This is a genomic window from Agrobacterium sp. 22-209-1, assembly GCF_053522485.1.
Window position 1 is genome coordinate 671,127 of the sequence record NZ_JBNWCH010000002.1, and the last position, 44,961, is coordinate 716,087.

41 protein-coding genes, 1 tRNA gene and 2 pseudogenes (1 of these 44 cut by a window edge) are annotated in these 44,961 nt (G+C 58.2%); 28 read left to right on the forward strand and 16 right to left on the reverse strand.

What is annotated here, in order from left to right; all coding sequences use genetic code 11:
- Positions 1 to 1,719: the 3' portion of a sodium-translocating pyrophosphatase gene (locus ACQZ48_RS07600; protein ID WP_173988680.1), read on the forward strand. 420 nt of this gene lie to the left of the window's left edge; only the last 1,719 of its 2,139 coding nucleotides appear in the window; its start codon lies beyond the left edge, outside the window; it ends in the stop codon at positions 1,717 to 1,719.
- A 75-nt stretch (positions 1,720 to 1,794) separates the two neighbouring features.
- On the opposite strand, the gene ACQZ48_RS07605 is transcribed toward ACQZ48_RS07600, so the two are convergent.
- Complete coding sequence (locus tag ACQZ48_RS07605; protein WP_077982509.1) at positions 1,795 to 2,325, reverse strand: outer membrane protein assembly factor BamE; 531 nt, start codon at positions 2,323 to 2,325, stop codon at positions 1,795 to 1,797.
- 271 nt (positions 2,326 to 2,596) lie between these two features.
- Here ACQZ48_RS07605 and ACQZ48_RS07610 point away from each other — a divergent pair, with 271 nt between their 5' ends.
- The 16 genes and pseudogenes from ACQZ48_RS07610 to ACQZ48_RS07685 all read left to right on the forward strand — a co-directional run bounded on the left by ACQZ48_RS07610 (position 2,597) and on the right by ACQZ48_RS07685 (position 17,894).
- Positions 2,597 to 3,136: a ubiquinol-cytochrome C chaperone family protein gene (locus ACQZ48_RS07610; protein WP_077982508.1), complete on the forward strand. Its 540-nt coding sequence runs from the start codon at positions 2,597 to 2,599 to the stop codon at positions 3,134 to 3,136.
- 8 nt (positions 3,137 to 3,144) lie between these two features.
- A complete protein-coding gene (locus tag ACQZ48_RS07615) occupies positions 3,145 to 3,708 on the forward strand; it encodes a YceD family protein (protein ID WP_077982507.1) in 564 nt (187 codons plus the stop codon).
- 101 nt (positions 3,709 to 3,809) lie between these two features.
- On the forward strand, positions 3,810 to 4,871 hold the full coding sequence (gene plsX, locus ACQZ48_RS07620; RefSeq protein ID WP_443387136.1) for a phosphate acyltransferase PlsX: 1,062 nt from the start codon (positions 3,810 to 3,812) through the stop codon (positions 4,869 to 4,871).
- Between the two features lie 4 nt (positions 4,872 to 4,875).
- Complete coding sequence (locus ACQZ48_RS07625) at positions 4,876 to 5,847, forward strand: beta-ketoacyl-ACP synthase III (RefSeq protein WP_077982505.1); 972 nt, start codon at positions 4,876 to 4,878, stop codon at positions 5,845 to 5,847.
- 244 nt (positions 5,848 to 6,091) lie between these two features.
- The gene (locus ACQZ48_RS07630; RefSeq protein WP_003502236.1) at positions 6,092 to 6,430 is read left to right on the forward strand and encodes an integration host factor subunit alpha; all 339 of its coding nucleotides are present in this window, start codon (positions 6,092 to 6,094) and stop codon (positions 6,428 to 6,430) included.
- A 273-nt stretch (positions 6,431 to 6,703) separates the two neighbouring features.
- Complete coding sequence (locus ACQZ48_RS07635; RefSeq protein WP_077982504.1) at positions 6,704 to 7,234, forward strand: MerR family transcriptional regulator; 531 nt, start codon at positions 6,704 to 6,706, stop codon at positions 7,232 to 7,234.
- A 163-nt stretch (positions 7,235 to 7,397) separates the two neighbouring features.
- Positions 7,398 to 8,126: a nuclease gene (locus tag ACQZ48_RS07640; RefSeq protein WP_137410093.1), complete on the forward strand. Its 729-nt coding sequence runs from the start codon at positions 7,398 to 7,400 to the stop codon at positions 8,124 to 8,126.
- A gap of 236 nt (positions 8,127 to 8,362) precedes the next feature.
- A tRNA-Leu gene (locus ACQZ48_RS07645) sits at positions 8,363 to 8,448 on the forward strand.
- Between the two features lie 237 nt (positions 8,449 to 8,685).
- Complete coding sequence (locus tag ACQZ48_RS07650) at positions 8,686 to 11,181, forward strand: heavy metal translocating P-type ATPase (RefSeq protein ID WP_448728714.1); 2,496 nt, start codon at positions 8,686 to 8,688, stop codon at positions 11,179 to 11,181.
- A gap of 11 nt (positions 11,182 to 11,192) precedes the next feature.
- Positions 11,193 to 11,492, forward strand: a pseudogene (locus tag ACQZ48_RS07655) (2Fe-2S iron-sulfur cluster-binding protein); the annotation flags it as partial.
- Between the two features lie 47 nt (positions 11,493 to 11,539).
- Positions 11,540 to 12,028, forward strand: a complete 489-nt coding sequence (gene cueR, locus ACQZ48_RS07660) for a Cu(I)-responsive transcriptional regulator (RefSeq protein WP_077982501.1) — start codon at positions 11,540 to 11,542, stop codon at positions 12,026 to 12,028.
- Positions 12,029 to 12,102: 74 nt separating this feature from the next.
- Entirely contained in the window at positions 12,103 to 13,047 is a 945-nt protein-coding gene (locus tag ACQZ48_RS07665; protein WP_077982500.1) for an ABC transporter permease, read from the forward strand.
- Positions 13,037 to 13,942 (forward strand): ABC transporter permease, encoded by a 906-nt coding sequence (locus tag ACQZ48_RS07670; protein ID WP_077982499.1) that lies wholly within the window; start codon positions 13,037 to 13,039, stop codon positions 13,940 to 13,942. The genes ACQZ48_RS07665 and ACQZ48_RS07670 overlap by 11 nt, the downstream gene beginning before the upstream one ends.
- Before the next feature lie 138 nt (positions 13,943 to 14,080).
- Positions 14,081 to 15,148, forward strand: a complete 1,068-nt coding sequence (locus ACQZ48_RS07675; protein WP_142912561.1) for an ABC transporter ATP-binding protein — start codon at positions 14,081 to 14,083, stop codon at positions 15,146 to 15,148.
- 11 nt (positions 15,149 to 15,159) lie between these two features.
- A complete protein-coding gene (locus tag ACQZ48_RS07680) occupies positions 15,160 to 16,170 on the forward strand; it encodes an ABC transporter ATP-binding protein (RefSeq protein WP_165691204.1) in 1,011 nt (336 codons plus the stop codon).
- Positions 16,171 to 16,400: 230 nt separating this feature from the next.
- Positions 16,401 to 17,894: an ABC transporter substrate-binding protein gene (locus ACQZ48_RS07685; protein ID WP_077982963.1), complete on the forward strand. Its 1,494-nt coding sequence runs from the start codon at positions 16,401 to 16,403 to the stop codon at positions 17,892 to 17,894.
- A 339-nt stretch (positions 17,895 to 18,233) separates the two neighbouring features.
- On the opposite strand, the gene ACQZ48_RS07690 is transcribed toward ACQZ48_RS07685, so the two are convergent.
- The gene (locus tag ACQZ48_RS07690) at positions 18,234 to 18,488 is read right to left on the reverse strand and encodes a heavy-metal-associated domain-containing protein (RefSeq protein ID WP_003521591.1); all 255 of its coding nucleotides are present in this window, start codon (positions 18,486 to 18,488) and stop codon (positions 18,234 to 18,236) included.
- A gap of 106 nt (positions 18,489 to 18,594) precedes the next feature.
- Positions 18,595 to 20,052, reverse strand: a complete 1,458-nt coding sequence (locus tag ACQZ48_RS07695) for a TrkH family potassium uptake protein (protein ID WP_162520435.1) — start codon at positions 20,050 to 20,052, stop codon at positions 18,595 to 18,597.
- Positions 20,053 to 20,132: 80 nt separating this feature from the next.
- Between ACQZ48_RS07695 and ilvA the strand changes: the two genes are divergently transcribed.
- From ilvA to ACQZ48_RS07710, 3 genes are all read left to right on the forward strand, one after another.
- Positions 20,133 to 21,407, forward strand: coding sequence for a threonine ammonia-lyase (gene ilvA, locus ACQZ48_RS07700; RefSeq protein ID WP_077982497.1), 1,275 nt, complete (start codon positions 20,133 to 20,135; stop codon positions 21,405 to 21,407).
- A 71-nt stretch (positions 21,408 to 21,478) separates the two neighbouring features.
- Entirely contained in the window at positions 21,479 to 21,790 is a 312-nt protein-coding gene (locus tag ACQZ48_RS07705; protein WP_077982496.1) for an HlyU family transcriptional regulator, read from the forward strand.
- A gap of 117 nt (positions 21,791 to 21,907) precedes the next feature.
- Complete coding sequence (locus ACQZ48_RS07710; protein WP_191217780.1) at positions 21,908 to 23,173, forward strand: GGDEF domain-containing protein; 1,266 nt, start codon at positions 21,908 to 21,910, stop codon at positions 23,171 to 23,173.
- A gap of 32 nt (positions 23,174 to 23,205) precedes the next feature.
- On the opposite strand, the gene ACQZ48_RS07715 is transcribed toward ACQZ48_RS07710, so the two are convergent.
- Positions 23,206 to 23,823, reverse strand: a complete 618-nt coding sequence (locus tag ACQZ48_RS07715; protein ID WP_072494288.1) for an FMN-dependent NADH-azoreductase — start codon at positions 23,821 to 23,823, stop codon at positions 23,206 to 23,208.
- Between the two features lie 148 nt (positions 23,824 to 23,971).
- Between ACQZ48_RS07715 and ACQZ48_RS07720 the strand changes: the two genes are divergently transcribed.
- Both ACQZ48_RS07720 and ACQZ48_RS07725 read left to right on the forward strand, forming a co-directional pair.
- Positions 23,972 to 24,940 carry a LysR family transcriptional regulator gene (locus tag ACQZ48_RS07720; protein ID WP_173988694.1) on the forward strand — a complete coding sequence of 323 codons (969 nt, stop codon included), beginning with the start codon at positions 23,972 to 23,974 and terminating at the stop codon, positions 24,938 to 24,940.
- 241 nt (positions 24,941 to 25,181) lie between these two features.
- Complete coding sequence (locus ACQZ48_RS07725) at positions 25,182 to 25,724, forward strand: DUF2087 domain-containing protein (protein ID WP_077982493.1); 543 nt, start codon at positions 25,182 to 25,184, stop codon at positions 25,722 to 25,724.
- 172 nt (positions 25,725 to 25,896) lie between these two features.
- Here the strand turns inward: ACQZ48_RS07725 and ACQZ48_RS07730 are convergent, their stop codons facing one another.
- From ACQZ48_RS07730 to ACQZ48_RS07740, 3 genes are all read right to left on the reverse strand, one after another.
- Entirely contained in the window at positions 25,897 to 27,885 is a 1,989-nt protein-coding gene (locus tag ACQZ48_RS07730; protein WP_191217781.1) for a bifunctional 2',3'-cyclic-nucleotide 2'-phosphodiesterase/3'-nucleotidase, read from the reverse strand.
- Between the two features lie 207 nt (positions 27,886 to 28,092).
- On the reverse strand, positions 28,093 to 28,428 hold the full coding sequence (locus ACQZ48_RS07735; RefSeq protein WP_448728715.1) for a PilZ domain-containing protein: 336 nt from the start codon (positions 28,426 to 28,428) through the stop codon (positions 28,093 to 28,095).
- 97 nt (positions 28,429 to 28,525) lie between these two features.
- On the reverse strand, positions 28,526 to 28,993 hold the full coding sequence (locus ACQZ48_RS07740) for a DUF1203 domain-containing protein (protein WP_077982490.1): 468 nt from the start codon (positions 28,991 to 28,993) through the stop codon (positions 28,526 to 28,528).
- 164 nt (positions 28,994 to 29,157) lie between these two features.
- Between ACQZ48_RS07740 and ACQZ48_RS07745 the strand changes: the two genes are divergently transcribed.
- Positions 29,158 to 30,039 carry a DUF4344 domain-containing metallopeptidase gene (locus tag ACQZ48_RS07745; protein ID WP_173988698.1) on the forward strand — a complete coding sequence of 294 codons (882 nt, stop codon included), beginning with the start codon at positions 29,158 to 29,160 and terminating at the stop codon, positions 30,037 to 30,039.
- A 303-nt stretch (positions 30,040 to 30,342) separates the two neighbouring features.
- Here ACQZ48_RS07745 and sseA read toward each other — a convergent pair whose 3' ends face one another.
- The 4 genes from sseA to ACQZ48_RS07765 form a co-directional block, all read right to left on the reverse strand.
- Complete coding sequence (sseA, locus tag ACQZ48_RS07750) at positions 30,343 to 31,764, reverse strand: 3-mercaptopyruvate sulfurtransferase (protein WP_173988700.1); 1,422 nt, start codon at positions 31,762 to 31,764, stop codon at positions 30,343 to 30,345.
- Positions 31,765 to 31,780: 16 nt separating this feature from the next.
- The gene (locus ACQZ48_RS07755; RefSeq protein WP_077982489.1) at positions 31,781 to 32,518 is read right to left on the reverse strand and encodes an alanyl-tRNA editing protein; all 738 of its coding nucleotides are present in this window, start codon (positions 32,516 to 32,518) and stop codon (positions 31,781 to 31,783) included.
- A 12-nt stretch (positions 32,519 to 32,530) separates the two neighbouring features.
- The gene (locus tag ACQZ48_RS07760) at positions 32,531 to 33,568 is read right to left on the reverse strand and encodes a cysteine synthase A (protein ID WP_173988702.1); all 1,038 of its coding nucleotides are present in this window, start codon (positions 33,566 to 33,568) and stop codon (positions 32,531 to 32,533) included.
- A 122-nt stretch (positions 33,569 to 33,690) separates the two neighbouring features.
- Positions 33,691 to 35,130, reverse strand: a complete 1,440-nt coding sequence (locus tag ACQZ48_RS07765; protein WP_448728706.1) for a cryptochrome/photolyase family protein — start codon at positions 35,128 to 35,130, stop codon at positions 33,691 to 33,693.
- 188 nt (positions 35,131 to 35,318) lie between these two features.
- Here ACQZ48_RS07765 and ACQZ48_RS07770 point away from each other — a divergent pair, with 188 nt between their 5' ends.
- The 3 genes from ACQZ48_RS07770 (at position 35,319) to ACQZ48_RS07780 (ending at position 36,862) form a co-directional block, all read left to right on the forward strand.
- Positions 35,319 to 35,588: a DUF982 domain-containing protein gene (locus ACQZ48_RS07770; RefSeq protein ID WP_162520436.1), complete on the forward strand. Its 270-nt coding sequence runs from the start codon at positions 35,319 to 35,321 to the stop codon at positions 35,586 to 35,588.
- Positions 35,589 to 35,724: 136 nt separating this feature from the next.
- Positions 35,725 to 36,282: a methylated-DNA--[protein]-cysteine S-methyltransferase gene (locus ACQZ48_RS07775; RefSeq protein ID WP_448728707.1), complete on the forward strand. Its 558-nt coding sequence runs from the start codon at positions 35,725 to 35,727 to the stop codon at positions 36,280 to 36,282.
- Between the two features lie 136 nt (positions 36,283 to 36,418).
- The gene (locus ACQZ48_RS07780) at positions 36,419 to 36,862 is read left to right on the forward strand and encodes a TIGR02594 family protein (protein ID WP_077982484.1); all 444 of its coding nucleotides are present in this window, start codon (positions 36,419 to 36,421) and stop codon (positions 36,860 to 36,862) included.
- Positions 36,863 to 36,919: 57 nt separating this feature from the next.
- On the opposite strand, the gene ACQZ48_RS07785 is transcribed toward ACQZ48_RS07780, so the two are convergent.
- Positions 36,920 to 37,159: a hypothetical protein gene (locus ACQZ48_RS07785; RefSeq protein ID WP_077982958.1), complete on the reverse strand. Its 240-nt coding sequence runs from the start codon at positions 37,157 to 37,159 to the stop codon at positions 36,920 to 36,922.
- 167 nt (positions 37,160 to 37,326) lie between these two features.
- Here ACQZ48_RS07785 and ACQZ48_RS07790 point away from each other — a divergent pair, with 167 nt between their 5' ends.
- Complete coding sequence (locus ACQZ48_RS07790; protein WP_191217786.1) at positions 37,327 to 37,686, forward strand: DUF2934 domain-containing protein; 360 nt, start codon at positions 37,327 to 37,329, stop codon at positions 37,684 to 37,686.
- Positions 37,687 to 38,390: 704 nt separating this feature from the next.
- Positions 38,391 to 38,807, forward strand: coding sequence for a hypothetical protein (locus ACQZ48_RS07795; RefSeq protein ID WP_112765728.1), 417 nt, complete (start codon positions 38,391 to 38,393; stop codon positions 38,805 to 38,807).
- Between the two features lie 168 nt (positions 38,808 to 38,975).
- Here ACQZ48_RS07795 and ACQZ48_RS07800 read toward each other — a convergent pair whose 3' ends face one another.
- From ACQZ48_RS07800 to ACQZ48_RS07815, 4 genes and pseudogenes are all read right to left on the reverse strand, one after another.
- Positions 38,976 to 43,214: a D-Ala-D-Ala carboxypeptidase family metallohydrolase gene (locus ACQZ48_RS07800; protein ID WP_448728708.1), complete on the reverse strand. Its 4,239-nt coding sequence runs from the start codon at positions 43,212 to 43,214 to the stop codon at positions 38,976 to 38,978.
- A gap of 113 nt (positions 43,215 to 43,327) precedes the next feature.
- Positions 43,328 to 43,642 carry a hypothetical protein gene (locus ACQZ48_RS07805; RefSeq protein WP_448728709.1) on the reverse strand — a complete coding sequence of 105 codons (315 nt, stop codon included), beginning with the start codon at positions 43,640 to 43,642 and terminating at the stop codon, positions 43,328 to 43,330.
- A gap of 57 nt (positions 43,643 to 43,699) precedes the next feature.
- Positions 43,700 to 44,770 carry a hypothetical protein gene (locus ACQZ48_RS07810; RefSeq protein ID WP_448728710.1) on the reverse strand — a complete coding sequence of 357 codons (1,071 nt, stop codon included), beginning with the start codon at positions 44,768 to 44,770 and terminating at the stop codon, positions 43,700 to 43,702.
- A gap of 105 nt (positions 44,771 to 44,875) precedes the next feature.
- Positions 44,876 to 44,961, reverse strand: a pseudogene (locus ACQZ48_RS07815) (IS5/IS1182 family transposase); the annotation flags it as partial.

Here is a 44,961-nt window from a genome sequence, read left to right on the forward strand (position 1 = left end):
ATCTATTATTTCGTTTTGACCTCGGTGATGGGCCATCCTGCAGGATCGCGTGAGGTGATCGACGCGCTGGTGTCGCTCGGTTTCGGCGCATCGCTGATCTCCATCTTCGCCCGCCTCGGCGGCGGCATCTTCACCAAGGGTGCGGATGTCGGCGGCGATCTCGTCGGCAAGGTGGAAGCCGGCATTCCCGAGGACGATCCGCGCAACCCGGCGACCATTGCCGATAATGTCGGCGATAACGTCGGTGATTGCGCCGGTATGGCGGCCGACCTGTTCGAAACCTATGCTGTCTCCGTGGTCGCGACCATGGTTCTTGCCGCGATCTTCTTTGCGGGAACGCCGATTCTGGAAAGCGCCATGGTCTATCCGCTGGCGATCTGCGGTGCCTGCATCCTGACCTCGATTGCCGGTACATTCTTCGTCAAGCTCGGCACCAACAATTCCATCATGGGCGCGCTCTACAAAGGGCTCATCGCAACCGGCATCTTCTCCGTCGTCGGCCTTGCCGTGGCAACCTATGCCACGGTCGGCTGGGGAGCGATCGGCACGGTGGCCGGCATGGAGATCACCGGCACCAACCTCTTCTTCTGCGGCTTGGTTGGCCTCGTCGTAACGGCGCTGATTGTCGTCATCACCGAATATTATACTGGCACCAACAAGCGCCCGGTCAACTCCATCGCCCAGGCATCCGTTACCGGCCACGGCACCAACGTCATCCAGGGCCTTGCGGTCTCGCTGGAATCGACGGCGCTGCCGGCCATCGTCATCGTCGGCGGCATCATCGGAACCTACCAGCTCGGCGGCCTGTTCGGCACCGGCATCGCCGTCACCGCCATGCTCGGGCTGGCGGGCATGATCGTCGCGCTCGACGCCTTCGGCCCGGTCACGGACAATGCGGGCGGTATCGCTGAAATGGCCGGTCTCGATCCCGACGTGCGCAAGGCGACCGATGCGCTGGACGCCGTCGGCAACACCACCAAGGCGGTGACCAAGGGTTACGCCATCGGTTCGGCTGGTCTCGGCGCATTGGTGCTATTTGCGGCCTATGCCAACGACCTCTCCTATTTCGCCGCCAATGGCGAGACCTATCCCTACTTCAAGGATATAGGCGAGATTTCCTTCAGCCTCGCCAATCCTTACGTGGTTGCCGGCCTGCTGTTCGGTGGTCTCATTCCCTATCTCTTCGGCGGCATCGCCATGACGGCGGTGGGCAAGGCGGCAAGCGCCATCGTTGAGGAGGTCCGCCGCCAGTTCCGCGAAAAACCCGGCATCATGGCCGGTACGGAAAAGCCGGACTACGGCAGGGCCGTGGACCTTTTGACCAAGGCGGCGATCAGGGAAATGGTCATTCCGTCGCTTCTGCCCGTTCTGGCGCCGCTCGTGGTTTATTTCGGCGTTCTGCTGATCTCTGGCTCCAAGGCATCAGCCTTTGCCGCGCTGGGTGCGTCCCTGCTGGGTGTCATCATCAACGGGCTGTTCGTGGCAATTTCCATGACGTCGGGTGGTGGCGCCTGGGACAACGCCAAGAAGAGCTTCGAAGATGGCTTCATCGACAAGGACGGCGTGCGCCACGTCAAGGGTTCCGAGGCGCACAAGGCATCGGTAACGGGCGACACGGTCGGCGATCCCTACAAGGATACCGCGGGTCCGGCCGTCAACCCGGCTATCAAGATCACCAATATCGTGGCGCTGCTGCTGCTGGCTGTTCTTGCCCACTGAAGGCTGACGTTTCCGCCAAATGAAAAGGCCCGGGGATCGCTCCCCGGGCCTTTGAATTTATTATCCTTCTTCCGATCAGGGTGTGTTCCCACCCTGACCGAGAATGCTCTTGGCGATATTGGCGCCCGAGGTGCCGCCGGAAAGCAGCTGCTGCAGGAAGGTGAGGTCCTTGCCGCCCGTCGGCGTGGTGCGCGAAATCGTGTCGAATACCTTGCCGTCCTGCAGCGTATAATTGGCCTTACGCTCGATCACGCCGTCCTTGTTGAAGTAGATGGCGAGAATGTTCTGCTCGACCAGCGACGGCTTCATGAAAGCCGCGCGGCGTACGCGCTTCTGCGAGATGTAATAGAACACCTCGTTGCCGAAAGTCGCCGTGGTGGAAGGCGTGCCCATGGTCAGGAGAACCTGCTCACGGCTGGAACCTTCGGGGATCAGCTGGAGGGCCTGCTCGTCCATGACGTAGCCGTTGTGAAATACGTCTGTCGTGCTCGTGCAGGCGGAAAGCAGGCCGGATGCGAGCACGATTGCGATGGCGGTCTTGCTCAGAATTTTGCCGTGACTTGCGGATTTCTGCTTGCTCAACTGCTTTTCCCCGACTGCGATCATGAATGGCACCTTCCGGCATTGCGTGGTGCACAGTGTCTGTGCACATGATTGTGTCAATCCGGGGACGGAAAATCCCGATCACCCCCCAAATTCAATGCTTTCCCGACCTTCTGGAACTCCTCCGGTTCTCTTCGACTGTTTCAGCCCAAAGACGAACGTGACCGTGACAGCATTGCAATTCGTGGATGCTTCGGTAAACCAGCTTTGACGATCATGCAACAAGTGCGATGGGCGGTAAGCGAATTCACCCGTCCCCTTCGGAAAAAAAACGATGATATTCGGGCTGTTCAGACAGAAAAACAACAATCGCGCCATAGTCGACCGGCAATATGCGACCTTGACGGCTGCCGCCCGCGCGCCCGGGTTTTATCTCGACTTCGGTGTGCCCGACACGGTCATGGGCCGCTTCGAGATGCTGTCGGTCATCATGATTCTCTATTTTCGCCGCACCAAATCGTCAGGTGTCAGCGGGCAGGAGATCGCCCAGGAGATCGTCGACGCCTTTTTTCAGGACCTCGATCATTCCATCCGCGAATTGGGGATAGGCGATCAGGGTGTGCCGAAACGCATGAAGAAATTCGCCGGCATGTTCTATGGGCGGCTGGAATCCTATGCGGCGGCGCTGGATGCTTCCGACCGCGTCGCTCTTGCCGCAGCGCTCCGGCGCAATATATATCCGCAGGTAGATGAGAAGGCACCCGAGATGGAAGGGCTGGCGGGCTGGATGATGGAGACATCCGATGCCCTTGCCGCCCAGTCCGAAGAAACGATAGCAACCGGAAGCCTGACGCTGCCCCTGCCTGGACAATGAGGTTCACGATGAACGCGCGACACCCCGCAAATGATGACCTGCCTTTTTCCTATCCCGTCAAGGTAGGCCATATTTCCGCCAATCCGGTGAGGATTGGTCTCGAAGCCAGCGCCGAGGAGTTGAAGGCGCTTGCGAAATTCTGGGATGTGGTCTCCGTCGAATATCTGAAGGCGGAGCTGCAGGTAACCCGCTGGAAGAAGGATGGCATCAAGATCAAGGGCGAAGTGCATGCGGCGGTCACTCAATCCTGCGTCGTGACGCTGGAACCGGTTTCGAGCAAGATCGATGAGACCGTGGAGCATATTTTCGTGCCGGAAGGATCGAAGCTGGCGCGGATGGTGACGAACGAAGAAGGCGAGATCGTACTCGATCCCGATGGTCCTGACATTCCCGACCAGTTCACCGGCGACAGCATCGATGTCGGTGCCGTGGTTGCCGAATTTGCGGCCCTTGCCATCGACCCTTATCCGCGCAAGCCGAATGTGGAATTTGCCGAAAAGGCTGAAAAAGAGGCCGACGATGACAAGCCGCCATCGCCCTTTGCCGTGTTGAAAGATTGGAAAAAAGACTGAATGGCCCAGCCGGCCTGAAATAATTTTATTGTAACAAGAGCCGGAAAAGGTATTTTCGCGCAAAATCCGCTTGATTGGCGGCAAGTAAGGATAAGGGACGAGTGATCAGAATTGCAATTGACGTCATGGGCGGCGATTTCGGCCCAGATGTTGCCATACCCGGTGCCGCCAAGGCGCTTGAACGGCACAACGATGTAACTTTTCTGCTCTACGGGCAGAAGAGCAAATGCGACCCCATTCTGGCACAATATCCCACGCTTCGGGAAAAGTCGGTCTTTCACGATTGTGAAGTCTCGGTCAGCATGGACGAGAAACCGAGCCAGGCGCTGCGCCGCGGCCGCTACGTCTCCAGCATGTGGCGCGCCATTGAAGCCGTGAAGCTCGGTGAAGCCGATGTCGCCGTTTCCGCCGGCAATACCGGCGCCTTGATGGCCATGGCGAAATTCTGTTTGCGCACCATGGCGCGGGTGGAGCGCCCGGCGATTGCCGGCATCTGGCCGACACTGAAAGGCGAAAGCATCGTGCTCGACATTGGCGCGACCATCGGCGCTGATTCCCAGCAGCTGCTGGATTTCGCCCTGATGGGCGGCGCCATGGCGCGTGCGCTGTTCGATATCGACCGTCCGACCGTCGGCCTGCTGAATGTCGGCGTCGAGGAGGTCAAGGGTCAGGAAGAGGTGCGTGAGGCCGGACGTCTGATCCGCGAGGCCGATCTCGCTACCATCGATTATCGCGGTTTCGTCGAAGGCGACGATATCGGCAAGGGCACAGTGGATGTGGTGGTGACCGAAGGTTTCACCGGCAATATCGCGCTCAAGGCCGCCGAAGGCACCGCCCGCCAGATCACCACGCTGCTGCGTGAGGCGATCTCCCGCAGCTTCTTCGCCAAGATCGGTTATATCCTGGCGAAAAGCGCCTTCGATGTGCTTCGTGAAAAGATGGACCCGCGCAAGGTCAATGGCGGCGTGTTTCTCGGCCTGAACGGCATTGTCATCAAGAGCCATGGCGGCACGGATGCCATCGGTTTTGCCTCTGCCGTCGATGTCGGCTACGACATGGTCCACAACGGCCTGACGGCCAAGATTGAAAATGATCTGAAAATTTACCACGCAAGACGGCTTCCGCCCCCGGCGCCCGAAGCTCTCGTGGCTGACGAGGAATAAGGGAATGATCCGCTCTATAGTTCGTGGTTTCGGGGCAGCGCTTCCGAAGCGTGTCATGACCAACAGTGAAATCGAAGGTGTCGTCGAGACGTCAGACGAATGGATCGTGCAGCGCACAGGCATCAGACAGCGTTATATCGCCGGCGAAGGTGAAACCACCGCGTCTCTCGGCGAAGCGGCGGCGCGTGCCGCCCTCGACAATGCCGGCCTCACGCCCGACGATATCGACCTCATCATTCTGGCCACCTCGACCCCGGATAACACCTTTCCGGCAACGGCGGTGAACATCCAGAACCGTCTTGGCATGACCCACGGTTTCGCCTTCGACATGCAGGCCGTCTGCTCCGGTTTCGTTTATGCCGTATCCACCGCCGATCTCTATATTCGCGGCGGCATGGCCAAGCGCGTTCTGGTGATCGGCTCTGAGACCTTCTCGCGCATCCTCGACTGGAAGGACCGCACGACCTGCGTCCTCTTCGGTGACGGCGCCGGCGCGCTGGTTCTGGAGGCCGGTGAGGGTGAAGGCACCTCCGCCGATCGCGGCATCCTGACCGCACAGCTGCGCTCCGACGGCTCGCACAAGGAAAAGCTCTATGTCGATGGCGGTCCTTCCACCACAGGCACGGTCGGTCATCTGCGCATGGAAGGCCGGGAAGTATTCAAGCACGCCGTTGGCATGATCACCGACGTCATCGAGCAGGCCTTCGAGGCGACCGGCACAACGGCCGACGATCTCGACTGGCTGGTTCCGCACCAGGCCAACAAGCGCATCATCGACGGTTCAGCGAAGAAGCTTAACATAGACCCGGAAAAAGTCGTGATCACCGTCGATCAGCACGGCAACACCTCGGCCGCCTCCATTCCGCTGGCGCTCGCCGTTGCCGCCGGTGATGGACGCATCAAGAAGGGCGATCTGGTCATGCTGGAAGCCATGGGCGGCGGCTTCACCTGGGGCGCGGTGCTGCTGCGCTGGTAAAGGCGCGATTTTCGCGTTTGCTGGGGCGATGGCGCGAAATCGGTTGTGATTTTCGCGCCATCGCCCCGATCGGACGCGCCGGAGCGGCCCGAGCCTGTGTCAAAAGCGTATCACTCGCCCTAAGCCCTTGCACTGATTGCCGAAAGCCTCAAATGAATCTGGAACAATCCCTTGACCGGTCGCCACAAGGGAAATAATCTCGGCGGCTCCTAGAGAAGAGTTCAGACACGGTTTGTGGGGAAAAATGGCCGGGAAGACAGTGACACGCGCAGATCTTGCAGAATCTGTGTTTCGTAAAGTCGGGCTGTCCCGCACCGAATCCGCTGAACTGGTCGAGACGATCATTGACGAAATTTGCAACGCGATCACCCGCGGCGAAGTCGTCAAGCTTTCTTCCTTCGCGACGTTTCAAATCCGGGAAAAGAACGAGCGTATCGGCCGCAACCCCAAGACGGGCGAGGAAGTTCCGATCTCCCCACGTCGCGTCATGACCTTCAAGGCCTCGAATGTGCTGAAGCAGCGCATTCTGAAGGCCCATACGGCCCGCAAGGCCAAGCAGAAGGGCCAGAAGGCCGGAGCATAATCCTTCTCTAGAGTTATAAGCGACACGCCTTTTTGTCGTATCGTGAGCCTTTTTCCCCATTCTTCTTGTGAACATGCTTGAATTTCAACGTGCAAGCCGTTGAAATCCGGTCGACTCACATCATAATCAATTTTAGTGATTTGTATCTCGCCGCAATGGCGTCTGCGCGGGTTCAGAACGGATGTCGCGCGATGTTTGACCGGCGTGTGAAAAGCGTTCTCGTTCAGTGTCCGGCCGGATGCGTGGCGCTCCGGTTCGGATGGGAGTGGAAATTTGGATAAAAGCCCCGACGCGTTTCGGACGATCAGTGAAGTGGCGGATGAGTTGAACCTGCCGCAGCATGTGCTGCGTTTCTGGGAAACACGCTTTCCGCAGATCAAGCCGATGAAACGGGGTGGGGGCCGCCGTTATTACCGCCCTGACGATATCGATCTCCTGAAGGGTATCCGTCACCTTCTTTATGACCATGGCTACACCATTAAGGGCGTACAGAAGCTGCTGAAAGCCAATGGTAACCGCTTCGTGGCGGCCATCGCCTCCGGTGATCTCGCAACCATGGAAGCCATCATGGCGGCGAGCGGTGAAAAGGAAGTCGCCGAACCGCGTGTCGTCGATACCGATGGGGACGAGGTCGTCGGCCGTCCGAAGGCCAAGCCAAGCGGCCGTTTTTTTGGCTTCGGCGGTGGCGGCGATGCGGAAATATCGGTCGGCAAGTCGAGTATCGGCAAGGACGATCAGGCGCTTTTGCAGGAAGCCCTGTTCGACCTCCTCGAATGCAAGCGCCTTCTCGATCAGGTCCGCTGACGGTTTATCCACAGCTCATTTGCGTGCTTTCCATTCGGGAAATCGAGAAAACAAGGGGTTAGGGCGTTTCCCCTTTTCTGTGAAAAGCGAAAACGCCCGGCAACGCCAACCTTTCGGAAACTCCTTTGGCCGATAATGCGGCTCCGTTGAAAGGAGTCCGATCGTGAGCAACCGAAAATCGACAGCACGACGCCGTACGGCGAAGAAATCGAGCGGCGGTAGCGTTTGGCCCTGGGTGCTGATGCTGGGCGTCGTCGCCGGCGGCATTCAGGCTTACGAACATCGCGACAGTCTTTTGCCGCAGCGGCATGTTGCAAAGGCGACATCTTCGACCACGAGTTCTTCGAAAGTTGCCACGGTGGCCAAACGCGATTCCGTCACGCGGGAGAAAGTGGCGTCCATTCGCCCCGCATCGCCGGCTCTGCCCGGCAACGGCCCGGTGCCACCGCGCTCGATCGCCATGCCGTCCGCCTCGCAGCCGAGCCAGGTCGCCGCTATCTTGCCGGAAACCCGTCCTTCGGTCGAAAAAATTTCGCTCGGTGAAAAAAGCGGTACTTTTGCTTTCTGCGGTCGTTCCGGCCTCAACAATTGCGTGGCCGACGGCAACACCTTCTGGATGAAGGGCGTGAAAATGCAGCTTGCCGGCATAGAAGTGCCGCAGATCGACCGGGCGCGCTGCATGGAAGAGCGCCAGCGTGGTTTCATTGCGAAGGTCAGGCTTCGTGACATGTTGAATGCCGGGGCCTTCGATGTGGCGTCCGGCGGTGCTGCGGGCGGGCAAGCCACGGAACGCAAACGGCTTTCGCGTTCGGGCGTATCCTTCGCCGATCAACTCGTGCGCGAAGGGCTCGCGCATCCGGCATCGGCAAAAAATCAGTCCTGGTGTGGGTAGAGCATTCTCGCTTTTTGTCGAATCGCGAAAACGCTCTCGCTCTTGGTTCGCCGCCTTCCCGGACGGAAAACCGGGTTCCACTTTTCCTGGAAATGCTCGGAGGCCCCGTTGACCGAAACGGTTCGGCCTGTGTAGATGAGGCTCAGTCATCTTCGGGACCGGAACCCAGCGCCGGGCGCCGGCAGCATGACGATTTTTTGTAACGCCCCGGCCGGAACGGTTCGTGGCGCGGCAATGCGGACGTGGCGAAATCGGTAGACGCAGCAGACTTAAAATCTGCCGACCATTGGTCTTGCGGGTTCAAGTCCCGCCGTCCGCACCATATCCTCCTGATTAAAATTTTCTTTTCGTTTTCCTGCGATTTCGGGGCATTTAAAGGGGATTCCCGGCTTTTTGGGTATAGATCGCGCGAACGCCCGCGCGCGCCTAAAAAATGAGCTTGATTACGAGGGCGGCATTTTTCTCCGGGAATCATCAAAAAGAACCTCTTGACCTTGCCACGATGGGAAGCCCTATCTTTTTTCAACACAAGAAAAGAGGGGGCATACGCATGTCACAAATGGAGCTCCGGGCGAGTCATCAGATTGCGATCGATGGCATGACCTGCGCCTCCTGTGTCGGCCGCGTGGAAAAGGCGATTGCCAAGGTGCCGGGCGTTCTGAAAGCTTCGGTCAATCTGGCAACGGAACGTGCCGACATTTCCTTTTCTGGGTCGCCGGATGTGCCGGCCGTTATCGAGGCGGTGCGGCAGGCCGGTTACGGCGTCGAAGAAAAAACCATCGAACTCGATATTGAGGGCATGACCTGCGCCTCCTGCGTCGGACGTGTCGAAAAGGCGTTGAAGGCCGTTTCCGGTGTTTCCGGTGCAAGCGTCAATCTGGCGACGGAACGCGCCACCGTCCGCGTTGCCGGCAACGCCGTGTCTGCGGCCAACCTTTCGGATGCCATCAAACGGGCGGGCTATAAGGCGAGTGAGGTTGTCGCCGACAAAGCCACGGATGGAGAGCAGGACAAGCGCGAGGCGGAACTGCGGAGCCTCAAAATCAGCCTTGCCGTCGCCGCTGCACTGACGTTGCCGGTCTTCGTACTGGAAATGGGCTCGCATCTGGTGCCCGCCATCCATGATTTCGTGATGGAAACGGTTGGCATGCGGGAAAGCTGGTATCTGCAATTCGTGCTGACCACGCTGGTTCTGTTCGGTCCCGGCCTGCGCTTCTTCAAAAAAGGCATCCCCGCGCTTCTGCGGTTTGCGCCGGACATGAATTCGCTCGTCGTACTTGGCACCGCCGCCGCCTGGGGGTTTTCGGTCGTCGCAACCTTCATGCCCAAAATCCTGCCGAGTGGCACGGCCAATGTCTATTATGAGGCAGCAGCGGTCATCGTCTCACTCATCCTCCTTGGTCGTTTCCTGGAAGCGCGCGCCAAAGGCCGCACCAGCGAGGCAATAAAGCGGCTCGTCGGCCTGCAGGCCAAGTCGGCCCGCGTGCTGCGCGATGGCGAAACCATCGATGTACCCTTACAGGATGTGCGAACGGGTGATGTGATCGTCGTTCGCCCCGGTGAGAAAGTGCCGGTCGATGGTCTGGTTCTGAGTGGCTCCTCTTATGTCGATGAATCGATGATCACGGGTGAGCCGGTCCCGGTTACCAAAGCCGAGGGTTCCGAGGTGGTCGGCGGCACAGTGAACCGCAATGGCTCCTTCACCTTCCGCGCCACCACGGTCGGCGCAGATACGCTGATAGCCCAGATCATCCGCATGGTGGAGGAGGCGCAGGCCGACAAGCTGCCCATTCAGGCGCTGGTAGACAAGGTGACAAACTGGTTCGTGCCGGCGGTAATGCTGGCAGCGCTCGCCACCTTCATCGTATGGTTCATGTTCGGGCCAGATCCGGCCTTGACCTTCGCGCTCGTCAATGCGGTTGCGGTGCTCATCATCGCCTGTCCCTGTGCTATGGGCCTTGCCACGCCGACCTCGATCATGGTCGGCACCGGCCGCGCCGCGGAAATGGGCGTGTTGTTCCGCCGTGGCGATGCGCTTCAGACGCTGCGCGACGCCGACGTGATCGCTGTTGACAAGACAGGCACGCTGACGCTCGGCAAACCGAAGCTGGTGCATTTTACCGCGACAGAGGGCTTCGATGCGGATGAGGTGTTGCGCCTCGTCGCATCGCTGGAGAACCATTCCGAACATCCGATTGCCGAAGCGATCGTCGAGGCTGCGAAACATGGCGGCATGACGCTTGTCGATGCGGAGGGCTTCGAGGCGACCCCCGGTTTTGGTGTTGCAGCCATGGTCGACGGCCGCAGGGTGGAAGCAGGTGCGGACCGGTTCATGACCAAGCTCGGTTACGATGTGGCGATGTTCGCAGAAGATGCCGAGCGGCTGGGCAGGGAAGGGCAGTCGCCGCTTTATGCCGCCGTCGATGGCAGGCTGGCCGCGATCGTCGCCGTTGCCGATCCGATCAAGCAGACGACCCCGGAGGCGATTGCGGCGCTGCATGCGCTCGGCCTTAAAGTGACGATGATCACGGGTGACAACCGCCGCACCGCTGAAGCCATCGCCCGTCGGCTCGGCATTGACGAGGTGGTGGCGGAAGTCCTGCCCGACGGCAAGGTCGAGGCGGTCAAGAGGCTCGCCGCCGACGGTCGACGTGTCGCCTTCGTCGGCGACGGCATCAACGATGCACCGGCGCTGGCCGCCGCCGATGTCGGGCTTGCCATCGGCACGGGCACGGATGTCGCGATTGAAAGCGCCGACGTGGTGCTGATGTCCGGCGATCTACGCGGCGTCGCCAACGCCATCGCACTCTCCAAGGCCACGATCCGCAATATCGGCCAGAATCTGTTCTGGGCCTTCGCGTACAATGCCGCTCTCGTTCCCGTCGCGGCTGGAATATTGTATCCTGTCAACGGCGTTCTGCTGTCGCCAGTCCTTGCTGCCGGAGCCATGGCGCTTTCCAGCGTCTTCGTATTGACGAACGCGCTACGCCTGAAGAGCTTCCGTGCGCCCCTGGTGGACAGACCTGCGGGCCTTAAGCTCGCAGCGGCGGAATAGGAGGAGCAGACATGGCGCTTCAACACACCGTTTTCCTGCCGCAGATCGAACGCAGCATCTCTGTGGCGCCGGGCGAGACTGTCCTCCAGGCCGCCTTGGCGGCAGGGATCGCTTATCCGCATGGCTGTCGTATGGGCCGCTGTGGCGCCTGCAAATCCAGGCTGATCTCCGGCGATGTCGATCTTCTCAAGCACACGCCTTTTTCTCTGACAGAGGAAGAGAAGGCAGATGGTCTGACGCTTGCATGCCGAGCCGTACCATTAGGCGACGTGGTGATCGGCTGGCTCAATGGAGCTGAGCCGCTCTCCGACAATCGCGCGGATGTATTTTCTACCTCGGAAAGATAGGAGCAGGATCGATGAATATTGGCACAGCCGCCACCGCCTCCGGTGTTTCTGCGAAGATGATCAGGCATTACGAGACAATCGGCCTGATCAAATCGGCAAACCGCACGGAATCCGGCTATCGGGTCTACACTGCCAACGACTTGGAAACGCTGCGCTTTATCCGGCGCGGACGCGATCTCGGTTTTTCCATCGAAAAAATCAGGCAACTCATGACCCTCTGGCGCGACCCCGGTGGCGCCTCCTGCGATGTCAAACGCATCGTCATGGAACATGTCGTCGACCTGGAAGCGAAGATGGATACGCTGCGGGAGATGGCGGACACGCTCCGAAACCTCGCGACCTATTGCCCGGACAATGGTGAGCCGGAATGCCCGATCATTCATGACCTTGCTCATGCGGAAGATCTTGATTTTTCAGCGGTTGCCGTCGTGCCCAAACGCACCGGCATGCTGAAGGGCACAGCAGGCCCGGTGATGGATTTACAGCGCCCAGTGAAATAAGCCCCCGGTTCCTTTTGGGGGAGCGGGCAATGAATGCAGTGCGAATTGCCAATCACGATGAAGGAGACCAAGCCATGTGGATACAGGTAATACAGCGCTTCTTTATTCTGTGCCTGATGCTGGCGATCGTGTCCGTCATCGCGTTTCTTTTGCCCTATATGGCGGGCGGCGATCCGGCTCGCACCATCTTGTTTTCACGCATGCGCGATACCGCGCTCGATCCGCATGCGGTGGAGGCGCTGCGGGTCAGTCTCGGGCTCGACCGGCCGCTTTATGTGCAATATTTCGCATGGCTGTCGAATGCGTTGCGCGGCGACCTCGGTTTTTCTTTCACCAGCAGCCAGCCCGTCGCTGCCGAACTTATGCGCTCGCTCTGGGTGTCGGTAACGCTGGCGCTGACGGCGCTTGCATTCGCGGTCGCCGTCGCCCTGCCGCTCGGTACGCTGGCGGCCATGCGTCCCGGCGGACGGCTCGATAATTTTGCGACGCTGATGATCCAGACCTTCGTCGCAACGCCCGAATACTGGTTTGCGCCCATGTCGGCTCTGGTCTTTGCGCTTTATCTCGGCTGGTTGCCTTCGGCCGGATGGGATAGCTGGCGCTCGCTGGTACTTCCCGCATTGACGCTCACGCTCAGGCCGCTCGCCTATTTCACCCAGGTGACGCGCGCGGCCATGGCCGAGGTACTGCGCGCGCCTTATATCACGGCGGCCCGCAGCCGCGGTCTCGGCATGCATAGCACGGTGCTGCGGCATGGCGTCCGCAACGGTTCGCTGCCGGTCGTCACCTTCTTCGCATTGTGGCTCGCGGGCCTTTTGGGTGGATCGGTGGTCGTGGAAGTCATCTTCGCCATCCCCGGCATGGGCCGGCTTCTCTACGACGCCGTGGTCAATCGCGATATCCCGATGCTGCAGGGCGGTTTCATCTGCATCGTGGCGCTCTCCATCCTCATCAATACCTTGGCCGACAGCTTTTATGTCCTGATCAATCCAGCAATGCGAGGTCACCATGACCATTAGTCACTTCCCGAGCGCGCCTGCCGCCGCCATGCCGATGACTGCGCCCAAGCGCCCCTCGAGCCTCGCCCGGTTTACGGATTTCATCCGCTGCCGTCACTGGACCTTCTATGCGGGTGCGGCGATCTTTCTGGTCATCATCCTGCTGCTGGTCATCGCGCCGTGGATTTCGCCCTATGATCCGGCAAAGCAGAACCTGCGTCTGCGGTTGAACGCGCCGAGCGCCCTCTACTGGCTGGGAACGGACCACCTGGGCCGCGATGTGCTCAGCCGGCTGCTGGTCGGCGGCCGCTTCACGGTCACCATTGCCGCCGTCACCGTCATTCTCTCTGTCGTGATCGGGACCTTCATCGGCATCATCAGCGGCCGCAGCCGCGGCATCCTCGACGAGGTGCTGATGCGCATCGTGGACCTGCTCATCGCCATACCGGACGTGGTAATCGCGATTTTCCTCGTGGCCATTTTCGGTCCGGGATATGGCACGCTGATCGCGTCGCTGACGATCGTCGGATGGACACCTTTTGCACGACTGGCGCGGGGACTGACGCTCTCGATCAATTCGCGCGAATATATCCGCGCCGCCGAGGTGCTCGGCTGCACACGGCGCTTCATTATCTTCCGGCATATTATTCCCAACACGATCTGGCCGATTGCGGCGGTGGCGTTCCTGCGCTTCGGCCACAAGCTGATCACGGTTGGCGGGTTGTCGTTTCTGGGCCTTGGCGTACAGCCGCCGGCCGCCGACTGGGCGCTGATGTTGGCCGATGCGCAGGCTTACGCGGAACGGATGCCCGTTCTCGTCATCGCACCGGGTCTGGCGATCTTCTTGGCGGCGCTCAGCGTAACGTGGATCGGCCATGGCCTGAATCTGGAAACAAAGAAAACCAACGGTCATTGACGCCTGCGGGCGGGCAATGACGGATTTGACGATTGCCAAACATCGACGACGCAACGGAGCAGGAAGGAGAGTAATATCGTCTGAAGCCGCATGAAAATACGCAATGCCTCCGATTCAATAAAAATAAGGGGAACTCTTATGAATATCGAAGGACAAACGCTTGCCAATACGGCCATGTCCCCTGAATGCGCACCGCTTCTGGAGATAGAGGACCTGCACGTTTCAGTGCCGGCGCAAAATGGCCGCAAGTTTGTTATTTCGGGCCTGACGCTTTCCGTCAACGCCGGCGAAGTCGTCGCTCTCGTCGGCGAATCCGGATCGGGAAAGAGCATGACGGCGCTGTCGCTGATGCGACTTTTGCCGCAGGGCGCGGAAATCAATTCCGGCCGCATTTCCTTTGCCGGCCGCGACATTCTCGCTCTTTCATCTTCCGAACTCGATGCACTGCGCGGGGCCGATATCAGCATGCTGTTCCAGCAGCCGCAGGCCATGCTCGACCCGACCAGTCGGGTGAGGACGCAGGTAGCGGAGCCGCTCTGGATCCACCGTAAAATGAGCCGGCACGCCGCGCTTAACCGGGTCGTCGGCCTTCTTTCGGATGTCGGCATTCCCGATCCGTCGGCGCGGGCGCAATGCTTTGCGCATGAGCTTTCCGGCGGCATGGCGCAACGTGTCATGATTGCCGCTGCACTGTCAGGCAATCCGCAGCTTCTGATCGCCGACGAACCGACGACGGCGCTTGATGTCACCGTTCAGGCACAGATACTCCGCCTGCTCGATGACGAGCGCCGCAAGCGCCGGCTTGCCACTTTGCTCATCACCCACGATCTCTCGGTCGTTGCCGCCTTCGCAGACCGGATCGCGGTCATGTATGCCGGCCGCATCGTCGAGGAAGGGCCGACCCAGGCGATCCTCAAGGCGCCGCAGCACCCCTATACCAAGGCGCTCATCAGCTGTTCGCTGCTGACCACCGACGGCGAGGGACAGTTGCTGACGATCCCCGGTTCCGGCGCACAGGCCCACGACATGTCCTGCGGTTGCCGGTTTCATCCGCGTTGCGCGCTCGCAAAGTCTGAAGGCATGGGAAGCCGCTGCATGGCAATGGAGCCTGCATTGAATGCCTTGCCTGAAGGGCGCAAGGCGCGGTGCTGGGCAGTCGGCGACGACCAGGCCGGTCACGACCATGCCGACCATGCGGTTTGTTGAAGGAGGCGATGATGTTATCCAAAGCCATGACACAGATGCCGCCATCGGCGGAAAACAGCGGCCGGCCCTATGTAGTCGCGAAGAATCTCTGCAAATATTATCCCATATCGGGCCTTGGTCACCGTGTGGTGAAATCCGTCGACGATGTTTCCCTGACGATCGGCGAGGGGGAGGTATTGGGCCTTGTCGGCGAATCCGGTTGCGGCAAAAGCACTGTTGCCGGACTGATCACGCGCCTGACGCACGCGACGCGGGGTGAGGTCAGCATCGGAGATCACGACATATTGCACATGCAGGGCGAGGCGCTCCGGCGCGTGCGCCGGGTTGTGCAACTGGTGTTTCAGGACCCTTATTCCGCACTCGATCCGCGTATGTGCATTGGCCAGAGCATGCAAGCGCCGCTTGCCCAGCACGGCATCGGCACCCGCGAGGAGCGCACGGCGCGTGTTTTCCGAATGCTGGAGGAAGTCGGTCTCGACGGTTCCTTTTACGATCGGTATCCGAGCCAGTGTTCCGGCGGCCAGTTGCAGCGCGTCGTCATCGGCCGCGCGCTTCTTCTCAATCCGAGTTTCCTTGTCTGTGATGAACCGACATCGGCACTCGACGCCTCGATGCGCACGCAGATCCTGAACCTCCTGATGGACATGAAGCGCCGCCACGGCCTGACGGTTCTGATGATTTCTCATGACCTGCGCGTGGTGCGTTATCTCTGTGATCGCATTGCCGTGATGTATCTCGGACGCATCGTTGAAATCGCCGACCGCGACGAGCTTTTCCGCGCGCCCAAGCATCCCTACACGAAAGCTCTCATCGCCTCGTCGATGCTGGACGAGACGGGGTTATATGCACCGGAAATGCTTCTGGACGGTGATCTGCCGAGCCCTCTCAACCCTCCTGGTGGCTGCAAGTTTCACACCCGCTGTAAATATGCGACCGCAATCTGCGGTGAGGTGGAGCCGGCTTTGGAAGGCGTTTCCGGAGAGCACTTTGCGCGCTGCCACCGCTGGCGGGAACTGGGTTGAGAAACGGTGCACTGAATGTTTTTCAGGGAATGTGAAAAGCAGTCGAATAGTGCGTACGTGAAGTAACAACGGAATAAAATTCCGAATAAAAAACATAAAATGAATGTAAAGAAGGCGGATGTATTGTCGTGTCCGTCAACGTGATTCTTTGTAATTAATGATAGATAATATTAAAAGCTTAGGGAAACTAGATTGTGAGCGTCGCCATCAAAGATAAGGGGAATTATGCAATGATAAAGCACGCACTTTTAACCACCTGCGCCATTGCCGGGGCTTTCGGGGCTAATGCCGCAAATGCCGGCACTGTGACCTATGATGACAACTACGCCATAAAAGCCGCATGGCAGATGGCGTCGGATGATTCCACAATGGGCATGCGTGTCGGGTGCTATGAAGGCCTTGTCAGAATTGGCTTCGACATGAGGCAGGAGGCATCTCTTGCGGAGTCCTGGAAGCAGATCGAGCCTAAAGTGTGGGAGTTCAAGCTGCGCAAGGGCGTCAAATTCCAGAACGGCGAAGACTTTAACGCCGCAGCAGTCGTCAACGCGCTCACCAATCTCCTGAAAGCATCCGTTCCTGCCCGTGCCTTTTCGCCGAAGCAGATCGCCAGTGTGGAGGCCGTTGGCGATGATATTGTGAAGGTGACGACGATCGAACCGTCGGTGCTGTTGCCTGCGCAGTTGGCAAGCCCCGCCACTGCCATTCTTGCGCCATCGGCCTATAAGGACGGCAAGATCAATCCTATCGGCACCTGCACCGGGCCGTTCGAGATCACGGAAGTCGATCCCAATCAATATATGGTCATGAAGGCCAATCACGGATATTGGGGCGGCATGCCGAAACTTGACGGGGGTCGCGTTAATTTCGTTCCCGACGCAGACACGCGCGCCACCCAGATAAGGACGGGCGAAGTGCAGATTTCGCGCCTGGTCCCGCCGTGGTCGATCAAATCCATCGAGGCAACCAAGGGAGTTAAGGTCGCCACCATTTCGGTACCGCGCATCACAGAATTGCTGCTGAATAATTCCAGGCCACCGTTCAACGATAAAAAGGTTCGTGAGGCCGTGCGTGCGGCAATCGATGCCGCCGGTATCGCCAGCAGCATTTACGAAGAGAAGGTCAAAAGCGCGAGCATGCCGTTTGCCCCGGGGCAGCCATGGGCGGTGGAAGAACCCGCATCGGCCTATGACGTGGCAAAGGCAAAATCTCTCCTCCAGGAGGCCGGCATCGCCCCAGGCAGTCTGAAAGTCACCATACTTGCTTACACGATGAAGACCGAGCTGAAGGATGTGGCCGCTATTATTCAGGCGCAGTTGCAGGAGATCGGGATCACGGCGGGTGTCCGTGTCGCAGAATATAGTGCTATTGAGCCTGATCTTCTTGCCGGCAACTTCGACATGGTGCTGCTGTCGCGCGGTTATGCCACGGATGTGATTGAGCCGGCTGGATATCTCAACGCCGACTATTCCTGCACCGGCACATACAACATCTCGCATTATTGCAATGCAGAGACGGACAAGTTGATCAAGGCTGCTTATGCCGAAGTGGAGCCCACCAAGCGTTACGCGATTTATGGTGAGATAGTGAAGAAGATTTATGATGATGCCGTCTCGGTCTTTCTCGTCCATGAAACCGTGTTCGATGCCTATTCCGAAAAACTCGAAAACTTCCGGCCGCATCCGATCAACTATTTCGTGCTGACGAAGGATATGGCGATCAAGTAGATCGGCATTGCGAAGGGAGCCCGGCTCTGATGAGCCGGGTTGCGCAAAGAAATCGCATGGCTTCAGAGACCCGCTCAACGCTCAACGCTCAACGCTCCCCGCGCTCGCAGGGGGATAGGCCCCCCTGCGACGCGGTTTTCGCCACGATCGATGTGGGCGACGTCGGCAATTGGTTTTGCGCAACGTAATGCCGTCTTGTCCGATAAAAAGGGGATATCTGCCGAGGAGCGATGGAGAGATATTGGACCTCATCCATTCCTTACGCTGAAATCGAGCGTGAACCGAGTGGCAAGGCGGACCGACGGCAGCATGGAAAAGCTGCCGCCAGCATTTTTTCGTTCAGGCGCGCGCTTCGGGCGTATAGCCAGCAGCGGTGATGATTTCGGCAATACGTGCCGCATCGGAGACGCCGCCAACCACGACCGTGCGGCTTGCCGGATCGGCATGCACGGCAGCGCCGGGAACGGTCTTTTCGATCGCGCCCTTGATCACTCCGGCGCAGTGACCGCAGGTCATGTCCTCAACGTGAAAAGAAAGGTCTGCATCAACCGGCGCCGTCGTGGTTTCGGCGTGATGCTGGTGAGCGGTGCACATAGGCGGTTCTCCATGGTTTGGAATTCTAACGGGAGGAGCCTGGACTATTCCAACGTGGGAAGGTCAAGCGCTTTATTCGCCGGCGCTCAACAAGTGTGCCACGATATCAGCTGCGCCAGAAAATTGGCATCAGCAGCACCAGGACCGTCAGTATTTCCAGACGCCCTAGCAGCATCATCATCGACAGGACGTAAAGCGCCGGATCGCTAATGGTGGCGAAATTACCAGAGGGGCCGATGACGGGGCCGATACCCGGTCCGACATTGCCGAGCGCCGTTGCCACCGAAGATATGGAAGTGAGAAAATCATAACCCATCAGACTCATGGCGAGGCTGCCGGCGATCCAAAGCGCGACATAACAGCTGACGAACAGGAAAATCGTCCGGATCGTATCGGGATCGACCACCTGCTGCCCATAACGAACCGAATAAACGGCGTTCGGATAGATCAGCTTCTTCAGGCCCGCCCGCGCCACGTTGAACATGATGAGAAAACGATAGGCCTTGATGCCGCCCGCCGTGGACCCGGAGCAACCGCCCATGAAGGTGGCAAAAAAGGCGACAACGACGACGAAAGGCCCCCAGAGCGTATAGTCGTCGCTGGCAAAGCCGCCGGTGGAAAGGATCGAGGTCATGTTGAAGAAGGAATGGCTGAGCGCGTCGTTCAGCGGCACGCCGTTCCTGAGATGATGATAGACGCCGACGGCGATGGAAATCGCGCAGAGATATCCCAGGAAGACGACGATCTGGGGGTCGCGCAGCGTTTCCAGCCGGCGGCGTACGGCCAACAGGATCATCACCGAGAAGGGCAGACTGCCGAAGATCAGGAAGACGGTGGCGATCCACAGCAGTGCCGTATTGTTGAAATAGGCGAAAGAGGCGTCATGGGTGGAGAAACCACCGGTCGCGACCGTCGACATGGCGTGGTTCAGCGCATCGAAGTGCGACATGCCGGCAAAATCGTAAGCGATCGTACAGGCAAGCGTCATGATGATGTAAATGGCCACGAAAGCCCGGGTGAAGCTTGCGAGCCGCGCGAAAGGCCGGTCATTGCCGGTATCGGAGGATTCCATGCGAAAGAAGGTCATGCCGCCGACGCGCAGCAGCGGCAGGATGAAGAGGCCGAGCGCCACGATACCGATACCGCCAAGCCAGCACAGCAGCGAGCGCCAGAGGAGGATGCCCTGCGGGGCGTGGTCAAGCCCGGAAACAACGGTGGATCCCGTTGTCGTAATGGCGGAAACGGATTCGAAAAACGCTTGGCCAAGTGTCAGGCCGAGTTCGGACAGGTAAAGCGGAACCGCGCCGACAATTGAAAAAACCAGCCAGAGCAAGTTGACGAGCAAAAAGCCGAAACGTTTGTTGAATGCGGCAATCGGCCCGCGCGTCGCCAGCGCGCAGGCAAGCGCAAAGCCCCCGCACATGAAACCCGACAGCGCAAACACCATCCAGTCGTCATTGCCGTAATAGAGATCGGTGAGCGCCGGCAGAAACATGGCTGTCGCCATGTAAAGCCCGAAAATGGAGGCCACATATATGACCGAGCGCAGAAGGTTGCTGTTCAAGAAATGAAACCTGGAGTTTGTTGCCGCGCTGAAATGAGTCTTTGTCTCGGACGCCTTCCTATGGCATAGCGGGTGCCATTATGAATTTCAATGGATTGACTATCGTGGACAAGCAGCTTGTGGAAGCAGCGCGGCGGGAAGTGCGGGAAATATTCCCCGAAACACCGCTGCAGTTGAATGAACATCTCAGCCGTCGGTATGGCGCGTCGATTTGGCTGAAGCGTGAGGATCTGTCCCCGGTTCGTTCCTACAAGATTAGAGGCGCATTCAACTTTCTGCGCAAAGCGGTGGCCAAGGCCGGCAAGGGCAAGGTTTTCGTCTGTGCTTCGGCCGGCAACCATGCGCAGGGCTTCGCCTTCGCCTGCCGTCATTTCGGTGTTCACGGCGTCGTTTTCATGCCGGTGACCACACCGCAGCAGAAGATCGAAAAAACCCGCATCTTCGGCGGCGAATTTATCTCGATCCGTCTGGTGGGCGATATATTCGACCAGTGTTATGCCGCCGCACGCCAGCACGTGCAGGATAATGACGGCTACATGGTGCCGCCCTTCGACCATGAGGACATCATCGAGGGACAGGCGACGGTCGCCGCCGAGATCATGGATCAGCTTCCGGAAGGCACGAAGCCTGACATCGTCGTCATGCCCGTTGGTGGTGGTGGGCTTTCGGCTGGCCTCACCGGTTTTCTGGCCGGTACGGTGAAGAAGGAGAACTTCGTGTTCTGCGAGCCTGAAGGCGCGCCGAGCCTGAAGAAGAGCCTCGAACGCGGCGAACCAGTGACGCTGAACAAGATCGACAATTTCGTCGACGGCGCTGCCGTCGCCCGCATTGGCGACCTGAATTTCAAGGCGCTGAAGGATTTTCCGGCCGATCAGGTCCAGCTCATCCCCGAAAACGCCATCTGCGTGACGATCATCGAGATGTTGAACCTCGAAGGCGTAGTGCTGGAGCCCGCTGGTGCCCTTTCGATTGCCGCGCTGGAAAAGCTTGGCCGCGAAAGGCTGGAAGGCAAGACGGTGATTGCCGTGGTTTCCGGGGGCAATTTCGATTTCGAGCGCCTCCCGGACGTGAAGGAACGCGCCATGCGTTACACGGGCGTGAAAAAGTATTTCATCCTGCGCCTGCCGCAGCGCCCCGGTGCGCTGCGCGATTTCCTCAATCTGCTCGGCCCGGACGATGATATTGCCCGTTTCGAATATCTGAAGAAATCGGCCCGCAACTTCGGCTCGATCCTGATCGGCATCGAAACCAATGCGCAGGAAAACTTCGCCGGGTTGCTGGAGCGCTTTGAAGCGGCGGGTCTCGGTTATGAAGACATCACCGAAAACGACATTCTGTCGAACCTGATAATCTGATCCGGCAAGGCACAGGGAAGGGCGGTTTAGCGCCGCCTTTCCACGTATGATTGATTGAGGGAGTGAAAGCCATGGCATCGTTTTTTTCCAAAATCCTCTCGGCCTTCGGCTCCGGCCAGCCGTCCGCCGACGCGCCGCAGAAGGTGGCACAGGCTGAGCCGCATGCGCATGGCGACTATCTGATCTATGCGACGCCGATCAAGGAAGGCGGCCAGTTCCGCCTGGCGGGCCGTATCGAGAAAAAGGCCGGCGACGAAGTGCTGGTGCATGAATTTGTGCGCGCCGACGTCTTCACGAGCATGGACGATGCCGTGGAGTTCACGATCCGCAAGGCGAAGCTCATCATTGAGCAGAACGGCGCGTCGCTTTTTCCAGGAAAATGATGACGTTTTCTTATTCTCTAAATTAAGATTCCGTTGGTTGCTTGGGCCTATCGTCTGTGAAGGGCATGGAGTCGCGCCGATAGACCGGCGTGATGTGGATCGATAGGGCGTGTGCCGATGCAATGGGCAAATCTGGCCCTCTTCCTGACGGAGGCCATCGTCTATTTTTCGGTAATGACGGCATTCCTTCATTACCGGCATATTCTTGGCATCGGTGTTTTTCTCACCGCGCTGGGTGTCATGCACTTCCTGGAAACCTATCTGGCGGCCGTTTTTTATGTGCAGCTGCCCTTTGGCGTGGTGTCGCCCGGCTCCTCGATCCTTTTTGCCGGCAAGCTGATGATGATCCTCATGCTCTATATGCGCGAGGACGCGGCGGTTGTTCGGCAACCGATCTACGGCCTGTTTCTCGGCAATATATTGACCGTCATCATGGCGCAGATCATCCGTTTTCATCAGACGGTGGCGATTGTTCCCGGGCAGTCGGTCAGCGCCGCATTTCTGGATGAGATGGGCGTGCTGATGGTTTGGGGAACCAGCCTGCTTTACATCGACGCCATCGCCATCATCCTGTTTTACGAAAAGCTGGGTCGTTATCTGCAGCGCCATATCGTGCTGCGCTTCGCGATTTGCGGCGTCGTTATCCTGAGCCTCGATCAGGCAGGTTTTTATGGAGCGCTGCGATTGTTGTTCAACGCACCTCTCGATGTCTTTTACGATGGCTGGAAAGCGAAGATGTCAGCCGTTGCCGTTTATTCGTTGCTCTTCGCGATCTATCTTGGGCTGACATCCGCCAAGGGCCGTTTCCTCACACGCCGCAACATAGCGGATGTCTTCAACGATCTGACTTTCCGCGAACGTTACGAAGAACTGCTGTCGCGCTCCGGGCGCGACATGCTGACGGGTGTTTCGGACCGTGCCCGCATGGAACTCGACGCGCCTTCCATCGTGCTTGACTGCGCCGAAAAGAGGCGGGCGATCAGTGTGCTTATCGTCGATATCGATCATTTCAAGACCGTCAATGACACCTTCGGTCATCTACAGGGCGATGAAATTCTGCGCGAATTCGCAGCCGTGCTAAAGCGGTCGGTCCAGCCACATGGTCATCTCTACCGTTTCGGCGGCGAGGAATTTGTGGCCCTGCTTCCGGCGATGTCGCATGAGGCCGCGCTCGCCTTCTCGGAAGGTCTGCGCGCCGCCGTGCTGGCGGGTCTGCGCCGGCCCGATGGAACGCCGTTGACCGTCAGTATCGGTGTTGCAACTGGTCTTGAGGACGGGCGGGTATTTATGGAACTTCTGTCGGAAGCCGACTCGCGGCTCTATGCGGCAAAAAATAACGGCCGTGATCAGGTCCACGGCCGTTACGGAATGTGGGTCGGCTGATACATTACCGCATCAGCCTCCATTAAATTGTCTCAGGCGGCCTGCGCCAGCTCTTCAACCTTGGCTTCGGCGGCAGCTACGGCCTTTTCGACTGCTTCCGGACCGAATGCCAGGCCTTCGACGTAGATGACTTCCACATCCGTCATGCCCATGAAACCGAGGACGGTCTTCAGGTAAGGAACGGCGTGGTTCATCGATACGGCCGGGCCTTCGGAATAAACGCCGGCAGCGGCCAGAACGATGTAGACCTTCTTGCCGGTGGCAAGGCCGACCGGGCCGGTTTCGGTGTATTTGAAGGTCTGGCCGGCGCGCGCGACATTGTCGATCCAGGACTTCAGACCGGAATAAATGTTGAAATTGATGAGGCCGGTGCCGATGACGACGGTATCGGCGGCCAGAAGCTCGGTTACCAGCTTGTCGGAATAATCGGCGGCAACCGCTTCTTCAGCGGTGCGTTGGTCGGGCGCCTTGCGGATGGCGGCGGTCTTGACGGTGTCGAGATGCGGGATCGGGTCAGCAGCGAGATCGCGGTGGACAAGGGTGTTGGAAGCCGACTTTGCCTTCAGCTTGCTGGCGAGTTCACCGGCGAACTTGTTGGAAACCGATTCGTCGCCACGCGGGCTGGAGGTGATGAGAAGAATGTTGGACATGGTCTTTCCTTGCATAAGCGATGAATTGACGGGCGCCTTGGGAGGGCGGGAGAGCACGATGCCCTTCCTTTGCCCCTATATGGAAAATTGTTGCCATCAAGAAAACTGTGATAATGTGGAAGCAATCTATCGATGAAATGGATGGTACATGGACGCGAACCCGACACTCGATCAATTGCAGGTGTTTTTGACGGTGGCCGAGACCGGCAGTTTTTCCGCCGCGTCACGGGCGCTCAATCGTGCGCAGTCGGTGATCAGCTACACCATCGCCAACCTTGAGGCGCAGCTTGAAGTGACACTGTTCGAGCGCAGCGGCGTGCGCCAGCCGAAGCTGACGGATGAAGGTCGCGCCATGCTGGAGGATGCAAGGCGTATTGTCGCCGGCCTGCAGGAGATGCGCGCCCGCGCCAAGGGGCTGAAGCAGGGGCTTGAGGCGGAACTTTCGGTTGCCATCAGCACCATGGTGCCGGCCGAGGCTGTCGTGGCCGTGCTGCGGGATTTTCGCCAGCAGTTCCCCACCGTCACCCTCAGCCTCAATGTCGGAGAACTGGGCATGGTCATGGAGATGGTGCTTTCCCGCAAGGCCGGCATCGGCATCGGCGGGGCGGTATTGCGCCAGGACGATGAACTCGTGATGGAAAAGGTCGGCCATTCCTTCATGTTGCCGGTGGTTGCGTCAGACCACCCGCTGGCGCAGATCGAGCGGCCTCTGGTTCTCGCTGACGTGCGCGAGGAAGTTCAGCTTGTCGTCACCGATGCATCGGGCCTCACCAAGGGGCGGGATTTCAACGTGCTGTCCTACAAGACATGGCGGGTCAGCGACATCGCCACGAAATACCAGCTCATTAAGGGCGGTCTGGGCTGGGGCGGCCTGCCCGCATCGATCGTGCGGAACGACCTGGCCAATGGCGGCCTCAAAGCGCTTGAACTCGAGGCCTATGAGCAGGGCGAATATCCGCTCTTTGCGCTACGGCGTGTCGATTCACCCGCCGGCCCCGCCGGCCAATGGCTCACCGAAGCATTTCAGCAGCGCCTGTCGGCCTGTCCGAAGCATAAGGATTTCAACGGGATGCTTGCTGCCCAAAAGCGGAGGACCATTGCTGTCGCCGCTGAGTGACATTGATTGAAGTCGCGACAATTACCTTTAGGCTGAGAAGGTGCCGCTATGCCAGCAAGGCCAATTGACGTGGGTGGATCGCCTGCCTATACCTAAATTACGGTCAGCAGTTCACCGAGGCATCGCCGTCCCGTAAGGGAAGCTAAACCTGCATTTTTAAAGTTTGACAGCACTTATCCTGTGCCATGTCGGAAGCCGGCGATCAGCGACACCTTTTCGGAATGGCACATGAGGGTAAGTCATGCCACGTTCGATCCTTTCCATTGATATCGCTGACCTGTCGACTTTCGCCAAATCCGTCCGTGAACAGATCGGCAGGCTGGACCGAAAGCCAAGCCATGTGGAGATGCTCAATCTGCTGAGCCGCGCTGCCGGGTTCCGAAATTTCCAGCATCTGCGCGCGTCAAGAAACCCATCCGCTGAAAGTGGGCAATCCCGACCTGAGATGCTTTCGGCCGCCAATGAGGGCAGGGTGCTGAAGACAGTTCGTGTCTTCGACGCTGCCGGCCGGATGATGCAATGGCCGGCCCGCCGCTCGCATCAGGAACTGTGCCTCTGGTATCTGTGGGCGAAAATTCCCGCCGGGCAGAGCTTTTCAGAGCGCGAATTCAGCAGCTTTCTGGATAGCCTGCACCTGTTCGGGGATGCAGCCATGCTGAGGCGCGACATGGTCGGCCTGAGGCTCATCCGCCGCAACCGCGATGGTAGCGATTATCGGCGTGTAGAGCAGAAGCCGCCATTGGAACTGCCGCTTCTGCTGCGAACGCTCGGTGGGCGCGATTGAGGGGATAGCCCTCGGTATTGCCGATAGTTTCCATCAAACTCGGCGTCATCCTCGGGCTTGTCCCGAGGATCTGCTACGGATTGATTTTGTTGACGTGGTTAGATCCTTGGGACAAGCCCAAGGATGACGGCAGCGCTTCACCCTGCCGCCAACAGCCGAAAGGCCGCAGCCCTCAAAGAACCAGACGGAACTTCGCGAAACCTTCCGCGCCATCGCCGGCATCCTCGATTTTTGCGCCCTTGATATCGGTTGCATAGTGGCGGCCCTTGGGGCCGGTCTCGAAGATCGCCGTGGTATCGGCCACCGGTGCGAAAGACCAGTTGGCGTCTGCGGACGGATTGATGGTGCCTTGATCGATGATGTAGCGCACGATCACGTCGCGGTTGGTGTCGGGGGCCACGAAAATCACCTTGTCACCGGCGATATCGGGGAATTTGCCACCGCCGCTCGCGCGGTAATTATTGGTGGCCACCACGAATTTCTGCTCGGGATCGATGGGCTTGCCTTCAAATTGCAGGTTGACGATGCGGTTGCTGTCGGGATTGACCGCCTTGCCGTCCTTGTCGAATTTCGCCGGCTTGGAAATGTCAATCTGATAGGTGACACCATCGATGACATCGAAATTATAGGACGGGAAGTCGGCATTCAGCAGCGGTGCGTCCTTGGCACCGGCCTCCACCGTGTTGAACATGCCGGCCGACATTTCCAGCCAGTTCTTCACCTGCGCGCCGTTGATCAGCACCGCCTGCACCGTATTGGGATAGAGATAGAGGTCGGCGACGTTCTTGATGGCAATGTCACCGGCGGGGACATCGGTATAATAATCCGCGCCGCCGCGACCGCCGGACTTGAAGGGGGCTGCTGCCGAAAGCACGGGCAGATCCTTATATTGCCCTTCCTTCAGCATGTCCTTGATGTACCAGGTCTGGGCATTGGAGACGATCTGTACGGAAGGATCGTCGGCCACCAGCGCGAAATAGGAATAGAGCGGTGCGGAGGTCTTGCCGACGGGACGGCGCACATAGGCGAGGGCCGCCTCGTGATCGGCCTTGGCGGCGGCGAGAACCTCTGGCTTGTCGGTGTAGTCGGCAACGACCTTGCGGCTGTCGTCACGATGATAGATCGGCCGGGCTTCGGAGGTGAAGTCGACGATCTTCCAGCTCTTGCCGTCCTTTTCGAGCAGCAGGTCGATCAGGCCCATATGCGAACCCCAGAAACCAGCCATCACGGCCGGTTTGCCCATCAGCGTGCCCTTCACCGCATCCGCACCCTCGATACCGTCCCAGGTCTTCGGACCGGGGAAAACAAGATGCTGGTGGCCGGTGAAGATGGCGTCGATGCCTTCCACGCCCGCCAGATAGAGCGAGGCGTTTTCCATGCGGTCGCTCTGGCCCTTGCCATCGATGCCGGAATGGGAAAGGGCGATGATGATATCGGCGCCTTCTTCCTTCATGACCGGAACCCAGGCTTTTGCCGCCTCGACGATATCGCGCGTCTGGGCCTTGCCCTCGAGGTTCTTGGAATCCCACATCATGATCTGCGGCGGCACAAAGCCGATGATGCCGACCTTGACCGGGCTCGTCACGCCGCCGCCGTCGCGTATCTGCTTTTCCAGGATAACATAGGGCTTGAAGAACAGCTCGTCGTTTTTCGGATCGGAAGCAAGCTGGCCCTTGGTGAGATTGGCGCAGACATAAGGGAAACCAGCGCCCGCCAGCGTGTTCGACATATAGTCGAGACCGTAATTGAATTCGTGGTTGCCGAGCGTGCCGCAATCATACCCCAGCACGTTCATGGCGTTGATCACGGGGTGCTTGTCGCCGGCCTTCATGCCGCGCTCATAGGCGATATAGTCGCCGAGCGGGTTGCCCTGCAGGAAATCGCCATTGTCCACCAGCATTGAATTTCCCGCTTCGGCGCGGATGGTGTCGATGATGGAGGCGGTGCGGGAAAGCCCCATCGTGTCGTTCGGCTTATCGGCGTAATAATCATAGGGAAAGACGTGAACATGGATATCGGTCGTTTCCATGATGCGCAGATGCGCCTGGTTGGTCGCCGCACGCGCAGCAAAAGGGTGCAGCATCACCAGCGCCGAGGAGGCTGCGATGCCGCCCAGCAGCGAACGCCGGGTAATGGGGTGGAGAGCGAGAAGCGACGACATGGGAACTCCTTCGGATGAAGCTTGCTCTGTCTTGAAAAATGACAGGGTAGAAGCAATCGCAGAGGAGTCCATCACCAAAATGACAGGGCCGTGACAGATGGGCCGGTTTTCAACCGTTTGATAAATTTTTTATCACGGCAGTGCGGCGCAGGTGTCGCCGCACTGGAGAATGCGCATTCTTCGCTCTGCGCATTGCCGTGCTCTGGATCAGCGCGCGAGGGTTGGTCGCACTTTTTCGTGGAAGAAGCGAAAATAGGAGGATAGCTGCGCCAGCGTATTGGTGGAAAGCTTGAGCTGCAGGCCAAGGCGGTTCATGTGCTGCCACTGCACGACGCCCTCGATGAAGCCCAGATCTTCACTCTGCACCTTGACCCGGCTGCCCTTGGCAGCCGCGAAAGGCCCGTCCAGTTCGAGCGCCATTCCGGTGGCGGACAGATCGACAACACGCCCTCTGGTCGACTGGCTGAAATAATGCACGGTCGCAAAAATCCTGGTTTTGCTGCGGGGCGCGGTCCGGGTCGCCATATTGAGGTTGTTTGTCATTTTGCTGCTCAAATGAATTGTTTCCGATGCCTGCATCATGGCGCGGAAAACTTGAGAGCCGTTTAGTTCTTCTCTTAAAATTGCATGTAATTACCGATTATGCTGTGTCGATACGGCACTGATAGCAATTGTTGCGGGCGGAGCGAACGTGGACATAAGCGACATCCGAACGTTCCAGAAGTTGCTGCGCGCGTGACACGATTTCGTTTGTCGCCGTCACCGCGCCGGTGCCGTAGACGATGCGGTCATCGGCCCCATAACCGCGCACGATGTAATCCGGGCTGTCCAGCATCGGCGGAATGGTCTGCGTCTGCGGGTAGCGCTCACAGGCGTCGGCATGCAGAAACACCGGCCCCGTTTCCGCATAGGGCTGCAGCGAGGGAAAGGGCCGGTAGGCGAGGATCAGCATCGCGTCGCCTTCACCGATCTGGCGAAGGCAGTGGCGGCATGGCATACCTCCAGGAGAAACGGCGTTCTCCGGTGCATTGCCATAAGCGTCGGCGGCTCCTGCCCGGTAAGCTTCGGCTTCCTTAGCCGGCATTGCGGTGAAAACGAGATCGGTCATGTCGGGAACCTCCTATGTTGGGATCGGCGTTGCTTCTTTGCAGCTATGGTCCCGAAACGGATCGCTATCCACCCGATTCTTGACGGGCGATGCAACCGGCCCATTGCGTGACTCGTTAGCTTCGGGAATCAGTGACGCTCCTCGTTCCCGGAAGGTCTGATTTTATGTTCCGTCGTTTTCTGGCCGTCGTTCCACTGGCTTTCGTTTCCTTGACGGTTCCCGCTCAGGCCCAGATGGCGTCTGGCCTCGATGGCCTGTCCGACGAACAGCTTCAGCAGGCGGTCAATTTCGTCATCGGCAATGCGATCTTCTCGCTTTATCACGAGGGCGCGCGCATGCTGATCTCGGATTTCGGAACGGCGCAGACGGCAAGTTCCCAGGCCCCGGCGGATCAACTCGCAGGAACGCTTATCCTCCAGGCCAACGAGGAGTGGCTCGACACCGCGCTCGTCAATGCCACGGATAGCTGGTATCTGGCGCGTGAGGCGCAGACCCTGCCTGAGCATGAAGCCCCGGTCTTCTCTGTGCTGGTGCCAGACAGGAGCCGTGATCGCAACATGGCCTGCCTGATGGTTGGCCGCGACAAGGACGGTTATGGCGATCTGGCCGCCATGATGGGGCTCAACAATGCCGAATTCGACAAATGCGCCGCCGCCTATCCGGGCGTTGCGTCGGCGTGGGAGAATTTTCTCGCGCCCCACCGCAGCCAGGCGCCTTCCAGATTCTCCATCAGCTACATGCCGCCGCGCGACCCGGAACTTGAACCATACGCCATCATGATCAAGGAATCCAAAGTTCTCGATCTCATCAGCCGCAGTTTTAGCAGCTATGGCCTGAAAGGGGACGTCAAGCTGACGGCCAAATCCTGCGGCCGTCCCGACGTCTTTTGGTCGGCGGAAAAGCGCGAGATCACCTATTGTTATGAACTCGGCAAGTTCCAGGCGGAACTGATTGCCGATCATCTGCAGAACACCGTCACGGAAGACAAAGGTGCTGTAGGCGGGAAAATACCGACGGCAGCCGTTAATCTGGAACGGGAAATCTGAAGGCAGATTGCCGGCCGCTGGCGATCTGGCTTCCTGATATGGGAGGAAAGTGCCGTGCTGCTGCGCCGTAAAAGGTATCCCCACCAACATTGTGCAGCGGTTCCTGCGCTGACATTTCCCTCACCCCCTCATTCCTGTTGCTTGTCACAGGAATCTAGCTGACGCGCGTCTGCGCGGCGAGAGAGTCTTTTTCAGCCCAAGGACTTGGGCTGGCTGGACTCCTGTGACGAGCACAGGGATGAGGGAGCGGGGAACAGACACTCCTTATTGGAGAATGGCACGCGTTGCTCTCAATGGCGCTACTCAATTGCGCAGCGATATCTCCAGAAGCTCGGTATCGGCGAGCGGCTCCACCCAGGCCTCATAGGTGCCGACGGGCGAAAAACCCATCATCTGGTAAAGCTGCAGCGCGCGCGGATGGTCGAGCGTATTGGTCGTCACCGTCACCCGTTGCGGATTGTCCTGCCAGGCGGCGTAAAGCGCCTGCAACAGGAACCATTTGCCAACGCCCGCACCGATCGCCTCTTCCAGTAGACCGAAATAGGAAAGCTCGGTCACCTCGTCGCTCGCCCTGTTCAGTTCGAAGAAACCGGCGGGCGCACCATTCATATAAAGAACCGTGACACTGTTTTTCGGATCGCGCAGGATGGCGGAAAGCTCGGCGTCGCTCATGCGCATGCGCTTTTGCCAGTGCCAGCGTTTTCCCACCCGCCAGTAAAGATAGCGGTAGAAATGCAGGGGAATATTGTTGACCCGCATCAGCGCCGTCTGGATGTTCACGGGGATCGGCAGGCTGACCTTCGGCGGCGCCGTCATTTCGAGCTGCGTCACATGCGCCTTCAGCGGCCCGTGCGACAATGTGGGGATTGCATCCGCCGGACCGGTCACCACCGGCGTATCCTGCAATCCGCCCCATTCCGACCATGAGCCGTCATAAAGCGAATTATCCTTATGGCCGAGCGATTCCAGGGCTAGGGTGATGACAGCGGCGGTGACGCCCGAGCCGCAACTGGTGACGACGGGCTTCGAAAGATCGATACCGGCATCGGTCACCATCTTGCGGATGGCGGTCAAATCCTTGAAGTGGCCGTTTTCGGAAAAGGCCGTTGCGGGCAGGCTGCGCGCGCCGGGCATGTGGCCGGAGCGCATGCCGGCACGCGGCTCGGCCTCGTCGCCGGTAAAGCGTCCGGCGCCGCGAGCGTCGGCAATCTGTTTTTCACCGCTGTCGACGATGCCGCGCATGGCGCCCAGCGACGTCACGCGCTTTTCGTTGAAGTCAGGCGTAAAGGTCGCCGGCTCGATTTCCGGCGTGCCGGTTTCGAGCGGCCGCCCTTCGCGTTTCCAGCCGTCGAGGCCGCCATCCAGCACATAGGCTTTGCGCACGCCCATCACCCGCAACATCCACCACACACGCGGCGCGGAAAAGAAGCCGGGACCGTCATAAACCACGATCGTATCGGTGTCGCTGAGCCCGAGCGAACCGGCCTGTTCCGCAAAGAATTCCGGCGAGGGCAGGGAGTGCGGCAGGCCGGTGGTATGATCGGCGATCTTGTCCTGATCGAAAAAGACCGCACCGGGCAGATGGCCGGCTGCGAATTCTTCCGCACCGTTGCGTTTGTGCGCCGGCAGATACCAGGAGGCATCAACGACACGAAACCCGGCCGTGCCGAGTTGTTTTTCCACCCAGTCCGCCGAAACGACGAAACGGCTCTTATCCGTGCTCACGATGTTTCTCCCGATCTCAGGCAACAGCTTCAGGCGCGCCGAAACGAATGCGGAACCGCCTGTTCTCCTTGCCCTTCTTTTCTATCTTGGCAATGTGAATATCGCCCACTTCCTGCGTTTCGGAAACATGGGTGCCGCCGCAGGGCTGGCTGTCGATGCTGGAATTTTCGCCGATGCAGACGAGGCTGACCCGGCCAAGACCCATTGGCGGGCGCACATTCTTGGATTTGACGATGCCCGGATTGGCGGCAAGCTCCTCGTCGGTGATCCATTGCAGGAAGACGGGGTGGTTGGCTTTCACCAGCTCCATCAGCTTTGCGGTCACCTCGTCCTTGTCGATGGTTTCCGACATGTCGAAATCGACACGCGATTCATCCTCGCCGACCGCCGCACCAGTGATCGGCCATTGGCAGACGACGGAGAGCAGGTGGCAGGCGGTGTGCATGCGCATCAGCTTGTAACGACGCGGCCAGTCCACATGCAGCGTCAGTTTTTCGCCGACCTTGGGGGAAGGTTGGCCTTCGAGCGGCACATGGACGATCACGCTCTTGTCGGCACCGTTTCTGGTGATGCCGAGTTCGATGCGCGACCCATCGGCCCGCTCGAGAAAGCCGCTATCGCCCGGCTGGCCGCCGGAGGTGGCGTAAAAGCAGGTCTGGTCTAGCTCTATGCCGCCATCCTCATGCACCGCCGTGACGATTGCTTCTGCGGTGGAAAGATAAAAATCGTCACGAAACAGGGCATTCACGGGCATTTCGGCATTTCCTTAAACGGTTTCGTAGGGAACCGGAATCTCGCTCTTGGTCGCCAGCCACTGCGGCACGGGAAGCCCCTTTGAGCGCAGGAAATCCGGATTGAAGAGCTTCGACTGATAACGATTGCCGTAGTCGCAAAGTATCGTCACGATTGTATGCCCCGGACCGAGCTCGCGGGCAAGGCGGATTGCACCGGCAATGTTGATGCCCGAAGAACCGCCGAGGCAAAGGCCTTCTTTCGTGACCAGATCAAAGAGAATGGGCAAGGCTTCCGCGTCTGCAATTCGATAGGAAAAGTCCGGGGCGAAACCTTCCAGATTGGCGGTGATGCGGCCCTGCCCGATCCCTTCCGTGATGGAAGAACCCTCGGATTTCAGGACGCCGTGCTTGTAGAATTCGTAGAGGGCGGCACCCTCAGGGTCGGCAAGGCCGACCTTGATGTCGGGATTGAAATCGCGCAGGCCATCGGCCACGCCTGCAAGCGTCCCACCCGAGCCGACTGCGCAGATGAAGCCATCCACCTTGCCGTCTGTCTGGTCCCAGATTTCCGGAGCCGTCGTCTCGATATGCGCCTGGCGGTTGGCGATATTATCGAACTGGTTGGCCCAGATCGCGCCGTTCTCATCCGTTGCGGCAAGCTGTTTTGCCAGCCGGCCGGAGACCTTCACGTAATTGTTCGGGTTGGAATAGGGTGCTGCCGGAACCTCGACCAGCTTGGCGCCGAGAAGTTTCAGCGCATCTTTCTTTTCCTGGCTCTGCGTCTCGGGAATGACGATGACGGTCTTGTAGCCAAGCGCATTGGCGACCAGCGACAGGCCGATGCCGGTATTGCCGGCCGTCCCTTCCACGATGGTGCCGCCTGGGCGCAACTGTCCGCGCCGTTCGGCGTCGCGGATGATGTAGAGCGCGGCGCGATCCTTCACCGACTGGCCGGGATTGAGGAATTCCGCCTTGCCGAGGATTTCACACCCCGTTGCTTCAGAGGCAGCTTTCAGGCGGATGAGCGGCGTGTTGCCGATAGCACTGAGCGCAGAGGGATGAATGGTCATGATCGAGCCTTCTTGTCTGAGCGGAAATTAGGTGCCGTTATGTCCCGTTACAACCGCTTCAAGACAAGAAATTATCTTCCCGGCTTTGGCTTAGCCACGCAAAATTTTGCCGATACCCAGTTTTATGTGGCCTTCTTCACCGCGGCGTAGGCGGCGAGCGCTCTTTCGCGCGCCTTTGCGTGGTCGACGATCGGCAGCGGATAGATCTTGCCGAGTTCGATGCCCGCCTTTTTCAGCACATCCTTCGGCGCTTCGAACGGCTTGTGGATGTATTTCCGCTCGAGCTTTTCAAGCTCAGGCACGAAGCGGCGTACATAATCCCCGTCGGCGTCGAATTTCTCTCCCTGCAATATGGGGTTGAAGATGCGGAAGAACGGCGAGGCATCCGCCCCCGAGCCCGCCACCCATTGCCAGTTGGCGGCATTGGACGCCGGGTCGGCATCGACAAGCGTATCGCGAAACCATTTCTCGCCTTTGCGCCAGTCGATCAGCAGATGTTTGATGAGGAAGGACGCCACGATCATGCGCACCCGGTTGTGCATGATGCCGTGTTGCCACAATTGTCGCATGCCGGCATCGACAATCGGGTAACCCGTCATGCCGCGCGTCCAGGCTTGGAAGGATTTCTCATCATCCCGCCAGGGAAAGGCGTCGAAACTGTCGTTCCAGTTCTTTTCGTCCAGTTCCGGGAAATGGAACAGCAGGTGGTAGCAGAATTCCCGCCAGACGATTTCCTTGCGGAAACGGCTGATATCATTGGAGGCAATATGCCGCGAAAGCCCTTTCGTGGCGTGCCAGACGGCCGCCGGCGATATCTCGCCCGCGGCAAGATGCGGTGAAAGCAGCGACGTCGCGGGTTTTGCTGGAAAATCCCGGCCTTCTTCATAACCCTTCAGGGCACCATCGATGAAATCATCGAGTTTTTCCTGCGCACCGTTTTCGCCGGGCGTCCAGATGTCACTGAAATCCTTTGCCCAGTCCGGCGTGGTGGGCAGCAGCTTCCAGTCGGCGAGTTTTTCGGACTTCGGCCAGACCTTGGGCGCCTTCAGGCTCTTTGGCGCATCCGCCGGCGCGTGTGGCTCTTCGCCGACCTCCAGCGCCCGCCAGAAGGGCGTATAGACCCGGTAAGGCCCGCCGGATTTCGTCTGCAGCCGTGATGGCTCGTGCAGGAGATGCCCGGAAAAGCTGCGGACGGTCAGCCCGTCGTCGCGTAGCTTCTGTTTGAGCGCCTTGTCCGTGGCCATGCCGGCCGGATCATATCGGCGGTTCCAGAATATCGCGTCGGCGCCGGTTTCGGATATTAGCGCGCGCAACGTCTTTTCGGCCTCGCCGCTAAAAAGCAGAAGACGGCTGCCGGTTTTTTCCAGTGCGGCGGAAAGCGAGGCGACCGAATGATGAAGCCACCATTCCTGTGCGCCGCCCAGCGGGCCACATGATTCTTCCCTGATATAGATGGGGATGACCGGCCTCCCGTGCTCCACGGCGGCAAGCAAGGCGAGATTGTCCGAAAGGCGCAAGTCCTTGCGGAACCAGACGATTGCGGGGGAGACTGTTGTTGACATGAAGGGTCCCGGTTCACTTCCGCTTGAACGAGTGTTGAACCGCTTTGTTCCGCAAATCGGCTACAATGAAAAGATGGGGCGCACGGTTTCTAGGGGGTTATTTTTTCGCCCTTGAAACCGCTGGTAAAGGGAACCAACTGGAGGAGCCGGCGTTTGTCGCGGGTTAATAGAGCATGGAAGTGCAATCAATGTTGCTGAATGACGTTAAGTGGGAAAAGCCCGTTACCATCTCTCTTGAAAACGGCGCTCCCCGGATTTTCAACGGCGTTTACGACGCTTTCGATTTTCTCCAGCATGAATGGCCCAAACGGGGCGACAAGGTACATGAACAGGCGCTGCGCCTGTGCCGCGCCTCGCTGATGGGCGACGTAGCGGGAGAAATCGCCCGCACGGCCTTCGTCGCCGCCAGTCGGCAGGCGCAGTGCCTGGTGGAAGAGCCGGACAAAATCGCATCCTGAACGGATTTTCGGAACTGACGTGTAAAAGGCCACCCGCCAAAAACGGGTGGCCTTGTGTGTTGAGAGGGTGGGAACGGGGTTGTTTCGAATGTGGGATATGGCATCGTGCATACGAAAAGGCGAATGAGTGACGGCGATGAGCAACCACCACGGTTATATTGTTTTTCCCACGGCCCTCGGCCATTGCGGCCTGGCATGGGCGGGGCATGGTATCGCGCGTCTGCAATTGCCCAGCCCTGATGCCGGCGAGACAGAAAAGCTTCTCCTGAAGCGCCTGCCGTCCGCCTCTCTCGCTGTTCCGGAAACACGCACGCGTGAGGTGGTTGCAATGATCACCCGTTATTTTGGCGGCGAGGAAATCGATTTTACCACAGTCAAACTCGATCTCGCCGGGCAGGATCGTTTTTTCCTCGATGTTTACGCCGTCGCGCGGCAGATCGGCTGGGGCAACACGACGACCTATGGCGGCATCGTAAAGACGCTTGGTCTTGGTATGGAAAAGGCCCGCGATGTCGGTCAGGCCATGGCGAAAAATCCGGTGCCGCTGATCATTCCCTGTCACCGGGTGCTTGCCGCCGGCGGCAGGCTTGGCGGCTTCTCTGCGCCGGGTGGAACCACCACCAAATTGCGTATGCTGGATCTCGAAAATGCCGGCCGCAGCCGGGCCGATGAGGCGCAGGGCAGCCTGTTTTGAAGCAATGACAGATGAGCGCGCATGAAAATGACAGATGAGCGCGCATGAATAGGCGTCTGATTTCTGCCCATTTCTCGTCAAATTGTCGCTAAATTGTCACAATACACGGGCGTCCTCTAACATAAGGGCGAAACGTTTGAAAGTATCCGCGTTAATTCTATCGGTTGCCTTGTCTTTTACAGTCGTTGCATCGGCCTCCGCCGGCATGCTGAACCAGGCAGAAAAATACACCGGGCTGCATGAGTCCAAAAATAACAAGAGCCTCAAGAACATTCTTGGCGCAAATCCACGTAGTACCCCTTGGTGCGGCCTTTTCCTGCATGCCGTCGCCAGCAAGGTCGGGCGGAAATCTCCAAAATCCTATGGGTTTGCGAAGTCCTGGAGATCCTTCGGCTATGCCGTGCCTGTCAGTCAGGCCAAGCCGGGCGATGTCGTTGTCATTCGCAACGGCCGTGGTTACCATGCCGGAATATTGAAAAGCATGAGCGGCAAGACGGCCAAGATTCTCGGCGGTAACCAGTCCGGCCGGGTGCAGGTGTCGAACTTCAATCGCAAGGCCATCGTTTCGGTCCGCCGATAAATCTCCTTGCATTTTTTGATAAAGGCGGGCTTTGACCCGCCTTTTCCTTTTTCAGGTCTAAGGCTGCTCTCTTGTGCCTGGTGCCGCGTCTCGCTGATCGTCGTCTTCCAGGTCGGTCGCCACGATAAAGGCATCCTCATGCTGCCGCGCCGCCTGCCTGCGCGCGCGAAGGCTGATCGATTCATCCGGATAGATTTCACTGTCTTTAGACTTCAGATCGCTGTCGGTTTCAAAATCCGCCACGTCTTTTTGTCGAATATCGAGAGGTTCGGGACTTTTATGCCTGGCGCCGGTCATCGGAATTCTCCTGTTGTTATCGTGGAGCAAACGATCGGCCGCCGGGGCGGTTCCTTCGATGATCGCGAAATCCGCATCTACGGCTTTCGAAGGCGGAACAAATCCTAGCTTTCTCGGGTTTTCCATGGGCAGAATAAAGCCGGTGCCACGAAAAGAGGGAGGCCGTTATGGACCATGATCGCGAAGCCGAAATCCGGGAAAGAGCCCGCGCAATATGGGAGAAAGAGGGGAGGCCGGAGGGTCATCACGAACGGCACTGGATGGAAGCGGAGCAGGAAGTTTCCAACAATGCCGGCAAGGCGAAATCTGCCAGCAAAAGCGGCGCAAAAAAATCCCCCGCCGCTAAAACGCTGTCAAAGAAAACGAAGTCACCGGCTGTAAAGTCGCTTCAGAAAGAGCAGACGGCATCTCAGATGGACAAGGACGATGATTTGACCGAAAGCCTTGAAGAAAGTTTCCCTGCGAGCGATCCGCCAGCGCTTACCACGACAACCCGGGCAACCAAACGCGCACCGAAAAAAGCCTGAAGCCTTCAGGTATAAAAGCGCGATGCGTCTATCCGGCCGGGCGGAAAGCCATTTTACGCTCTACATTATATGTTTTGAGAGAAAATGGCTCCCCGGGCCGGAGAGATTTGAGAAAATCAAACCTTGTCAACAAGGCATATTTTCTTTCTTATTCAGCGACTTAGAGAAGATTTCGTTTCTCGTCCTCACTTCTCGGTGTACCTCATGGGTAACGCTGAGTGTACCTGCATGTCAATCCTGTTTTGTATCGTGGGATGCTGCGCCTTAAATGAATACCTTCACTGATTGATTCGGTGAGGTAGACTTCATTTGAGGGGGCATAGGTGGGGGCGTATTGGCGGCGCATATTGGCGCATATTAACAGTCGAGAGTGCCGCTACTGCATTACCGCGCTTGCACTCGTCTCAGTCAGTTTGACTGTTGGTCTATCTGCGGGGAGTGCTTTTGATAAAGGTTGTGGACCTGTCACGGAAGCGCCGTTCGGATGCGTGGAGTATTTTCTTAATCGCTACCAAACACTGCTGACTGGGGCGTTCGCGATAGCAGGTGCCGTTCTGCTTTGGGTTCAAATATCAGATCAACGACAAGCGACACACGAACTAAGACGACAGCGACAGGTTAGTGCACGGATTAGGATGCCCCATGCCCTGTCGAAACTGTCTGCCTACTGGGATAAATGCTTCAAGGCATGGCTTGAAGAGAACATGGATCAGAAACCGACTGAGCCGCCACACGACGCGCTGGAGGTTCTGATTGCCGCAGCGGCAGAAGCTGACACAGAAACCTTTCGAAGCATTCAAGAACTGCTTATCTTATCACAGGCGTTCGAGGCTCGAATCCGGCCTCATCGATACCTAGGAAAACGTCAACGCTTTAACCTGATGATAGTGGATATCGCTCGACTGACTTATTTGACGAACAGGCTATATGACTATGGACGGTTGAAGGTCGATCAAGTCCGTTATGAGAAGCCGAGCCGTGCGACTCTGACAAAAGAACTTGGTCAGCACACGAAACGTGAGAATGAGCGAAAAATCTTCTCTCGAATTGAAGATGCAATGGATAGTCAATTTGGTAGGCGGAACAGAGACGCTATAGACCACCAATCTGATGTCCTTTGACGAAAAAAACCGACACGTCAGCAGCCTGAACTGGTGACATGTCGGTGAAGTATTGCCCAACGTTTAGTGTCTCGATAAAGTGCGGGAGTTCGGATTGCCGAACACCGCCCCTTCGCTAGAGGCTTAAGAATGAGGGTCACGGTGAGGCGCACCGTGGCCTTCCCTTAATCAGCGACTGTCCTTCTCAGGAAGCCCCCTTATAGCTGTATTAGCGAACCAGAGCATGGGCAGTGTGTTCTGGAAGGGAAGCGTCCCGAACATTGCCCTAGCATCAGGTTGAGAGAACGGGTTGCCCTGCACTGCACCGGCAACACCCCGCACGGAGTTCATGGCGTTGTCGATCATCCCCAGTGCAGGGAAGGCAGTCAGCCCCTGTGAGGGTTGTCCGGTGACACGACTGTCAAAGAGAGGATCAAACCCGGCGACATAAGCCATGTTGTCGGCTACAGCAGGAAAGATGGAATAGAAACCCGCTCTTTGGAAGGCTGCTGCGGCTACCTTCTGCGGTGACAGGCGTTTTTCCAGCCAGTCTTCGCGGTCGCTTCTGCCGATGGCCTGAAGATGTGTCTGCCCTACATACGCAAGGCTTCCGAATGTCATCGTTCCAAGTATCATTGACATACTCTCCCAGTCCCGCATATGAGCATTGTGAAGCGTATTCTTTGTCCATGCACCCAGCATAAAGCCACGGAACTGGAAGAACAGTTTTCCTAGAGTATGCCCTAGAATTGTGTTCGTCTGTCCCAAGTCATTCTCCTGAATAATCTTTCGGGTCCATCTGAAAATTGCATGTTCGAAGGTACCCCTGACTTCAGGGTTCCACTTCTCCAGATTGAGACGTTTCAGCTTGGAGCCTTCACGCTCACCTGTGGTTTCACCCGCGTTCTTTCGGATTGCTTCAAAGATGCGGTCCTGCATCTCATCACTGAGACCCAGCACACGCATACGCTTCCGGTTCACCCGAGCACCTTCCTCGCTCATGTCGATGAACTTTTGAAGGACGGCTTTGGATGCCCACCTCTGGAGGTAAGCGTTAATGGGAGCCATACCACTAACAACTGTCATTGCCCTAGCGCCACGGCTCATCGCCCCTTCAGCGCGCAGCATCAAAGACGATTTACCGGCGTTCGTTATCGGCGCGCCAAAGTCATCCGTCACGATGTGGCTCATACCACGCAGCGTGTCGGTGCCAGCCGTGCTGATCCACTCCAGAGCCTCCGCATCCGCATCAGCTAACTTTCCGGTTCTAGCGTCACGCATGAAGGCGCGCAGCCCCGGCATGGAGCGAATAGCTGTCTTGAGACCTAAGCCACAGGTAATCATCCCAATTTCGGCAAGCTGCGCCATCCCCACCTGACCCATGACGCGGAGGAAGTTGTAGTCACGGATCATGCGAACAGCCGAAGCCATATTGGACTGGTCGAACTTCGACGGCGTGCCGGTGATACCATCGAACAAGAACTGAAGGCGATCCACGTCAGCGTCAACGCTTTCACGCATCCCCTTAGTGGCTCCTTCACTCGACGCGATAGCGCGCACCTGTTTGATGACCTTCTCCCAGTCAGCGCGGCTGTGCACGCCGTCCACCAGATAACGCGGATGAAGGTCTTCTTCACCGGGCCTCCAGTTGGGGTTCTCGACCCGCAAACGGGACATCGCAATGGCCCCTGACATCTGGCGATTGTAGCTCTCAAAAAGGAACTGAGCATCGTCGTGAAAGAGTTCGGCTACGCGCACTTCACGTGGCCCGTTCTTGGTCTGGAGGGTCATGCTGAAGTTCTCGTCAAGCAACTGCCTGCGCTTCCCTCTAGCCTGACCAGCCTTGCCAGCGTCACGGCCAGCCATGCCGCCCACGACCATCTCAATGTCTTCCGGGTCGAGACCGACGTTCTCAAGGTTCATCCGCATCTCGTCCATATCGAGAGACGAGAAAATTCGAGCGGCAGAGAGTTCCTGACCGGCCTCAACCTGCTCCAAGCGCTTCACGTACCCGGCTGCAATCTTGTCGGCCTTCACCTTCTCGATGTCAGCATTGCGGCCTTGGATTGCCTGAGAGATGAGGCGCGCCATTCCGTTCGACCCCAGTTCATCCTGAAGTTCACGGAACCGTTGCCAGTGCACCAAACGGGGAACGTAGGTGTCACTTTCACTCAAGCCTTCCCAGCCCTTCATGGGCGCGCGTTGGGTGCCGTCTAGCGCCAAGTGATCGCCCTGAGTGAGCTTCACATAGGCGGCGCTGATCTTGTTCCATTCCTGCTTCATTCGCATCACGGCAGGGTCGAACTCAGCAAGCGGGTCGGTCGAGCGAATGGCTGCTGTGATCTGCTGACGGAATGCGGTTTCCTCGCCGTTCATTCCCGCAGCCCATCCGAGCTTGTTCCGCTCCTTGAAGTCGGACCATGCAGAACGATAGGCGCGGCTCCAAGATATGTCGAACCGGCGCTGTATCATGATCTGGTCTTCAGTGATTGCGCGGGACGTAGCGCCGCCTTTCTTCTGACCCACCGTCTCTTCAGGCATGAGATTGCCCAGTGCGCGAACAAGGGGGTTCTCAGATGCCTTTAAGCGCCCCGTTAAGTCCCAGCGATGCCAGCCGTTAAGGGCCGAGTTATCCTGAGCATCCGCGAAGTTCTTGTTGAGGTATTCCGAGATATCGGTGCGGATGGGGTTCCGCGATGCCGGGTTCTGGGCTGCACCTACTGAACGGCCCATCTCAACGCTCGACATAAGCTCCCGTGAGTGCTTGACGAGTGTGTTGGCTTCTTCAGCATTTGCGACGTTACGCCCCATTGAGCCGAAGGCTGCACCGAAAGCGAGACCACCGGCACCGGCATAAATCAGGTTCTCAGCTTCCCATGTTGGCTTGAGTTGAGACATCACGCCTTCGAGTGCCAGGTTGGCAGTAGCGCCCTCAGCGGCTCCCGCAAGGATGCGAGCCACGCGGCCTCCCTTGATTGCGCCACCGATGGGAGATGCGGCCACGGTTGCCAGCCATCCAGCCGGATCAACAATAGACGCACCGAGCCTCAAGCCGATGCCTGTTGCTCCCATTGCCGCAAGCTTCTGCTCAACTTCAATATCCTTCCGGAGACGGTTAAGCCGTTGGTCGAAGTCGGCAGACGAGTGACTGTCGCTAAGATATCCGAGATACTGTGTTGGCACGTCTGCGGCGCGCTCCTTCAGAAGCTCTTGCGAGACGGTGAAGTTCACGTCCGGTGCGGGTCTGCCTGCCTGTTCAAATGCCCAGCCAATTACAGACTCCTGCTTCATGGCCTCCCAAGCACCACGACCGAAGCCGAAGGACTCTTCGTCACGTCGCTTTTCCATTTGGGCACGTTCGATGTCGTTGTAGGGGTCTGGCGATTTCAGGATGCCGAAACCGCGTCCCATGTCTGGAACTGGAGGATATTCAGGGGTGTCACGAATGGTGCCGTCCAGCCCTTCGCCGCTCATCTTCTTTTCGGCCCATGCCCGCATGTCATCAACAGACTGAACGGCCTTGAACACGTCCGGGTTAGCACCAATTGAGTCTGGCGAAATGATGCCGTTAACGGCTGCACCAGAGGGCGCACTGAGAACCTTAGCGGCGTCATGGGGGCCAAGGAACCAAGCAAGATACTGCTCACCCGCAGTCGGCACACGCCCAATCCGCTTATGAACAATGTCGGTGTATTCCTTCAAAATCCAAGGCGCGGCTTTGGCTTGCTGCTCAGGGTCTAGCCGGTTCGTTAGGTTCAAGTCTGGGCGCGATTTAGCGACACCGTTCCAAGTGCCCTCAATAATTTGAAAAGGGCCGTGAGCGCTTGATGTGCCACCTGCATTGGGGACATTTCTGAACATGCTTTCCGCGCCACCAATCCGGTAAAGAACATCACTGTCCACGCCTGCGGTTGCTGCCTGCTGCTCCAGAGAATTCCACCACGAAGGTAGGGCGCGAGATTTGGCACTTATGCTGCTCGCGGGTGCCGTGGGCGTAACAGAAGGAGATTGCGCCATGAGCTTCGACAAGCTCTCACGTGCCCATTCTTCTGCTTGGCTGACATCAGCACTTTTGTACGCCCCTGCGGGGTGCCAGCCCCAGACAGTCGGAGTGTCCCGAACGTCAAGATGAAGGCTGCTCCCCGATGGGTAAATGCCAACACCACGGGCACCGAGACCAATTGCGGCGTCCAGAATACTGCGTTTCTGTCCGTCATCATACCCGGAAATATCAAGGTCAAGTGCATTGCGGTGCACATGTTGACTGTTATTTGCGCCGCCTGCCTTGGCGTTCCGGGTGGGGTCACGATAACCGGACCTGACACGAATATCAGGGAGTCCCGCATTGGAGGCAAGACCATCAAGCATTGCCTTTGCGTTAGGTGACAGATTGTCGATGTCTCCACCGAGATTTATAAGGTTTGCCATGATGGTTCCTTAGCTGCCCTTTATGGGCGCATGACGCGGCCATCCTCCGGCGCTGAGGGGCACCGAAGGTTGCGGCTTGGATTAACGTTGTGATGGGTTCTAAGACTCTGGGGCTACCAGAAGCGGACCTGTGGCGAATGCGCTAGTGGGTGGTCCAATTTGCGCAGGGCGTCCATCAAGGCAGTCGTGCGGAGCTTTTCACCGGGACGTTCGCCGGGACTATTCCTATGATAAGCCAGCATCTTCCGGTACTCTCGCCACAGTGCACGTCCGCCGTTCGTCTCATTGTCTCTTGCAAGAGTGATGATGAAATCGGCGTTCATGATCTTTTCCGGTTTGCTGTCAATGACAACATCAATCATTTTCGGGTCTAGATCATCGACCATGCTAATGTCAGTGATGGCGCGCGCAGCGGTGTTAGTGTTCATCCTTGGTCCTGTTTATGCGTGTTGCACGTGGGAGCGATGGGGCAAGGGCCGCTGACATTACCAGCCGCCGCTGCCTCTCTGCGGAGCGGTCAGCGCTTTCTGACCTTCCTCACGGATGCGTTTGACTTCATCCTTGCTGTAGCCGGATAGCTTGGGCTTGCCGATGGTGATACCCAAGCTGGGCAGCGTCACCATAGGTTCATAACGTTCCTGACTTTCAACCTCGATACGCCGCTCTTCACGCTCGCGTTTGACCTGTTTCATTTGGTACAGGTCAGCGGTCGTTAAGATGGTGTCCGCGCCTAGGTCGATGGGAAGGCCGTCAGCCTGAACAATTCGCCAGTTCGTTGCGGAGTTTGTCAGCGGCAGTATTGATAGGTCGTCTGGGTCAATCCCTAACCGCTCGGCATTATCTTTCGCCCAGTTGTGGATGAAGTCGGTTGCCAGTTCTGAGAAGTCCGGTGGAATCGCCCTGTCTCCGGTGCGGACGGCCCAGCCGTTGATATTAGTGTAGTTTCGACGCGCTGCCTCACTGGCCCTTTCAAGGGCGCGGTCTGCCGGAAGCCCAGCCGCCTTAACATACACATCAGCAAGCTTCTGAATGTCAGTGGAGACAACTTCAGGGTTTTTCATTTCCCCGAAGCCGGAAATCCACCCGCCTTCGAAATCGGAAAGAGTCTTCCGGATTTCCTCTGAACGTAGGGACGCCGTGGGACTATTGAACTTGCTGGGGTCGCGGCTATATTCCGCTGCTGTGACCAGTGCTCGGTCTTCTGAGAGGGTGCCACTTTCTACCAAGGTTTTGGCAACATCATACTGAGTCCGCGCTGCCTCATCCGACATTGAGAACGCAAGCTGAGGGGCGCGCTCAACAAGGCGGCGGTATAGCTCAAATCCTTTCTTTGCGTTTTCGGGGATTTCACCGCCCGCCATCACCGTGTTCATCGCCACGGCACCAGCCTTGATGGTTGCTTCCCATTGGGGATGCTTTGCGCCGTTCGCAGAAAGCCATGCAACCGTCCGATTAAATGACTCGTCAGCGGCAGCTTCAGATGAGCCTTTGCGCTGAAGTTCACGCTGCTCCCTGTCGAGGAATTGTTGAACGGCGGCTTCACGCTGCTGTTCCACGGTGACGGTTTTTTCCTCACCGTTTTCGTCAACGTACTTCTGAGGGGTGAGCCATGGTAGCCCCTGTTTGTCACCGGCAAGAAGGGCACCGTCTAGGCCGTCGACTCATAAACTCTGACACCAGATTCTTGCGGCGACGAGTTTGACAGCTGCGAGATAGTTTTCCGGGCGCTTGTCGTAGCGCGTGGCGA

Excerpts from the sequence above, each read along its gene's own strand:
- ACQZ48_RS07605 (WP_077982509.1), bottom strand. The coding sequence starts at position 2,325 with ATGATCGCAGTCGGGGAAAAGCAGTTGAGCAAGCAGAAATCCGCAAGT.
- ACQZ48_RS07610 (WP_077982508.1), top strand. The coding sequence starts at position 2,597 with ATGATATTCGGGCTGTTCAGACAGAAAAACAACAATCGCGCCATAGTC.
- ACQZ48_RS07615 (WP_077982507.1), top strand. The coding sequence starts at position 3,145 with ATGAACGCGCGACACCCCGCAAATGATGACCTGCCTTTTTCCTATCCC.
- ACQZ48_RS07625 (WP_077982505.1), top strand. The coding sequence starts at position 4,876 with ATGATCCGCTCTATAGTTCGTGGTTTCGGGGCAGCGCTTCCGAAGCGT.
- ACQZ48_RS07630 (WP_003502236.1), top strand. The coding sequence starts at position 6,092 with ATGGCCGGGAAGACAGTGACACGCGCAGATCTTGCAGAATCTGTGTTT.
- ACQZ48_RS07650 (WP_448728714.1), top strand. The coding sequence starts at position 8,686 with ATGGAGCTCCGGGCGAGTCATCAGATTGCGATCGATGGCATGACCTGC.
- cueR (WP_077982501.1), top strand. The coding sequence starts at position 11,540 with ATGAATATTGGCACAGCCGCCACCGCCTCCGGTGTTTCTGCGAAGATG.
- ACQZ48_RS07665 (WP_077982500.1), top strand. The coding sequence starts at position 12,103 with ATGTGGATACAGGTAATACAGCGCTTCTTTATTCTGTGCCTGATGCTG.
- ACQZ48_RS07670 (WP_077982499.1), top strand. The coding sequence starts at position 13,037 with ATGACCATTAGTCACTTCCCGAGCGCGCCTGCCGCCGCCATGCCGATG.
- ACQZ48_RS07675 (WP_142912561.1), top strand. The coding sequence starts at position 14,081 with ATGAATATCGAAGGACAAACGCTTGCCAATACGGCCATGTCCCCTGAA.
- ACQZ48_RS07680 (WP_165691204.1), top strand. The coding sequence starts at position 15,160 with ATGTTATCCAAAGCCATGACACAGATGCCGCCATCGGCGGAAAACAGC.
- ACQZ48_RS07685 (WP_077982963.1), top strand. The coding sequence starts at position 16,401 with ATGATAAAGCACGCACTTTTAACCACCTGCGCCATTGCCGGGGCTTTC.
- ACQZ48_RS07690 (WP_003521591.1), bottom strand. The coding sequence starts at position 18,488 with ATGTGCACCGCTCACCAGCATCACGCCGAAACCACGACGGCGCCGGTT.
- ilvA (WP_077982497.1), top strand. The coding sequence starts at position 20,133 with ATGAATTTCAATGGATTGACTATCGTGGACAAGCAGCTTGTGGAAGCA.
- ACQZ48_RS07705 (WP_077982496.1), top strand. The coding sequence starts at position 21,479 with ATGGCATCGTTTTTTTCCAAAATCCTCTCGGCCTTCGGCTCCGGCCAG.
- ACQZ48_RS07710 (WP_191217780.1), top strand. The coding sequence starts at position 21,908 with ATGCAATGGGCAAATCTGGCCCTCTTCCTGACGGAGGCCATCGTCTAT.
- ACQZ48_RS07715 (WP_072494288.1), bottom strand. The coding sequence starts at position 23,823 with ATGTCCAACATTCTTCTCATCACCTCCAGCCCGCGTGGCGACGAATCG.
- ACQZ48_RS07720 (WP_173988694.1), top strand. The coding sequence starts at position 23,972 with ATGGACGCGAACCCGACACTCGATCAATTGCAGGTGTTTTTGACGGTG.
- ACQZ48_RS07725 (WP_077982493.1), top strand. The coding sequence starts at position 25,182 with ATGCCACGTTCGATCCTTTCCATTGATATCGCTGACCTGTCGACTTTC.
- ACQZ48_RS07730 (WP_191217781.1), bottom strand. The coding sequence starts at position 27,885 with ATGTCGTCGCTTCTCGCTCTCCACCCCATTACCCGGCGTTCGCTGCTG.
- ACQZ48_RS07735 (WP_448728715.1), bottom strand. The coding sequence starts at position 28,428 with ATGACAAACAACCTCAATATGGCGACCCGGACCGCGCCCCGCAGCAAA.
- ACQZ48_RS07740 (WP_077982490.1), bottom strand. The coding sequence starts at position 28,993 with ATGACCGATCTCGTTTTCACCGCAATGCCGGCTAAGGAAGCCGAAGCT.
- ACQZ48_RS07745 (WP_173988698.1), top strand. The coding sequence starts at position 29,158 with ATGTTCCGTCGTTTTCTGGCCGTCGTTCCACTGGCTTTCGTTTCCTTG.
- ACQZ48_RS07755 (WP_077982489.1), bottom strand. The coding sequence starts at position 32,518 with ATGCCCGTGAATGCCCTGTTTCGTGACGATTTTTATCTTTCCACCGCA.
- ACQZ48_RS07760 (WP_173988702.1), bottom strand. The coding sequence starts at position 33,568 with ATGACCATTCATCCCTCTGCGCTCAGTGCTATCGGCAACACGCCGCTC.
- ACQZ48_RS07765 (WP_448728706.1), bottom strand. The coding sequence starts at position 35,130 with ATGTCAACAACAGTCTCCCCCGCAATCGTCTGGTTCCGCAAGGACTTG.
- ACQZ48_RS07770 (WP_162520436.1), top strand. The coding sequence starts at position 35,319 with ATGTTGCTGAATGACGTTAAGTGGGAAAAGCCCGTTACCATCTCTCTT.
- ACQZ48_RS07775 (WP_448728707.1), top strand. The coding sequence starts at position 35,725 with ATGAGCAACCACCACGGTTATATTGTTTTTCCCACGGCCCTCGGCCAT.
- ACQZ48_RS07785 (WP_077982958.1), bottom strand. The coding sequence starts at position 37,159 with ATGACCGGCGCCAGGCATAAAAGTCCCGAACCTCTCGATATTCGACAA.
- ACQZ48_RS07790 (WP_191217786.1), top strand. The coding sequence starts at position 37,327 with ATGGACCATGATCGCGAAGCCGAAATCCGGGAAAGAGCCCGCGCAATA.
- ACQZ48_RS07795 (WP_112765728.1), top strand. The coding sequence starts at position 38,391 with ATGGATCAGAAACCGACTGAGCCGCCACACGACGCGCTGGAGGTTCTG.
- ACQZ48_RS07800 (WP_448728708.1), bottom strand. The coding sequence starts at position 43,214 with ATGGCAAACCTTATAAATCTCGGTGGAGACATCGACAATCTGTCACCT.
- ACQZ48_RS07805 (WP_448728709.1), bottom strand. The coding sequence starts at position 43,642 with ATGAACACTAACACCGCTGCGCGCGCCATCACTGACATTAGCATGGTC.